Annotated in this window: 57 protein-coding genes (2 of these 57 only partly in view); 8 read left to right on the top strand and 49 right to left on the bottom strand. The window is 72.5% G+C overall.

Annotated elements, in window-relative coordinates; translation table 11 throughout:
- From rimO to OP18_RS06880, 12 genes are all read right to left on the bottom strand, one after another.
- A protein-coding gene (gene rimO / locus OP18_RS06935; protein WP_033357893.1) for a 30S ribosomal protein S12 methylthiotransferase RimO crosses the window boundary here: on the bottom strand, positions 1–406 show its 5' portion. It extends 1,037 nt beyond the left edge of the window; 406 of the gene's 1,443 nt are visible here — the first part of the coding sequence; it begins with the start codon at positions 404–406; its stop codon lies beyond the left edge, outside the window.
- On the bottom strand, positions 390–878 hold the full coding sequence (locus OP18_RS06930; protein ID WP_033357892.1) for a DUF3291 domain-containing protein: 489 nt from the start codon (positions 876–878) through the stop codon (positions 390–392). Before OP18_RS06930 ends, rimO begins: the two co-directional genes overlap by 17 nt.
- Positions 879–887: 9 nt before the next feature.
- Complete coding sequence (locus OP18_RS06925) at positions 888–1,514, bottom strand: helix-turn-helix transcriptional regulator (RefSeq protein WP_033357891.1); 627 nt, start codon at positions 1,512–1,514, stop codon at positions 888–890.
- Between the two features lie 16 nt (positions 1,515–1,530).
- Positions 1,531–2,451, bottom strand: coding sequence for an AEC family transporter (locus tag OP18_RS06920; protein ID WP_033357890.1), 921 nt, complete (start codon positions 2,449–2,451; stop codon positions 1,531–1,533).
- Positions 2,452–3,504: 1,053 nt separating this feature from the next.
- Positions 3,505–6,138 (bottom strand): FtsK/SpoIIIE family DNA translocase, encoded by a 2,634-nt coding sequence (locus OP18_RS06915; protein WP_033357889.1) that lies wholly within the window; start codon positions 6,136–6,138, stop codon positions 3,505–3,507.
- A 2-nt stretch (positions 6,139–6,140) separates the two neighbouring features.
- Complete coding sequence (locus OP18_RS06910; protein WP_052386319.1) at positions 6,141–6,554, bottom strand: DUF2784 domain-containing protein; 414 nt, start codon at positions 6,552–6,554, stop codon at positions 6,141–6,143.
- A 4-nt stretch (positions 6,555–6,558) separates the two neighbouring features.
- On the bottom strand, positions 6,559–8,247 hold the full coding sequence (locus tag OP18_RS06905; RefSeq protein WP_033357888.1) for a ribonuclease J: 1,689 nt from the start codon (positions 8,245–8,247) through the stop codon (positions 6,559–6,561).
- On the bottom strand, positions 8,244–9,197 hold the full coding sequence (gene dapA / locus OP18_RS06900; RefSeq protein ID WP_052386318.1) for a 4-hydroxy-tetrahydrodipicolinate synthase: 954 nt from the start codon (positions 9,195–9,197) through the stop codon (positions 8,244–8,246). The genes OP18_RS06905 and dapA overlap by 4 nt, the downstream gene beginning before the upstream one ends.
- Before the next feature lie 36 nt (positions 9,198–9,233).
- A complete protein-coding gene (gene thyX / locus OP18_RS06895; RefSeq protein ID WP_033357887.1) occupies positions 9,234–9,971 on the bottom strand; it encodes an FAD-dependent thymidylate synthase in 738 nt (245 codons plus the stop codon).
- Positions 9,972–9,983: 12 nt separating this feature from the next.
- Positions 9,984–10,619, bottom strand: coding sequence for a DUF2752 domain-containing protein (locus OP18_RS06890; RefSeq protein ID WP_081970453.1), 636 nt, complete (start codon positions 10,617–10,619; stop codon positions 9,984–9,986).
- A gap of 388 nt (positions 10,620–11,007) precedes the next feature.
- Complete coding sequence (locus OP18_RS06885) at positions 11,008–12,222, bottom strand: winged helix-turn-helix domain-containing protein (RefSeq protein WP_033357885.1); 1,215 nt, start codon at positions 12,220–12,222, stop codon at positions 11,008–11,010.
- A 79-nt stretch (positions 12,223–12,301) separates the two neighbouring features.
- A complete protein-coding gene (locus tag OP18_RS06880) occupies positions 12,302–13,579 on the bottom strand; it encodes a glycosyltransferase 87 family protein (RefSeq protein WP_081970482.1) in 1,278 nt (425 codons plus the stop codon).
- A gap of 208 nt (positions 13,580–13,787) precedes the next feature.
- Between OP18_RS06880 and OP18_RS06875 the strand changes: the two genes are divergently transcribed.
- Positions 13,788–14,396, top strand: coding sequence for a GNAT family N-acetyltransferase (locus OP18_RS06875; protein ID WP_033357884.1), 609 nt, complete (start codon positions 13,788–13,790; stop codon positions 14,394–14,396).
- 84 nt (positions 14,397–14,480) lie between these two features.
- On the opposite strand, the gene dapB is transcribed toward OP18_RS06875, so the two are convergent.
- The 17 genes from dapB to rimP form a co-directional block, all read right to left on the bottom strand.
- Positions 14,481–15,239, bottom strand: a complete 759-nt coding sequence (gene dapB, locus OP18_RS06870; RefSeq protein ID WP_033357883.1) for a 4-hydroxy-tetrahydrodipicolinate reductase — start codon at positions 15,237–15,239, stop codon at positions 14,481–14,483.
- Between the two features lie 21 nt (positions 15,240–15,260).
- The gene (locus tag OP18_RS06865) at positions 15,261–16,574 is read right to left on the bottom strand and encodes a M16 family metallopeptidase (RefSeq protein WP_033357882.1); all 1,314 of its coding nucleotides are present in this window, start codon (positions 16,572–16,574) and stop codon (positions 15,261–15,263) included.
- 3 nt (positions 16,575–16,577) lie between these two features.
- Positions 16,578–19,013 carry a polyribonucleotide nucleotidyltransferase gene (locus tag OP18_RS06860; RefSeq protein WP_033357881.1) on the bottom strand — a complete coding sequence of 812 codons (2,436 nt, stop codon included), beginning with the start codon at positions 19,011–19,013 and terminating at the stop codon, positions 16,578–16,580.
- A gap of 205 nt (positions 19,014–19,218) precedes the next feature.
- On the bottom strand, positions 19,219–19,488 hold the full coding sequence (rpsO, locus tag OP18_RS06855; protein WP_033357880.1) for a 30S ribosomal protein S15: 270 nt from the start codon (positions 19,486–19,488) through the stop codon (positions 19,219–19,221).
- 92 nt (positions 19,489–19,580) lie between these two features.
- Positions 19,581–20,522 carry a bifunctional riboflavin kinase/FAD synthetase gene (locus OP18_RS06850; RefSeq protein WP_033357879.1) on the bottom strand — a complete coding sequence of 314 codons (942 nt, stop codon included), beginning with the start codon at positions 20,520–20,522 and terminating at the stop codon, positions 19,581–19,583.
- Between the two features lie 68 nt (positions 20,523–20,590).
- Positions 20,591–21,481 carry a tRNA pseudouridine(55) synthase TruB gene (truB, locus tag OP18_RS06845; protein WP_033357878.1) on the bottom strand — a complete coding sequence of 297 codons (891 nt, stop codon included), beginning with the start codon at positions 21,479–21,481 and terminating at the stop codon, positions 20,591–20,593.
- Between the two features lie 22 nt (positions 21,482–21,503).
- Positions 21,504–22,790, bottom strand: a complete 1,287-nt coding sequence (locus OP18_RS06840; protein ID WP_052386348.1) for an MATE family efflux transporter — start codon at positions 22,788–22,790, stop codon at positions 21,504–21,506.
- Positions 22,791–23,315: 525 nt separating this feature from the next.
- Positions 23,316–23,534 carry a DUF6186 family protein gene (locus tag OP18_RS06830; RefSeq protein ID WP_033357875.1) on the bottom strand — a complete coding sequence of 73 codons (219 nt, stop codon included), beginning with the start codon at positions 23,532–23,534 and terminating at the stop codon, positions 23,316–23,318.
- Entirely contained in the window at positions 23,531–23,932 is a 402-nt protein-coding gene (locus OP18_RS06825) for a hypothetical protein (protein ID WP_033357874.1), read from the bottom strand. The genes OP18_RS06830 and OP18_RS06825 overlap by 4 nt, the downstream gene beginning before the upstream one ends.
- A 53-nt stretch (positions 23,933–23,985) precedes the next feature.
- A complete protein-coding gene (locus OP18_RS06820) occupies positions 23,986–25,008 on the bottom strand; it encodes a DHH family phosphoesterase (RefSeq protein WP_033357873.1) in 1,023 nt (340 codons plus the stop codon).
- Positions 25,005–25,502: a 30S ribosome-binding factor RbfA gene (gene rbfA, locus OP18_RS06815; protein WP_033358054.1), complete on the bottom strand. Its 498-nt coding sequence runs from the start codon at positions 25,500–25,502 to the stop codon at positions 25,005–25,007. Before rbfA ends, OP18_RS06820 begins: the two co-directional genes overlap by 4 nt.
- An 87-nt stretch (positions 25,503–25,589) precedes the next feature.
- Positions 25,590–25,886 carry a DUF503 domain-containing protein gene (locus OP18_RS06810; protein WP_033357872.1) on the bottom strand — a complete coding sequence of 99 codons (297 nt, stop codon included), beginning with the start codon at positions 25,884–25,886 and terminating at the stop codon, positions 25,590–25,592.
- A gap of 20 nt (positions 25,887–25,906) precedes the next feature.
- The gene (locus OP18_RS06805; protein WP_033357871.1) at positions 25,907–26,281 is read right to left on the bottom strand and encodes a hypothetical protein; all 375 of its coding nucleotides are present in this window, start codon (positions 26,279–26,281) and stop codon (positions 25,907–25,909) included.
- Positions 26,282–26,365: 84 nt separating this feature from the next.
- The gene (gene infB / locus OP18_RS06800; RefSeq protein WP_033357870.1) at positions 26,366–29,416 is read right to left on the bottom strand and encodes a translation initiation factor IF-2; all 3,051 of its coding nucleotides are present in this window, start codon (positions 29,414–29,416) and stop codon (positions 26,366–26,368) included.
- A 159-nt stretch (positions 29,417–29,575) separates the two neighbouring features.
- The gene (locus OP18_RS54840; protein ID WP_081970451.1) at positions 29,576–29,860 is read right to left on the bottom strand and encodes a YlxR family protein; all 285 of its coding nucleotides are present in this window, start codon (positions 29,858–29,860) and stop codon (positions 29,576–29,578) included.
- A gap of 20 nt (positions 29,861–29,880) precedes the next feature.
- Positions 29,881–30,927: a transcription termination factor NusA gene (gene nusA, locus OP18_RS06795; RefSeq protein WP_033357869.1), complete on the bottom strand. Its 1,047-nt coding sequence runs from the start codon at positions 30,925–30,927 to the stop codon at positions 29,881–29,883.
- Positions 30,924–31,535, bottom strand: coding sequence for a ribosome maturation factor RimP (gene rimP, locus OP18_RS06790; protein ID WP_033358053.1), 612 nt, complete (start codon positions 31,533–31,535; stop codon positions 30,924–30,926). The genes nusA and rimP overlap by 4 nt, the downstream gene beginning before the upstream one ends.
- A 198-nt stretch (positions 31,536–31,733) precedes the next feature.
- Here rimP and OP18_RS06785 point away from each other — a divergent pair, with 198 nt between their 5' ends.
- From OP18_RS06785 to OP18_RS06770, 3 genes are all read left to right on the top strand, one after another.
- Positions 31,734–32,198 carry a hypothetical protein gene (locus OP18_RS06785; RefSeq protein WP_156089328.1) on the top strand — a complete coding sequence of 155 codons (465 nt, stop codon included), beginning with the start codon at positions 31,734–31,736 and terminating at the stop codon, positions 32,196–32,198.
- Positions 32,199–32,352: 154 nt separating this feature from the next.
- On the top strand, positions 32,353–32,784 hold the full coding sequence (locus OP18_RS06775; protein WP_033357867.1) for a ferritin-like domain-containing protein: 432 nt from the start codon (positions 32,353–32,355) through the stop codon (positions 32,782–32,784).
- Entirely contained in the window at positions 32,785–33,249 is a 465-nt protein-coding gene (locus tag OP18_RS06770) for a nitroreductase/quinone reductase family protein (protein WP_033357866.1), read from the top strand.
- Between the two features lie 230 nt (positions 33,250–33,479).
- Here OP18_RS06770 and OP18_RS06765 read toward each other — a convergent pair whose 3' ends face one another.
- Together OP18_RS06765 and map are read right to left on the bottom strand one after the other, a co-directional pair.
- On the bottom strand, positions 33,480–34,205 hold the full coding sequence (locus OP18_RS06765) for a VIT1/CCC1 transporter family protein (protein WP_052386347.1): 726 nt from the start codon (positions 34,203–34,205) through the stop codon (positions 33,480–33,482).
- Positions 34,206–34,213: 8 nt separating this feature from the next.
- Positions 34,214–35,071: a type I methionyl aminopeptidase gene (gene map / locus OP18_RS06760; RefSeq protein ID WP_033357865.1), complete on the bottom strand. Its 858-nt coding sequence runs from the start codon at positions 35,069–35,071 to the stop codon at positions 34,214–34,216.
- A 53-nt stretch (positions 35,072–35,124) separates the two neighbouring features.
- Here map and OP18_RS06755 point away from each other — a divergent pair, with 53 nt between their 5' ends.
- Entirely contained in the window at positions 35,125–35,322 is a 198-nt protein-coding gene (locus OP18_RS06755; RefSeq protein ID WP_033357864.1) for a hypothetical protein, read from the top strand.
- Here the strand turns inward: OP18_RS06755 and OP18_RS52095 are convergent.
- The 10 genes from OP18_RS52095 to OP18_RS06705 all read right to left on the bottom strand — a co-directional run bounded on the left by OP18_RS52095 (position 35,293) and on the right by OP18_RS06705 (position 44,945).
- Positions 35,293–35,826: a Uma2 family endonuclease gene (locus OP18_RS52095; RefSeq protein ID WP_052386315.1), complete on the bottom strand. Its 534-nt coding sequence runs from the start codon at positions 35,824–35,826 to the stop codon at positions 35,293–35,295. The two genes, OP18_RS06755 and OP18_RS52095, sit on opposite strands and share 30 nt — an antisense overlap.
- Positions 35,827–35,853: 27 nt before the next feature.
- Positions 35,854–36,573, bottom strand: coding sequence for a gamma-glutamyl-gamma-aminobutyrate hydrolase family protein (locus tag OP18_RS06745; protein WP_033357863.1), 720 nt, complete (start codon positions 36,571–36,573; stop codon positions 35,854–35,856).
- Between the two features lie 4 nt (positions 36,574–36,577).
- Complete coding sequence (locus OP18_RS06740) at positions 36,578–37,471, bottom strand: LLM class flavin-dependent oxidoreductase (protein WP_033357862.1); 894 nt, start codon at positions 37,469–37,471, stop codon at positions 36,578–36,580.
- A gap of 9 nt (positions 37,472–37,480) precedes the next feature.
- Positions 37,481–38,167, bottom strand: a complete 687-nt coding sequence (locus OP18_RS06735) for a gamma-glutamyl-gamma-aminobutyrate hydrolase family protein (protein ID WP_033357861.1) — start codon at positions 38,165–38,167, stop codon at positions 37,481–37,483.
- Positions 38,164–38,931: a 3-oxoacyl-ACP reductase gene (locus OP18_RS06730; RefSeq protein ID WP_033357860.1), complete on the bottom strand. Its 768-nt coding sequence runs from the start codon at positions 38,929–38,931 to the stop codon at positions 38,164–38,166. The genes OP18_RS06735 and OP18_RS06730 overlap by 4 nt, the downstream gene beginning before the upstream one ends.
- Complete coding sequence (locus tag OP18_RS06725) at positions 38,932–40,281, bottom strand: aldehyde dehydrogenase family protein (RefSeq protein ID WP_033357859.1); 1,350 nt, start codon at positions 40,279–40,281, stop codon at positions 38,932–38,934.
- Positions 40,282–40,285: 4 nt separating this feature from the next.
- Entirely contained in the window at positions 40,286–41,611 is a 1,326-nt protein-coding gene (locus tag OP18_RS06720) for a glutamine synthetase family protein (RefSeq protein ID WP_211273455.1), read from the bottom strand.
- 37 nt (positions 41,612–41,648) lie between these two features.
- Complete coding sequence (locus OP18_RS06715; RefSeq protein WP_033357858.1) at positions 41,649–42,392, bottom strand: FadR/GntR family transcriptional regulator; 744 nt, start codon at positions 42,390–42,392, stop codon at positions 41,649–41,651.
- A gap of 61 nt (positions 42,393–42,453) precedes the next feature.
- Positions 42,454–43,995, bottom strand: coding sequence for an amino acid permease (locus OP18_RS06710; RefSeq protein WP_033357857.1), 1,542 nt, complete (start codon positions 43,993–43,995; stop codon positions 42,454–42,456).
- A gap of 20 nt (positions 43,996–44,015) precedes the next feature.
- A complete protein-coding gene (locus OP18_RS06705) occupies positions 44,016–44,945 on the bottom strand; it encodes a choline/ethanolamine kinase family protein (protein WP_052386314.1) in 930 nt (309 codons plus the stop codon).
- 200 nt (positions 44,946–45,145) lie between these two features.
- Here OP18_RS06705 and OP18_RS06700 point away from each other — a divergent pair, with 200 nt between their 5' ends.
- Complete coding sequence (locus OP18_RS06700; RefSeq protein ID WP_033357856.1) at positions 45,146–47,578, top strand: GcvT family protein; 2,433 nt, start codon at positions 45,146–45,148, stop codon at positions 47,576–47,578.
- Here the strand turns inward: OP18_RS06700 and OP18_RS06695 are convergent.
- A complete protein-coding gene (locus OP18_RS06695; RefSeq protein WP_033357855.1) occupies positions 47,575–47,922 on the bottom strand; it encodes a YybH family protein in 348 nt (115 codons plus the stop codon). The two genes, OP18_RS06700 and OP18_RS06695, sit on opposite strands and share 4 nt — an antisense overlap.
- A 70-nt stretch (positions 47,923–47,992) precedes the next feature.
- Between OP18_RS06695 and OP18_RS06690 the strand changes: the two genes are divergently transcribed.
- Positions 47,993–48,862, top strand: a complete 870-nt coding sequence (locus OP18_RS06690) for a LysR family transcriptional regulator (RefSeq protein WP_033357854.1) — start codon at positions 47,993–47,995, stop codon at positions 48,860–48,862.
- Between the two features lie 70 nt (positions 48,863–48,932).
- Here the strand turns inward: OP18_RS06690 and OP18_RS06685 are convergent, their stop codons facing one another.
- A complete protein-coding gene (locus tag OP18_RS06685; RefSeq protein WP_033358047.1) occupies positions 48,933–49,640 on the bottom strand; it encodes an SDR family NAD(P)-dependent oxidoreductase in 708 nt (235 codons plus the stop codon).
- A 103-nt stretch (positions 49,641–49,743) separates the two neighbouring features.
- Between OP18_RS06685 and OP18_RS06680 the strand changes: the two genes are divergently transcribed.
- On the top strand, positions 49,744–50,565 hold the full coding sequence (locus OP18_RS06680) for a helix-turn-helix transcriptional regulator (RefSeq protein WP_033357853.1): 822 nt from the start codon (positions 49,744–49,746) through the stop codon (positions 50,563–50,565).
- 88 nt (positions 50,566–50,653) lie between these two features.
- Here the strand turns inward: OP18_RS06680 and OP18_RS06675 are convergent, their stop codons facing one another.
- The 6 genes from OP18_RS06675 to aspS form a co-directional block, all read right to left on the bottom strand.
- A complete protein-coding gene (locus OP18_RS06675) occupies positions 50,654–51,178 on the bottom strand; it encodes a hypothetical protein (RefSeq protein ID WP_052386313.1) in 525 nt (174 codons plus the stop codon).
- 78 nt (positions 51,179–51,256) lie between these two features.
- The gene (locus OP18_RS06670) at positions 51,257–52,096 is read right to left on the bottom strand and encodes a GNAT family N-acetyltransferase (RefSeq protein ID WP_033357852.1); all 840 of its coding nucleotides are present in this window, start codon (positions 52,094–52,096) and stop codon (positions 51,257–51,259) included.
- Positions 52,097–52,286: 190 nt separating this feature from the next.
- On the bottom strand, positions 52,287–53,453 hold the full coding sequence (gene ispG / locus OP18_RS06665) for a flavodoxin-dependent (E)-4-hydroxy-3-methylbut-2-enyl-diphosphate synthase (protein ID WP_033358045.1): 1,167 nt from the start codon (positions 53,451–53,453) through the stop codon (positions 52,287–52,289).
- 23 nt (positions 53,454–53,476) lie between these two features.
- A complete protein-coding gene (locus tag OP18_RS06660) occupies positions 53,477–54,775 on the bottom strand; it encodes a M50 family metallopeptidase (RefSeq protein WP_033357851.1) in 1,299 nt (432 codons plus the stop codon).
- A complete protein-coding gene (dxr, locus tag OP18_RS06655) occupies positions 54,775–55,962 on the bottom strand; it encodes a 1-deoxy-D-xylulose-5-phosphate reductoisomerase (protein WP_033358044.1) in 1,188 nt (395 codons plus the stop codon). Before dxr ends, OP18_RS06660 begins: the two co-directional genes overlap by 1 nt.
- 179 nt (positions 55,963–56,141) lie before the next feature.
- On the bottom strand, positions 56,142–56,192 hold the 3' end of the coding sequence (gene aspS / locus OP18_RS06650; RefSeq protein ID WP_033357850.1) for an aspartate--tRNA(Asn) ligase. Its footprint extends 1,188 nt past the window's final position; only the last 51 of its 1,239 coding nucleotides appear in the window; its start codon lies off the right edge, out of view; it ends in the stop codon at positions 56,142–56,144.

The following is a 56,192-nucleotide window of genomic DNA, read 5'->3' as shown; positions in this document are numbered from 1 at the left end:
GCGGCAGCAGGGTGCGCCGGTCGCGGGGCGCGTGCGACGCGATCGTCTCGCCGGCGAGGATCGCGTCGAGACGGGCCGCCATGTCCGGGTAGTGGTCGAAGCCGAGCACCGCGTCCGCCTCGGGCAGCTCACCGGCGAGCTGCTCGCCGTAGCGCTCGGCGAGGCAGCCGGTCGCGACGACCTTGGCGCCGGTGTCGGCCGCGGCGAGCAGCGTGTCGATCGAGTCCTGCTTGGCCTTGGCGACGAAGCCGCAGGTGTTGACGACGACGACGTCGGCGTCGGTGCCGTCGGTGGTGACCGACCAGCCACCGGCCGCGAGGCGTGCCGCCAGCTCTTCGGAGTCCACCTCGTTGCGGGCGCAGCCGAGGGTGAGCAGGGCGACGCGACGGTCAGCGTTGGTGGGCATGCTCCGAGGGTACCGGGCCGGCCGGGGCCGGGGCTGCGGGGAAGGGGTCGCGGAAGGTGAAGGCCTCGGATGACGACCCGTTGCGACGCAGCAGGTCCAGGCGCTCGCCCGCCTCGCCGAGCGTGGGGATGTGCCCGGCCGGGACCCACCAGATGACCGTGTGCGCCGCGCCGAGTGGCACGAACCACTCGCGACGCCGTCGCAGCACGTCGAGGTGGCCGCTGCGGAACGTGAAGTCGCGCAGCGACTCCAGGTCCTGCCAGACCGACAGGTTGACCAGCAGGTCGTCGCCGAACGGCCGCAGCGAGGTCGCGTCGGCGCCGCCCTCGTCGACGAGCCGCCAGACGAACCCCGGCCAGCCGTCGGCCAGCGCGTTGATCCGGTCGAGGTCACCGTAGAAGCCGGCCATGCGGGGGTCGTCCTTCGGCCCGACGGTCCGGCCGACGTTCAGCTGCGCGAGGTGGAAGCTCATGCGCCGATTCTAAAATACATCGTCGTTGTCTTTAGTCCGCCGAACGGTCACACAGCACCCTTCCGGCCGCGGATCGATCTCCACCCGGGCGCCGAGCGCCCCTTCCAGCAGGGCGAGGTTCGCCCCGCAGACGAGCGCCGCGTGGGTGCGCGCCACACCGTCGAACGGACAGTTGCGCAGCCGCCACACCGGGCCGTCCTCGTACGGCTCGTAGCCCATCCCGCGCAGCAGCTCGTCCACCGGCGCGTCGTCGCGGCGCAGCCGGGCGCCCTGCCTGCGGGCGGCCTCGAACAGGACCGGCTCGACGCCCGCCTCCTCGACGGCGTCGGCGAACACCGTGGCGAGCGTCCGGTAGTCGCGCGGCGGCAGGCTCAGCTCGTGTTCGGTGCCGGTGCGCCGGTACAGCTTCGACGGCCGCCCCGAGCCGGGCCCGCTGCGCCCGTTCACCCGCGCGAACGACACCTCGAGCAGCCCGGCCTCGGCCAGCCGGTCCAGGTGGTGCGCGGCGAGGGTCCGCCCGATCCCCAGCGCGTCGGCGACGGCGTTGCGGCTGACCGGCACCCCGGCGGCGGCGACGTGCTCGTACACGGCCCGGCGCTGCGGCTCGGCGAGGGCGGCGATCGCTGCGGCATCCACCCGACCAACTATCCCCTCATCCCAGCAGCGCCGTCGCGACGGTCAGGGTCACCATGGACACCGCCGTCGAGGCGACGACGGCGTCGCGCGGGAAGCGCCCGTCCACCCCGTACGCCCGGGCGAACACGAACGTGTTCTGCGCCGTCGGCAGCGCCGAGCACAGCACCGCCGCGAACACCACATCCCCGTCCAGCCCGAACCCGAACCTGGCCAGCAGGAAGCACACGACCGGCTGCACGCACGACTTGAGCAGCACCGACAGCGCCACCTCCGCCGGCCGGGCGGGCACCTGGTCGGCGTCGCCGGCCGGTACGAGCGACAACCCCAGCGCCACGAGTGCCGACGGCACGGCCGCGTCCCCCAGGAGCGCGACGACCCCGGCGAGCAGCCGCGGCAGCTCCACCCCCGCGGCGCCGAGCACCACCCCCGCGACGCAGGCCAGCATGACCGGGCTGCGCAGCGGCACCGTGGCGAGCCGCCGCCACCGTCGCGTGGTCCGGTCGTCGCGCGCCACGTCCAGCGTCCCCAGGATCACCGGCGTCAGCACCGTCGTCTGGATGAGCAGCACGACCGCGATGAACGACGCGTCCCCCAGCACCTGCACCGCCACGGGGATCCCGAGGTTGCCGGCGTTGACGTACCCGGCGGCCATGGCGGCGATGACCTGCTCCCCCAGCGCCCGCCGCGTCACCCACCGCGCCACCCCGAACCCGACCGCCGCCACCGCGAGGGTCCCCCCGACGAACGCCGCGACCCCCCGCCCGGCCAACCCGGTGATCGGCTGCCTGGTCAACGTGTCGAGCAGCGCCGCGGGCATCGCCACGTAGAACACGAACCGCCCGAGCACGTCGACGGCCCCGAACCCGAGCACACCGGTGCGACCGGCGACGAAGCCGACGAGGGTCAGCGCCCAGATCGGGACGAACGCCGCCAACACCGCCGCCCAGCTCCCGCCTCGACCCTCGAACCGCTCAGGTCACCCTGCCGACCTCACCCTCCAACGTCAACTCCGGCCCGCGTCGTGCGGCAGGGTCGTCCCGGGTCGCCGGTCGCCAGGTCACGCGCGGCACCGCTCACACGAGCCCCGCACCGGTCGATGCCGGGCGAGCCGCACTGGGTGGTCGCCGCCCGGGGATCGTGGCCTCAGCCACCGCAACGCCCATCTGAGCGGGGTGCCGCCCGGTGCGGGACGTTCGTACGCCTGGCAGGTCCGTTCGCCTGGCACGTCCGTGCGCCTGGTACGGCTGGGTCGGCGCCGCCGCTCGGCACGGCACTCCGGGACGCGGCCACGCGGGGCGCTCTCCCAGCGGTGCCGCGGAACGCCTCAGGATCGCCGGACGAACGGAACACACGCTCCGCGAGGGGCCCCGGCACGCGGACACGCCTCGGACACCGCCGGCGCGTCGAACGGACGCTTCCCGAGCACACCGGCTCGAAAACCGACGGCCGTCCTCGCACCGCCACGCCTGAAACGGCGATCCCCGCCCTCTCCCAACACTGCCGGCACCCCGAAACGGCGATCCAGCGACACCACCAGCGTTCAACGACGATTCTTCGAGACGACCCGTGGTATGGACCGCGCGCCTCCGGGATCGGCCGTGGCCGGACACATGCTGGACCTCATGGTCGACGTCCCGGGCAGCCGGTGCGGAAAGCCCTCAGACACGTCCGCCCACCGAACGTCACACCCTGAGACCCGCCCACGCAGAGACCCGCCCACGCAGACACCGCCCACCCTGAGGCACGCCCTCACGCTGAGGCACGCCCCACGCCGAAACACGCCCCACGTTGAGGCGGACCCGGGCTGAGGCTGGCCCGCGCTCAGGGACGCACCCCGACACCGGCCACGGCAACGGCCGCGACGCGTGCCGCGCGACGCCGCCGGCGCGTGCCGCGCGACGCCGCCGGCGCGTCCGACGAACGGCACGCACCCGGAGACCGCGACAAGGCACGACACCCGGGCCATCCGAGCCGGCCCGCGCGGGGTCGGTCAGTCGTCGTCCTCCGCGGCGCGCAACGCGCCCAGCACCTCGGGGAGCTCGTCGGGCTTGATGAGCACGTCGCGGGCCTTGGAGCCCTCCGACGGGCCGACGATGCCGCGCGTCTCCATGAGGTCCATGAGGCGGCCGGCCTTGGCGAACCCGACCCGCAGCTTGCGCTGCAGCATGCTGGTCGAGCCGAACTGGCTGGTGACGACGAGCTCGATCGCCTGGAGCAGCAGCTCCATGTCGTCGCCGATCTCCTCGTCGACCTTCTTCTTGGTGTCCTCGGGCTTGGTGGTGACGCCCTCGCGGAACTCGGGCTCGCGCTGCTCCTTGCAGAACTTGACGATGTCGTTGATCTCGGTCTCGCTGACCCAGGCGCCCTGGATGCGGACCGGCTTGGAGGCGCCCATGGGCAGGAACAGCCCGTCGCCGCGGCCGATCAGCTTCTCGGCGCCGGGCTGGTCCAGGATGACCCGCGAGTCGGCGAGGCTGGAGGTGGCGAACGCCAGCCGCGACGGCACGTTGGCCTTGATCAGGCCGGTGACCACGTCGACGCTGGGGCGCTGGGTGGCGAGCACCAGGTGGATGCCGGCCGCGCGGGCCAGCTGCGTGATGCGCACCACCGAGTCCTCGACGTCGCGGGGAGCGACCATCATGAGGTCGGCGAGCTCGTCCACCACGACCAGCAGGTACGGATACGGCCGGATCACCCGCTCGCTGCCCGGCGGCGCGGTGATCTGCCCGGCCCGGACCTTGCGGTTGTAGTCGTCGATGTGCCGGACCCCGGCGGCGGCCAGGTCGTCATAGCGCATGTCCATCTCGCGCACGACCCAGTCGAGGGCGTCGGCGGCCCGCTTCGGGTTGGTCACGATCGGCGTCACCAGGTGCGGGATGCCCTCGTAGCTGGTCAGCTCGACGCGCTTCGGGTCGACCAGCAGCAGCCGCACCTCGTCGGGCGTGGCGCGGGTCAGCAGCGACACCAGCAGCGAGTTGAGGCAGCTGGACTTGCCGGCCCCCGTCGCGCCGGCGATCAGGATGTGCGGCATCTTCGCCAGGTTGGCCACCACGTAGCCACCCTCGATGTCCTTGCCGAGCGCGACGATGAGCGGGTGGTGGTCGCTGGTCGCGGCCCGCGAGCGCAGCACGTCGCCGAGCGCCACGTTCTCCCGGTCGGGGTTGGGGATCTCCACGCCGACGGCGCTCTTGCCCGGGATCGGGCTCTGGATCCGCACGTCGGGCGACTTCACCGCATAGGCGATGTTGCGCGACAGCGCCGTGATCCGCTCGACCTTGACGCCGTGGCCGACCTCGACCTCGTAACGGGTCACTGTCGGGCCGCGGGTGAAGCCGGTGACCAGCGCGTCGACGCCGAACTGCTCGAACACGCCCTGCAGCGCGCTCATCACCTCGTCGTTGGCGCGGGTGCGCCCGCGCGGCGCGTCGCCGGTGCCGAGCAGGTCGGGCGGCGGCAGCTTGTAGTCGGCGTCGGTCAGTGCCAGCTGCTCGGCCCTGGTCGGCAGCGGCGAGTGCTCCGGCGGCTCCTTCTGGAGCTCCTTCGCCTTCTTCCGCGCTGTGGTGGCGGCCGGCGGCCGGGGCAGCACCACCGTGTCGTGGACGATCGGGTCCTCGTCGAGCCCCGCGCCGAGGTCGGGCGGCGAGGCGTCGTAGCTGTCGAGCGGCCCCTCCGGGTCGTCGAGCGGGTGCGGCAGCGCGGCCTGCCGGCGGCGGGCCGGGGACCGGCGCGCCGGGCGCGGCTCGGGCTCCTCGTAGAGCTCCTCGAACTCCTCGTCGACGTCGAGGGTCGGGTCCTCGACCCGGCCCAGGGCCAGGTCACGCAGCTGCCGCCAGCGGTGCGGGATGCGGCTGATCGGGGTGGCGGTGACGACCAGCAGGCCGAACCCGCCGAGCAGGAGCAGCAGCGGCACCGCGACCCACGCGGTCACGCCCTTCTCCAGCAGCCCGCCGCCGGCCCGGCCGAGCAGGCCGCCGGCCTCGTCCATGAGGTCGGGCTTCTCGGGGCTGCCGGCGGCGAGGTGCATGAGGCCGGTGCCGCCGAGGAACAGCGCGGTCCAGCCGACGAGGCCGCGGCCGCGGTGCTCGTCGTCGGGGTCGGAGCGCATCACTCGGACGCCGCCGATGAGCAGCAGCACGGGCAGCACGGCGGCGGCGCCGCCGATGAACGTGTGGCAGATGCCGGCGAGCCAGTGCCCGACCGGCCCGGCCGACTGGAACCACACGGCGGCGGTGAGCAGCACGGCGAGGCCGATGAGGGCCAGGCCGGCGCCGTCGCGGCGGTGCGCGGGGTCCAGCTCGCGGGCGCCGGCGGCCTGGCGGCCCACGGCGCGGGCGAGCCAGCCGACGCCGTGCGCGACGCCCATCCACAGCGCGATCATGCCCCGGCCGAGCAGCCCCAGGGGCGTGGCGACGACCGCGCCGCCGCGGCGCCGTGATGCCGTCGCGCGGCGTGCGGTGGGCCGCGCGACCGGCGTGGCGCGCTTCGCCGGGGTGGTGCGCCGCGCCGGGGTCGCCGCCGGCGTCGCCCGTTTCGCGGGAGTTGTCCGCTTGGACGGCGTGCTCGATCCGCCGCGGGCGCCGGGGGTGCCGCTACCGCGGCCGGCCTGAGAGGTGCGGCCCGCCATGGTCACACCGTAGCGGTAGGCTCCGACATTTCTCCGGACCCCTGCGCCGTGTTCCGCGTCGTGTTCCGGCGCCTGCGCCGGCGCACGAAGATCCCGGCGTAGGAGATCGCCACGAGGACGCCCACCAGCACCTGCAACAGGTGGGTGTACCGCTCCGGATAGAGCACGCCTTCGATGTACTGGTCGATGAAGCCGCGCCCGACGCCGGTCTCGCCGGCCTTGCGGCGGGCCCAGTGCTCGATCAGCGTCAGCGGGCAGGTGAGCGGGATGCTCACCACGGCGAGGCCCCAGGCGGCGGCCGCGAGATGCGGCCACAACGCCCTGGGCCATCGCCAGGCGAGGAACCCGCCCAGCACCACGTACGCGAGGAAGCAGAAGTGCAGGACGAGCACCGTGGACGCCAGCACCTCATACATCCCGCTAGACCTCCACCACCGTCGGCACGATCATGGGTCGGCGCCGGTAGGCCTCGTTGACCCAGCGCCCCACGGTGCGGCGCACGATCTGCTGCAGCTGGTGCGGGTCGGTGATCCCCTCGGTGGCGGCCTTGTTGAGCGCCTCCGTGACCAGCGGGAGCACCGCGGCGAACACCGCCGGGTCGTCGGAGAAGCCCTTCGCCGAGACCGTCGGGCCGGCGACGACCTTGCCGGTCACCGAGTCGATGACCACGGTCGCGGCGATGAACCCGCCGTCGCCGAGGATGCGGCGCTCGGTGAGCAGCGACTCGCCGACGTCGCCGATGGCGAGGCCGTCGACGTAGACGTACCGCGAACGGATGTGGCCGACCAGGGACGCCTTGCCGTCGACGAGGTCGACCACGTCGCCGTCCTCGCAGAGCACGACCCGGTCGTCGGGGACCCCGGCGTCGCGGGCGAGCTGCGCGTGCGCCCGCAGGTGCCGCCACTCGCCGTGCACCGGCATGAAGTTGCGCGGCTTGACCACGTTGAGCAGGTAGAGCAGCTCACCGGCCGGCGAGTGGCCCGAGACGTGGACCTTCGCGACGTCCTTGTGCACGACGATGGCACCGGCCCGGGACAGCTGGTTGATCACCCGGTAGACGGCGGTCTCGTTGCCCGGCACCAGCGACGAGGCCAGCACGATCGTGTCGCCCTCACCGATCTGCACGTGCCGGTGGTCGCCGTTGGCCATGCGGCCCAGCGCGCTCATCGGCTCGCCCTGCGAACCGGTCGACATGAGCACGACCCGCTCCTCGGGCAGCCCCAGCGCCTCGTCGATCGGCACCAGCAGCCCGGCCGGGATCTGCAGCAGCCCCAGGTCGCGGGCGATGCCCATGTTGCGCACCATCGACCGGCCGATCAGCGCCACCTTGCGCCCGTGCGCGTGCGCCGCGTCGAACACCTGCTGGACCCGGTGCACGTGCGAGGCGAACGACGCCACGATGATCCGCCCGGTCGCCCGGCCGAAGATCCGCTCCAGGACCGGACCGATCTCCCGCTCGGGGGTGACGAACCCGGGGATCTCCGCGTTGGTCGAGTCCGACAGGAGCAGGTCGACGCCCTTGGCCCCGATCCGGGCGAACCCGGCGAGGTCGGTGATACGGCCGTCCAGCGGCAGCTGGTCCATCTTGAAGTCGCCGGTGTGCAGCACGGTCCCGGCGCTGGTGCTGACCGCCACCGCGAGCGCGTCGGGGATCGAGTGATTGACCGCGAAGAATTCACACTCGAACGGCCCGAGCCGCTCGACCTGGCCTTCCTTGACCGTCAGCGTGTACGGCTCGATGCGCCGCTCGGCGAGCTTCGCCTCGACCAGCGCGAGGGTGAACTTCGACCCGACGAGCGGGATGTCCGGTTTGTGGGCCAGCAGGTACGGCACGGCGCCGATGTGGTCCTCGTGGCCGTGGGTGAGCACGATCGCCTGAACCTGGTCGAGCCGGTCGAGGATCGACGAGAAGTCGGGCAGGATCAGGTCGACGCCGGGCTGCTCGACGTCGGGGAAGAGCACCCCGCAGTCGATGATGAGCAGCTTGCCGTCGTGCTCGAACACCGTCATGTTGCGCCCGATGGCGCCCAGCCCGCCCAGCGGCGTGACCCGCAGGGCGCCCGGAGACAGCGGCGGCGGTGGTTCGAGCTCGATGTGTGCCACCGTCATAGGGCCACTCCGAGGTCGTTGTGATGGGCCATCTGGTCCGCGGTGCCGATCGTGCGGCCCGCCTCAGCGCAATCCTCCCGCAGCCGGCCGAGCTCTGCCGCGTTCGCCGGCACCAGCGGCGGGCGCACCGGCCCGGCGGGCAGGCCGAGCAGGGTCAGGGCGGCCTTGGTGAGAATGACCCCCTGCGTGCGGAAGAACCCGCAGAACGCAGGGAGGAGTTGCAGGTGCAGCGCGCGGGCGCGGGCGACGTCGCCCTCCTCGTGCGCCAGGATCATCCGCTTCGTCTCGGGGCCGAAGACGTGCGTCGGCACGCCGACCACGCCGACGGCGCCGACCGACAGCAGCGGCAGGGTCAGCTTGTCTTCACCCGAGTAATACGCCAGGTCGGTGCGCTTGATCACCCAGGCGCTCTCGCCGAGGTCACCCTTGGCGTCCTTGACCGCGACGATCCGCTCGTGCTCGGCGATGCGGCACATGGTCTCGGTCTCGATCGCCACGCCGGTGCGGCCGGGGATGTCGTAGACCATCACCGGCAGGGCCGAGGCGTCGGCGATCGACCGGAAGTGCTGCAGGATCCCGGCCTGCGGGGGTTTGTTGTAGTACGGCGTGACGACGAGCAGCCCGTCGGCGCCCGCCTTCTCCGCGGCGCGGGCCAGCTCGATCGAGTGGTGCGTGTCGTTGGTGCCGACGCCGGCGATCACCGTGGCCCGGTCGCCGACCGCCTCGATGACGGCCCGCAACACCTGGTCCTTCTCGGCGTCGCTGGTCGTCGCCGACTCGCCGGTGGTCCCGTTGACCACCAGGCCGTCGTGCTCCTGGTCGTCGACCAGATGAGCGGCCAGCCGCGCCGCACCGTCGACGTCGAGCGAACCGTCAGCGCGAAACGGCGTCACCATCGCGCTGAGCAGCCGGCCGAACGGCCGGCCGGGGTCGGAACCGGTGCGTGTCATACGCACAACCTAGCGGACGCGTTCAGGTCGCTCAGCTCAAGATTCCCAGCTGTACTGAGCGGCCGCGACCTCGGTGCCGTCAGCAAGGGTACTGATCGTAAAATCGGCGAATACGTTGGGCGCCACGCGCTGCAGCTCCCGGAGGCAGGCGATCGCCACCTCGCGGATCTCCACGTCGGCGGCCTCCGTCGCGCGCATGGTCACGAAGTGCCGCCACGCCCGGTAGTTGCCCGTGACGACGATCCTGGTCTCCGCCGCGTTGGGCAGCACCGCCCGCGCCGCCTGCCGGGCCTGCTTGCGCCGGCTCGTGCCGTTCTCGACGTCGCTGAACTTGGCCTCGAGCCCTTCGAGCAGCTCGTTGTACGCCCGCAGCGCCGCCTCCGACGCCTCCACGAACACCTTGTGCAGCGCCGGGTCCTCGGCGATCACGTCGGGCTCGACCATCTGCGCCTCGCGGCCCGGCACGTACCGTTGCGACAGCTGCGAGTACGAGAAGTGCCGGTGCCGGACCAGCTCGTGCGTGAACGACCGCGACACGCCGGTCAGGTAGAACGTCACGGTCCCGTGCTCGAGGACGGACAGGTGCCCGACCTCGAGGATGTGCCGCAGGTAGCCCTCGTTGGTCGCGGTCGCCGGGTTCGGCTTCTTCCACGACTGGTAGCACGCCCGCCCGGCGAACTCCGCGAGGGCCTGACCGCCGTCCGCGTCCGTCTCCCACGGCACGTCAGCGGGAGGTTCGAAGTGCGTCCAGGCGATGGCTTTGGCGGAGAGCATTTCGCGAGCCTACTAAACGAAGAGCCAGTCGAACGGCGCCCACGGCAGGTTCCTGGCCACCGAGAATATGAGCCACGCCACGAGGAAGCCGATCAGTGCGCCGTTGGACAGCCGCAGCGTCGGCAGCACCTTCCGGTTGGCGAGCCGGTTCACGGCCCAGCTCACGTACAGGTACACGAGAAACGGCGTGGCGAACACCATCATCGCGTGGTGGTGCGCGGCCGCCGGCACGTCGCCGTGCAGCAGATACCAGGCCGCGCGCGTGCCGCCGCACCCCGGGCAGTCGAAGCCGGTGAAGAGCTTCATCACACACGTCGGCGCCGCCGTCGCGCTGGTCTCCGTGGGCCGCATCAGCAGCGTGTACGCCACGCCGCCGGACAGCAGCGCGGTCACCCCGAGCGGCGACACCCATCGCGGGGTGCGCTCGGCCAGCCTGGCGAACCGCCCCTTCGGCGGGGCCACGTAGGCATACTGGTAGCCACCCTGCGCGGGCAGCTCGGGCCCGGCCGTGGCGGGCTGCTCGGCGCCGGCTCCGGCCAGCAGGTGTGCCGCCAGCCCGTCACTGGCGGGCGCGGCCTGAAGGGGTGACGTCACGCTCTTCACGCTACACGGTGCACGCCCCACTTCCACCGTGCCGCCGCCCCGCATCGGCGCTGCGGGGCCGCCCTCCAGCAGCCGCCCGTCAGCAACGCGACACAGCCCGACAGCCCGACAGCCCGACAGCCCGGCAGCCCCGCAGCCCGACAGCCCGACAGCCCGACAGCCCGACAGCCCGACAGCCCGGCAGCCCCGCAGCCCCGCAGCCCCGCAGCCCGGCAGCCCGGCAGCCCGGCAGCCCGGCAGTCTGGCCGACCGGGGAGGCACCCGCAGGCACCCGCCGCCGCGAACTCGCCCAGGCGAGGGCGAAGCACCCACGCAGGCCGGGCCGGACGAGCCGCCTCAAAACCCCGAACCGGACCGCCCAACCGGGCGACGCAGCGCCGCGCCGAGCGGCTCGCGCACCCTCTCGACCAGGTCAGCGACCCGCGCCGCTCCGTCAGGCGGTCATGGCCTTGGCCAGGTCGGCGGCGAAGTCCCCCGCGACCGGCAGGTCGACCCGCTCCAGCCCCAGCCACCCGGCGAACCGCTGCAGCTCCACCCACAGCGCCGCCGCCACCTCGCCCCGGGACGGCGCGCCGCGGCCGGTCAGGGGCTCGACCCATGCGGCGGGCACCAGCAGCGTCCCCGTGCGGCGGTCCGCCTTCAGGTCGACCCGGGCCACGAGCCGGTCCCCGAGCAGGAAGGGCAGGACGTAGTAGCCGTAGAGCCGCTGCAGGGGCGGCACGTAGATCTCGATGCGGTAGGTGAACCCGAACAGCCGCGCCACCCTGGCCCGCTCCCACATCAGCGGGTCGAACGGGCTGACGAGGGTGGCGGCGCCGATGCGCCGCGGGTTGGGCGCCTCGTGGTGCAGGTAGGCGCGCGGCTGCCAGCCCTCCACCTCGGTGGGGATCAGCTCGCCGGCCTCGACCAGCTCGGCGATCGCGGTGCGGGCCCCGGCCAGCGGCAGCCGGAAGTAGTCGCGCAGCTCGGCCTCGGCGGCGATGCCCATCGACCTGGCCGCGACGCGGACGAGGTCGCGGTAGGCGTCGGCGGGCTCGGGGGTGGGCGCGGCGAGGACGTCGGCGGGCAGGATGCGCTCGGGCACGTCATAGACCCGGGCGAAGGAGGCGTTGCGGCCGGCGACGCTCACCTCACCGGTGTAGAAGAGCCACTCGATCGCGGTCTTCGTGTCCGACCAGTTCCACCCCCAGTGGTCCTTGCGGCGGGGACCGGCGAGGTCACCCTCGACCTCGTTGGCGGTGACGGGGCCGTTGGCGCGGATCTCCTCCAGGACCCGGCGGATGAGGTCGGGCTGCTCGCGGGCCATGCGGACCATCCGGCCCCAGGCGGCCCCCGACTGCATCCGCCAGCGCAGCGCCGGGTGCAGGTGGACCGGGACGAGGGACGCCTCATGGGCCCAGTACTCGAACAGCTCGCGGGGGCGCCGGTAGGCCATCCGGTCCAGCAGCTCGGTCGGGTAGGGCCCGAGGCGACTGTAGGCGGGCAGGTAGTGCGCGCGCTGGACGACGTTGACCGAGTCGATCTGCAGCAGGCCGGTGCGGCCGATGACCCGCTTCAGGTGGCGCCGCTCGGGGACGCCGGTCGGGGCACGGTCGGCGAAGCCCTGAGCGGCGAGCGCGATCCGCCGTGCCTGCGTAAGTGTCAGCACCCCGCGAGGCTAACCCCGGGGTATGACAAAAACGTGGCCCCGCGCGTTCGCGCGGGGCCACGAGAAGCGGAGGAACAGGTCAGGCGCCGACCAGCGGCCGCTCGGCCGTGCCGGCCTCCTTCGCGTCGAACGCCGCGCTCACGCGCCGGTCGATCTCCACGAGGTCGGGCACGTCCTCGGCGACGGGCCCCGTCGACGTGGCCGGGTTGGCGGAGCGGGCCGGGCCGGAGGTCGCCTCGGCGCGCTCCCGGATCGGCAGCGTGATCAGCAGGGCGATCATGAGCAGCACGTACGCGTTGCCGCCGATCAGGCCCAGACCGTCGAACTTCATGTGGAACGCCCACGGCGTGCGGCTGCACAGCAGCAGGTACGAGAACACCCCGAAGATCATGAGGTGGCGCCGGCGGCGGGCGTCGTAGGACCGGTCGGTGGCGTGGTCCAGCAGGACCGCCATCGAGGGCAGCACCCACACCAGGTGGTGGATCCAGCTGATCGGGCTGATCATGCAGCCGGCGAGGCCGGTGAGCGCCAGCCCGGCCAGCTCGTCGCCGGCCCTGACCGCCTTGCGGACCCGCCAGGCCCAGACGGCGAGCGCGCCGAGCACGAGCAGCAGCCACAGCGGCTTCATCGGGTCCGGGTTGAACAGGCGGGCGACGAGGCCGCTGAGCGCCTGGTTGGACACGAACGTGGCGGAGCCGACGCGGTCGGTGTTCCACATCGCGTCGGTCCAGAAGACCCGCGAGGCGTCCGGGGCGAAGGTCGCCGCCGACCAGGTCGCGGCGGCCGCGGTGGCGGTGGAGACCGCGGCGGCGCGCCAGCGGCGGGTCACCAGCAGGTACAGGATGAACACACCGGGGGTGAGCTTGATCGCGGTGGCCAGGCCGATGCCGATGCCGCCGAGGCGGGAGCCGCCACGCACGAGCAGCATCAGGTCGCCGACGACCATGAACAGCAGCAGGATGTTGACCTGGCCGAAGTTGACCGTCTCACGCACCGGCTCGAAGGCCGCGACGATGCCGAAGGCGATGGCGAGGGAGAACCAGAACTGCCAGCCCTGCCGCTTGATGACCGGGCCGATCAGCCAGGTGATGATGAACCCCAGCGCGACCACGTTCATCGTCACGCTGATCGCGATCGCGGTGTGCCAGCCGATGAGCGCCATGGGCGACATCAGCGCGGCGGCGAACGGTGGGTAGGTGAAGCCGTAGGGCGTGCCGGGCACCAGGTAGTCGTAGATGTCGCCACCCTTGTTCACCCAGTAGTCCATGGCGCCGTAGTAGACCTTGAGGTCGAAATACCCGTTTCGCGCCGCGGCCACGTACAAGAAGGCCCACACGGCGGCCCAGACAGCCGCCACGATGAGCACCTGCTTGACCCGGGGCCGAAGCTTGGGCCGGACGGCCGTCAACACGGCGACTCGTCCTCGCTCCGCCACTTGTGCTGCCCTCCACTCGCTCGTTGCTGGCTACCTGCTGCCTCTACCAACGGTTGCTCGGGTCCAACTGTGACGAGCCGGCGCTACCCCGCCACGTGGCTCTTCACACAAATCCGTAGGCTGCTGCGTCATGACGCTCGGCTTCGTCCGACCGGCGCGACTCGACGACGTCGTCGAGATCACGCGCATCCAACTCACGACCTGGCGGGTCGCCTATCGGCGACTGCTGCCCCAACACGTCCTCGACCAACTGGATGAGGACTGGATTACCCGCAGGTGGCGGGACGCAATCGCGGATCCCCCGACCCCAGAGCACCGGGTCCTGGTCGCGGTGGAGCAACAGGAGTCGCCCGGCGCCGGACCGACCTCAGCATACGTCGTGGGTTTTGCCGCGTCAGGTCCGGCAGACGACACCGCGCTCGCTCCGGACGAAGATCACACGGCGCTGACGAAGGCCGCGGCGATCACCGATGTCCTGGTCGAGCCCCGGTGGGGGCGTCGCGGCCACGGCAGCCGTTTGCTGGCGGCTAGTGTCGATTTGTGGCGCACTGACGGATTTACGACAGCACTTGCGTGGACGTTCGCTGACGACCGTGTTACGCGTCGATTTCTGGAGAGCTCCGGCTGGGCCCCGGACGGGGTCAGCCGGTCACTCGACGTGGATGATCTGCTCGTCCCGCAGATCCGGTGGCATGTGTCACTGGAGACCGAAGAAGGCCCCGCCGTTACCGCGATGTGACCCTGTTGCGCCCGAATTGGGGCCTCCGGATCCCAGCATCTGGAAACATCAGACTGAACGCGAAACGGTTACACAACGTGACCGCTAGCTCAGGAGCGGCCCGAGCCCGACGGTCAGCCCGGGCCGCGAGACGACGGCGCGGACCGCCAGGAGCACCCCCGGCATGAAGGACTTCCGGTCGTAGGAGTCGTGCCGGATCGTCAGCGTCTCGCCCGTGGCGCCGAAGAGCACCTCCTGGTGCGCCACCAGGCCCCGGGCGCGCAGGGAGTGCACGGGCACGCCCTCGACGCCGGTGCCGCGGGCCCCGGCCATCTCCTCCTTCGTGGCGTCCGGCACCGGCCCCAGGCCGGCCTCGGCGCGCGCCTCGGCGATCAGCTGGGCGGTGCGCAGGGCGGTGCCGCTGGGCGCGTCGATCTTCTGCGGGTGGTGCATCTCGACGACCTCGACCGACTCGAAGAACCGGGCCGCGCGGGCCGCGAACTCCATCATCAGCACGGCGCCGACCGCGAAGTTGGGGGCGATGACGACCCCAACGCCCGGCCGGTCGACCAGCCAGGACCGCACCTCGTCCAGCCGAGACGTGGTGAAGCCGGACGTGCCCACGACCGCGTGCACGCCGCGCTCGACGCACCAGCGCAGGTTGTCCATCACCACGTCCGGGGTGGTGAAGTCGACCAGGACGCGGGCGCCGGCCTCCGCGGCGGAGGACAGCTCGTCGCCGACGTCGAGCCGCGCGACCAGCTCGAGGTCGGCACTGTCGGCGACGGCCTGGCACGCTTCGGTGCCCATGCGGCCGTGCGCGCCGAGCACACCGACCCGGATGGGTTCTGCCTGTGAGTTCACGCCGGACAATCTAACCCAGCGTCAGCCGAGGGCACCCGCAAAGGCCTGGTCGTCGAAGTCGCCGATCACCGCGAGCGACATCGGGCGGGACAGCAGCTCCCCCGCGACCTGCCGCACCGTCTCGGGCGTGACGAGGTCGACCCGGCGCAGCACCTCGTCGACGGACAGCAGCTCGTCGTACAGCAGCTCGCCCTTGCCGAGGCGGCTCATCCGCGACCCGGTGTCCTCCAGGCCGAGCACGACCGCGCCCTTGAGCATGCCCTTGCCCCGCTCGACCTCGGCGTCGCTGATCCCGTCCTGCGCCACGCGGGCCAGTTCGTCCCGGGTGATGGCGAGGACCTCCTCGACCTTGCCGGGCGCGCAGCCGGCGTAGACGCCGAAGAGCCCCGCGTCGCTGTACTGCGAGGTGAACGAGTACACCGAGTACGCCAGGCCCCGCTGCTCGCGGATCTGCTGGAACAGCCGGCTCGACATGCCGCCGCCGAGGACGTTGTTCAGTGCCCCGAGCGCGAAGCGGTTCTCGTGCTGGCGCGGGTACCCCACGCAGCCGAGCACGAGGTGCGCCTGCTCGGTGTCCTTGTTGCGCACCACGACCTGCCCGGAGCGGGCCGGCACCCGAGTGGTGCGGGAGCGCCGCGGCGCCGGATCGGCCGCGGTCGACAGCCCGGCGAACGCCGCCCGGACCGCCTTGACGACCTTCGCGTGGTCGAGGTTGCCGGCCGCCGCGACCACCATCTGCGAGGGCAGGTAGCGCCGGCGGTAGAAGCCGTCGATCTGCTTGCGGGTCAGCGCCGAGATGCTCGCCACGGTGCCGGAGATCTGCCGGCCGAGCGGGTGGTTACCGAAGATCGCCTCGGTGAAGACGTCGTGCACCTCGTCGCCGGGCTCGTCGTCGTGCATGGCGATCTCCTCGAGGATCACGCCCCGCTCGGTCTCGACGTCCGCATCGGTCAGCACCGAGTCGATGACCAGGTCGCACACCACGTCGATGGCGAGCGGCAGGTCGGCGTCGAGGACCCGTGCGTAGTAGCACGTGTACTCCTTCGCGGTGAACGCGTTGGTCTCCCCGCCGACCGCTTCGATCTGGGAGGAGATCTCCAGCGCGCTGCGCCGCTTGGTGCCCTTGAACAGCAGGTGCTCGAGGAAGTGCGAGACCCCGGACAGCGCCGGGGTCTCGTCCCGCGAGCCGATGCCGACCCAGACGCCGAACGACACGCTGCGCATCGCCGGTATCGCCTCGGTCAGGATGCGCAGCCCGTTGGGCAGCACGGTGCGGCGCACCGTGCCACCCAGCGGGTCTTCTGCCAACGTCTGGGTCAGCGGTCGGCTCGCCATGTCTCAGCTGTGCCGGTTCCGCCGGCGACGGAACTCGCCGCCGTCCTCGCCGCCCTCGCCGCCCTCGGACGCGCCGGCCTCGCCCTCCGGGGAGGACGCCTGGCGCGGGCCGCGGTCGCCACGGTCACCGCGCTCGCGGGAGCGCGGGCCACGGTCACCACGGTCGCCACGGTCACCACGGCCGGAGGGCCGGTCGCCCGAGCCACCCGCCGGGGCGCCGCCACCGGCCGCCGCGGCCTCCGCCGCAGCGGCGGCCTCGGCCTCGGACAGCACCTTGTCGAGGTAGATCTTGCCGCGGTTGTCGATGTCCGCGATCTGCACCTCGACCTTGTCGCCGACGTTGAGGAAGTCCTCGACCCGGTCGACGCGCTTGCCGTTGCCCACCTTCGAGATGTGCAGCAGGCCGTCGCGGCCGGGCAGCAGCGAGATGAAGGCGCCGAACGCGGCCGTCTTCACCACGGTGCCGAGGAACTTGTCGCCGACCTTCGGCATCGTCGGGTTGGCGATGGCGTTGATCCGCTCCACCGCGGCCTCGGCCGACGGGCCGTTGGTCGCGCCGACGTAGATCGTGCCGTCGTCCTCGATGCTGATCTCGGCGCCGGTCTCGTCCTGGATCGCGTTGATGGTCTGACCCTTGGGCCCGATCACCATGCCGATCTTGTCGACGGGGATGCGGACCGTGGTCACGCGCGGCGCGTACTGGCTCATGCCGGCCGGCGACTCGATCGCCTCGGCCATCACGTCGAGGATGACGTGCCGCGCGTCGTGGGCCTGCTGCAGCGCGCCGGCGAGGACGTCCGAGGGGATGCCGTCGAGCTTGGTGTCCAGCTGCAGGGCGGTCACGAAGTCACGGGTGCCGGCGACCTTGAAGTCCATGTCGCCGAAGGCGTCCTCGGCACCGAGGATGTCGGTGAGCGTGACGTACTCCGTCTTGCCGTCGACCTCGTCGGAGATGAGACCCATCGCGATGCCGGCGACCGGCGCCTTCAGCGGCACACCGGCGGACAGCAGCGCCATGGTGGAGGCGCAGACGGAGCCCATCGACGTCGAGCCGTTGGAGCCGAGGGCCTCGGAGACCTGACGGATCGCGTAGGGGAACTCCTCGCGCGCCGGCAGCACCGGGATCAGGGCCCGCTCGGCGAGCGCGCCGTGGCCGATCTCGCGGCGCTTGGGCGAGCCCACCCGGCCGGTCTCACCGGTCGAGTACGGCGGGAAGTTGTAGTTGTGCATGTAGCGCTTGGACTTCTCCGGCGCCAGGGTGTCCAGCGTCTGCTCCATGCGCAGCATGTTCAGCGTGGTGACGCCGAGGATCTGGGTCTCGCCGCGCTCGAACAGCGCCGAGCCGTGCACCCGCGGGAGCACCTGGACCTCGGCGGTCAGCGGACGGATGTCGCGCGGGCCACGGCCGTCGATGCGGACCTGCTCGCGCAGGACGCGGGCGCGGACCTCGTTCTTGGTCAGCGACCGCAGCGCGGCGCCGATCTCCTTCTCGCGACCCTCGAAGTCGGCGGCGAGGCGCTGGAAGGCGGCCTCCTTGATCCGGTCGAGGGCCTCCTCGCGCTCCGCCTTCGAGGAGATGCGCAGCGCCTCGGAGACGTCCTCGCGGACCGCCGCGGCGACGGCCTCGTAGGCGTCGGGCTGGTAGTCCAGGAAGGTCGGGAACTCCTGGACCGGCTTGGCGGCGACCGCCGCGAGCTCGGACTGGGCCCGGCACAGCTCGCGGATGGCGGGCTTGGCGGCCTCGAGACCACCGGCCACGACCTCCTCGGTCGGCGCGGGCGCGCCGCCGGCGACCAGCGCCACGGTGTGCTCCGTCGCCTCGGCCTCGACCATCATGATCGCGACGTCACCGTCGGGCAGGGTCCGGCCGGCGACGACCATGTCGAACGTGGCGCGGCCGAGCTCCTCCAGCGTCGGGAACGCGATCCACTGGCCGTCGACGTGCGCCATGCGGGTGGCGCCGATCGGGCCGGAGAACGGCAGGCCGGACAGCTTGGTCGACATCGAGGCGGCGTTGATCGCCACGACGTCGTAGGGGTGCGCCGGGTCGAGGGCGAGGATCGTCTCGACGACCTGGACCTCGTTGCGCAGGCCCTTGACGAAGCTGGGGCGCAGCGGCCGGTCGATCAGGCGGCAGGTGAGGATCGCGTCCTCGCTGGGCCGGCCCTCGCGGCGGAAGAACGAGCCGGGGATGCGGCCCGCGGCGTACATCCGCTCCTCGACGTCGACCGTCAGCGGGAAGAAGTCGAACTGGTCCTTCGGCGTCTTGCCGGCGGTGGTCGCGGACAGCACGACGGTCTCGCCCAGCTGGGCGAGGGCCGAACCGGCGGCCTGACGCGCCAGGCGGCCCGTGGAGAACGTGATCTCCCGGGTGCCGAACGTGCCGTTGTCGATGACCGCGGTGCTGGTGTGCGTACCGAGAGTGCTCTGCTCGGTCATGTGATGTGCTGCTCCTTCGGGTTGTGGTGCGCCCAGGCGGAGCTGTCTGCGGCCGGTCTTCGATCGAAGCTCACGGGGCTGATCGCCCGGAAGCCACTACCGAGGACCGGTGCGCCGACGCGCTCGGGCGGGGCGGCTGTCATACCAGTGTGTCACTACACGAAGGGGAGCGACGCTTGGACGCCGCTCCCCAACGCATCAGTCGTTATCGCCGCAGGCCGAGCCGCTCGATCAACGAGCGGTAGCGGGCGATGTCGCTGCGCTGCAGGTAGTTGAGCAGGCGGCGGCGACGGCCGACCAGCAGCAGCAGGCCGCGCCGGCTGTGGTGGTCGTGCTTGTGCTTCTTGAGGTGTTCGGTGAGGTCCGCGATCCGCTTGGTCAGCATCGCGACCTGGACCTCCGGCGAGCCGGTGTCCGCTTCGCCGGTCGCGTACTTGCCGATGATCTCGGTCTTCTGCGCAGAGTCGAGCGCCATGTTCTCCCTTAGAGGTTGGTTCTTCCGAGGCCGGCCCCGCGGCGTCGTGCAGGCAGCCTGACCCCCGCCGGTCACCCGGCGTCGATACAAGGCTAACAGACGGGGCGATCCAGTACCCGTCTGGCCTGTGCGACGTCGTCGTGGATCTGCTCGACCAGCGGCTCGACCCCGGCGTAGGTGCGCTGCTCGCGGAGCCGTTCGACGAAGTCGACGGCGATCCGCTCGCCGTAGATGTCGCCGGTGAAGTCGAGGATGAACGACTCGACCCGCCGCTCCTTGCCGGAGAACGTCGGGTTGGTGCCGACCGACACGGCCGCCGGGTGCGCCACCCGGTCGCGGTCGCGGGTGACCCACGCCGCGTAGATGCCGTCCGCCGGGATCGCGGCGTTGGGTGAGGTCAGCAGGTTGGCCGTGGGGAAGCCCAGCTCGCGCCCGCGCTGGTCGCCGCGCACCACGACACCCTCGACGCGGTGCGGCCGGCCCAGCGCGCGGGCGGCGGCGACCACGTCACCGGCGTCGACGCAGGCCCGGATGTAGGTCGAGGAGAAGACCGTGCCCTCGTCGGCGACCAGCGGCGCGCCCTCCACCCCGAAGCCGAACGTGCGACCGAGGCGGTGCAGCAGTTGCAGGTCGCCGGCGGCCTTGTGGCCGAACCGGAAGTTCTCCCCCACCACGACCAGGGCCGTGTGCAGGTGCTCGACCAGCGCGTCGTGGACGAACGCCTCCGGCGACAGGTGCGAGTACTCGACCGTGAACGGGATGACGCACAGCACGTCGACGCCGAGCGCCTCGATCAGCTCCGCCTTGCGCGACGGCTCGCTCAGCACCGCCGGGTGCGACCCGGGGCGCACCACCTCGGACGGGTGAGGGTCGAACGTCAGCACCACCGACTGCACGCCCAGCTCGCCGGCGCGCTTCACGACGTGCCCGATCACCTGCTGGTGACCGCGGTGCACACCGTCGAAGACGCCGATCGTGGTGACCGCGCGGCCCCAGCCACCCGGCGCCGCCTGTGTTCCCCGCCAGCGCTGCATGCGTCCGAGCCTAGCCCTTGCCGTCATTGCGGCAGGTGTACGGGTGGCCGCCCGGCCACCGGCGCACGTCAGGGCACGAGCACGATCTCAGGCCGCGCCCGGCCGTCCTTCTCGCGGACGATCGCCAGGACCGTGCCGTCCGGGGCGAACACCGCGTAGGGCTCGGCGATGCCGACCGGGGCGAGGGAGCCGCCGTGCGACAGCGTCCTGGCCTCCACCTCGTCGGCGTCCCGGCGTGGGAAGCAGCGGTCGGCGGCGGCCGGCAGCGGCATCGTGACCGGGTCCTCGCGCTCGGCCAGCTCCTCCAGGGTCGCCGCCTCGGCGAGGGTGAACGCGCCGACGGCCGTGCGGCGCAGCGCGGTCAGGTGCCCGCCGACGCCGAGGGTGGCGCCCAGGTCCCGGGCGAGCGCGCGGATGTACGTACCGGACGAGCAGGCGACATCGACGTCGACGTCGACCCAGCCGCTCGAGCGGCGCACGGCCAGCACGTCGAGGCGCGCCACGGTGACGGGCCGGGCCTGCAGCGCGACCTCCTCGCCGGAGCGGACCCGGTGGTAGGAGCGGACCCCGTTCACCTTGATCGCCGACACCGCGCTCGGCACCTGCAGGATCTCCCCGCGCAGCGGCTCGAGCCCGGCGTGCACGTCGCCGTCGGTGACCGCACTCGCGTCCACTGTGGACACGATCTCGCCCTCGGCGTCGTCGGTGACGGTCGCCTGTCCGAGCCGGATCGTCGCGCGGTACTCCTTGGTGCTGCCGATCACGTACGTGAGCAGGCGGGTGGCCTTCTCCACGCCGACGATGAGCACGCCGGTCGCCATCGGGTCCAGCGTGCCGCCGTGCCCGACCCGGCGGGTCCGGGCCAGCCGCCGCATCCGCGCCACCACGTCGTGCGAGGTCATCCCGCCGGCCTTGTCGACGACCACGAGCCCGCCCGCCGTCGCTACCTTCTGCGCCACAGCGGGACAGCCTAGTCGGCCCTCAGCGCACGGCACCCGTCACGGCCCAGCGGTCGCCCGCGAGGCGCCACAGCAGGCCGGCCAGGCGCAGCCCGATGAACAGGCACAGCGCGATCCACACGCCGCGCAGGCCGCCGTCGAGCAGGTACGCCAGCCAGATACCGGGAAGGAAGCCGCCGAGGGCCGACACGAGGGTCAGGTTGCGCAGGTACCGCACGTCGCCGGCGCCGAGGAAGACGCCGTCGAGGGCGAAGACGACCCCGGCGGCCGGCATCATGCCGGCGAAGAACCACCAGGCGGTCCTGGCCTCCGCGTAGACCTGCGCGTCGGCGCCGAACCACGGGCGCACGGTGGCCAGGGCGGCCGCGACCAGGAACGCGAACACGATGCCGGAGACCAGCCCGGCGCTGGTGATGCGCCGGGCGAGCAGCTTCGCCTCCTCGGCGCGGTCGCCGCCGAGGGCCGCCCCGACCAGCGACTGGGCGGCGATCGCGACCGCGTCCAGGGCCAGGGCGGTGAAGAAGAACAGCTGGATGGCGATGAGGTGGGCGGCGAGGCTCGCGGTGCCGAAGCGGGCCGCGACCGCCGAGGCGGACAGGAAGCACGCCTGGAACGCCGCGCCGCGCAGCAGCAGGTCCCGGCCGAGGGTCAGCTGGTGGCGGATCACGTCGAGGTGCGGGCGCAGCGGGACGCGCTCGGTCAGCAGCGCCCGGACGAACAGCAGCCCGACGGCCGTCTGCGCGACGACGTTCGCCACGGCGGAGCCCTCAAGGCCCAGCCCGAGCGGGTAGACCAGCAGCGGGCAGAGCACCGCGGACAGCGCGTTGGCGCCGAGGACGTAGTACAGCGGCCGGCGGGTGTCCTGGACGCCGCGCATCCAGCCGTTGCCGGCGGTGCCGAGCATCAGCCCGGGCGCGCCGAGGGCGGCGATGCGCAGCCAGTCGGCCGCGCCGTCGGCGACCGGTCCCGGCGAGCCGGCGATGGCGCGGGTCAGCGGCCCGGCGACCAGCTCGAGGGTCACCATGATGGCGACGCCGCCGGCCAGGGCCAGCCAGGACGCCTGGACGCCCTCCTGGACCGCGGCCTCGCGCTGTCCGGCGCCGAAGCGGCGCGCGGAGCGGCCGGTGGTGCCGTAGGCGAGCACGGTGCCGAGCCATACGGCGAGCGCCATGATCTGCCCGCCGATCGCCAGCGAGCCCAGCTCCTCGCGGCCGAGGTGCCCGACGACCGCGGTGTCGACCAGCACGTAGAGCGGCTCGGCGGCCAGCACCACGAGCGCCGGCAGGGCAAGGGCGGCGACACGACGCATGGTCACCGCGACAGCGTAAGGAGTTGCCTCCCGACGCGCTACTTACGAAGGTGGGTCAGCCCCGGCGGTCCATCGACATCTGCAGGGCGGCGCGGGCGCGCTCGCGGGTGTCGGTGGTGGACTCCTGCGGCTTGGGCTGGGGCTTCGGCTGCTCGGCCATGACGGTCTCCTGACTGGTGACGCGGCTGATGACGCGACTGGTGTGTTGACGGTCCGATCGCAGGGGCGCCGGGATCACCGGCGGCCACGCCAACGCACGACCAGGAGACCGACGATGGGTGGTGTCGGTCCGCAACGTGGATCGGTGGGTCTGTCGCATCTGATTCCTCGCTGACGGCGGCTGCTGTGTGACTGGGCCGTGGACGCCCGCCGCCGGGTTCCGCTGTCTGCGGTCAGCCCCGGGACGGGCAGCGAAGAATTCGTACGATGCGCATAACGACTAAGCTATCGTTCAGTTCCACGATGTGCGACGTCATCCCGCGATCTGGACGCAGTTTCCCTGCCGTTCCATCTGTCGGGTAATCGTCAGCGGGCCAGGAAATGCCAGCCCAGCCACCACCAGAAGCCGAACATCGCGATCCGCCCGACCGGCAGCGGGCCCACCCGGTAGCGCATGACGACGCCGCACACCTCACCGAGCGTCGGCACCCCGGAGCCCTCCCGCCGGGCCGCGACCTCCACCGCCGCGAAGAGCCCCAGCGTCACGGCGAACGCGGCCGCGATGCCCGCCTGCACCGCGGTCATCGCCGCACCAGCGCCCAGAAGGCCCACAGCCAGCCGAAGTACGCGGCGGCCCGGGCCGGATAGTGCTCCAGCAGCGGATCCGCGAGCCGGGACAGCGTCGGGTACTCCCGCGAACCGATGAGGAACGTGACGCCCTCCACGACCGCGAACAACCCGACCGGCAGCAGCCACCACGCCGACGCCCGGGGCAGCCGGGCCGGGGCCGGGCGCTTCGGCACGGTCGCGGACATGCCGAGCCACAGCAGCGCGCCGCCCGCGCCGAGGACGAGCAGGTTGGCCCGCAGGGAGAACGACGGCAGCGCCCCGCCCACGAGCGCGATCAGGGCGAACGCCGGTGCCAGCACGACCGGACGGGCCCAGGCCCGGTCGACCTCCGCAACCAGCTCAGGTCGGTCCATCCATCGATTGTCACCGCAGGACCAGCCCGCATGCCAGCGCTCAAGGCCCTGGTTCAACCCTGATCTACGAGGGCGACCCGGTCGTCGAGGGCGGCGCGGATGGCGGCCATGACGCCCTCGACGGTGCCCGTGGCGCTGAACCCGGCGGCGAAGCGGTGCCCGCCGCCGCCGAGGCCGACCGCGATGCGGCTCACGTCGACGGCGCCCTTGCTGCGCAGCGAGACCGACCACTCGTGCGGGGCGACGGGCTTCACCACGCACGCCACGTCGGCCTCGGCGACGCAGCGCACCGAGTCGATGAGCGCCTCGACCGCACCCGGAGGCTGGTCGAACTCGGCGAGGTCGTCGAGCGTCACATACGTCCACGCGAGGCCGAGCCCGCCCGCGGGCTCCAGCGCGGTGCGGGCCAGGGCGACGCCGAAGAGCCGGACCGCGCCGTAGGAGCGGGTGTCGAACAGGCGGCGGGAGATGTCACCGACGGGGATGCCGGTGGCGATGAGCCGGGCCGCGAGCTCGTGCACGGCCGGGGTGGTCGAGCTGTGCCTGAACGAGCCGGTGTCCGTGGCGAGCGCCACGTAGAGACACTCGGCGATCTCCGCGTCCAGCGGCACGCCCAGGCGGCTGAGCAGCCCCTCGGCGACGACCGACGTCGCGGCGGCGGACGGGTCGATGAGGTTGATCGCGCCGAAGCCGGCGTTGGACGCGTGGTGGTCCAGCACGATGCCGACCGGCGCGGTGGCGAGGGTCGCGGCGAGCGGGCCGAGCCGCTCGGCGCTGGCGGCGTCGAACACCAGCATCGCGTCGGGCAGCGTCACCGCACCGGCGGGCACCAGCATCGAGACGCCCGGCAGCTGGTCGAACGGGGGCGGGACGGTCATGGGACCGGGGAACGTCGCCTCGACCACGAGCGACGGGGCGAAACGGCGCAGGCCGAGCCCGAAGCCGAGCATGCTGCCCAGGGCGTCACCGTCGGGGTTGACGTGGCAGGCGAGCAGCACACGGGCGCCCGGGGGCAGGCCGCGCAGCGCGGTGACGGCTGCGGCCCACTCCCCGGGCGACGGTTGTGCCTGGGTCACCTGCGGTCCCGGCCGACGACGACCTCGTCGTCGGCGCCTTCGGCCCCCGCCAGGTCGTCGTTGCCGGTCTCCAGGGCGTCCTCGAGCCGGTAGGGCTGGGCGTCGCCCGCGTAGTGCGCCCCCGCGGCCCTGCGCTGGACCTCCGCGTCGGCGTTGCGTGCGGTGGCCAGCAGGTCGTCGATGTGCTTCACGTGCTCGGTCACGTCGTCGTGCACGAACGTGAGGCTCGGTGAGTGGCGCAGCCCCAGGGCCTTGCCGACGGTCGAGCGCAGCAGCCCCTTGGCGCTCTCCAGCGCCGCCGCCGTGCCCGACTGCGCGGTCGCGTCACCGAGCACCGTGTAGAACACGGTCGCCTCGCGCAGATCAGCGGTGATCCGCGCGTCGGTGATCGTGATCATGCCCAGCCGAGGGTCCTTGACCTGCGTCCGCACCACCGATGCGACGAGCTCCTTCACGCGCTCCGCGTGCCGGCGCACCTTTGCCGGATCCGTCATCTCGAACACCTCCGCAGCCAAAACGATCTGACCAACGCTCTGACAGTACCCGCGACGAGACCCTGCGGCCGCTCGCGGAACCGATGACTACTCGTCATCGTCACCGTGCAGCCGGCGGCGCACGGAGAGCAACTCGATCTCGGGCCGCCCGGCGACCGCCCGCTCGATGGTGTCCAGGACCTCCCGCACGTGGGCGGCCTCGGAGGCGACCACCGCCACGCCGATCTCGGCGCGTCCGTGCAGATCGAGGGCGCCGACCTCGGCGACGGACACCTCGAACTTGCGCAGATACGCCACCAGCGGCCGCACGTAGGCGCGCTTGGCCTTCAGCGAACGGGAGTCACCGGGAAGAAGCATGTCGAAGACCGCGGTTCCGGTATACACGGCCCAAGATCCTATCGACTCTACGAGAGCCTGGCCACCAATAACGGTGCTGGTGCGACCGGCAGCGGCGCGGCGTCCTCGACGATCGGGCGGGGCGTGCGCCGGGGCAGCACCGCGCCGGCGCTGCCGCCGCGGCCCGGGTAGACATACCGCGTGTGCGGATCGACCGCGTCGAGCGCGGCGACCACCGCCGGCAGCTGGCGGAAACGGTCCCAGTCGCCGTCCTCGGCGAAGCCGAGCTCCAGCACGACGCCGAACGGCTCGGCCTGCCAGATGAAGTCGCGGGCCCCGTGCGTGACGGCGGCCTCGAGCAGCGACCGTGACCAGGCGTCGCGCCATTGCCGCGCCGGGGTCTGCCCGTCGCGGACCTCGATCGACCACCAGACGAGGTTCATGACATATCGACGGTACGCCCGAACCCAACATCAAAGAAAGGGCCGCCGCGGAAGTCCGCGGCGGCCCCTCTCAGCTCAGCGGCGTCAGCCGCGCGGCTTCTCCCGCAGCTCCCAGGTCTCGATGATGTCACCGAGCTGGATGTCGTTGAAGTTGCCGAGCGTGATACCGCACTCGAAGCCCTCGCGGACCTCGGTGGCGTCGTCCTTGAAGCGGCGCAGGCCCGCGATGGTGAGGTTGTCGGAGATGACAGCCCCGTCGCGGAGCAGGCGCGCCTTGCTGTTGCGCCGGATGAGCCCGGTGCGGACGATGCAGCCGGCGATGTTGCCGAAGCGCGACGAGCGGAAGACCTCGCGGATCTCCGCCGTGCCGAGCTCGACCTCCTCGTAGATCGGCTTGAGCATGCCCTTGAGCGCGGTCTCGATCTCCTCGATGGCCTGGTAGATGACGGTGTAGTACCGGATCTCCACGCCCTCGCGGTCGGCCAGCTCGCGGATGCGACCCTCGGCCCGCACGTTGAACCCGATGACGATCGCGTCGGACGCGCTCGCCAGGTTGACGTCGTCCTGGGTGACCGCGCCCACGCCCCGGTGGATGATCCGGAGCTGGACCTCGTCGGCGACGACGATCTTGACCAGCGCGTCCTCGAGCGCCTCGACCGAACCCGAACCGTCACCCTTGAGGATGAGGTTGAGCGTGGTCTTCTCGCCCTCCTTGAGCTGGTCGAACAGGTTCTCGAGGGTGACCCGGCCGGTCCGCGAGGCCATCTCGGCCGCACGGCGGCGGGCCTGCCGCTGCTCGGCGATCTGGCGCGCGGTGCGGTCGTCGTCGGCGGCGAGGAACGTGTCGCCGGCGCCGGGCACCGAGGTCAGACCGAGCACCAGGACCGGACGGGCCGGACCGGCGGACGGCACGGGCTTGCCGTTCTCGTCGAGCATCGCCCGGACGCGCCCGTAGGCCCGGCCGGCGACGATCGAGTCACCGACGTTGAGCGTGCCCTTCTCCACCAGCACGGTGGCGACCGGACCACGACCGCGGTCGAGGTGCGACTCGATCGCGATACCCTGCGCCGGACCGTCGATCGGCGCCCGCAGGTCGAGCGCGGCGTCGGCGGTGAGCAGCACGGCCTCGAGGAGACCCTCGATGTTGATGCGGCTCTTCGCGGAGATGTCGACGAACATGGTCTCGCCGCCGTACTCCTCGGCGACCAGCCCGTACTGCGTCAGCTCCTGGCGGACCTTCGCCGGGTTGGCGTTCTCCTTGTCGATCTTGTTGACCGCGACCACGATCGGCACCTCGGCCGCCTGGGCGTGGTTCAACGCCTCGATCGTCTGGGGCATGACGCCGTCGTCGGCCGCGACCACCAGGACCACGATGTCCGTGGCCTGCGCACCACGGGCACGCATGGCGGTGAACGCCTCGTGACCCGGGGTGTCGATGAAGGTGATCGCGCGGTCCTCGCCGTCCTCGCCGTGCGGCACGTGCACCTGGTAGGCACCGATGTGCTGGGTGATGCCACCGGCCTCGCCGGCCACGACGTTGGTGGAGCGGATCGCGTCGAGCAGCTTCGTCTTACCGTGGTCGACGTGACCCATGACGGTCACCACCGGCGGCCGGATGACCAGGCGCTCCTCGTCGACGTCGGCGTCGAGGTCGATGTCGAAGCGCGCGAGCAGCTCGCGGTCCTCGTCCTCGGGGCTGACGATGCTGACGACGAAGCCCAGGTGCTCACCGAGCAGCTCCAGGGTCTCGTTGGTGCACGACTGGGTCGCCGTCACCATCTCGCCGAGGTTGAACATCTCCTGGACGAGCGAGCCCGGGTTGGCGTTGATCCGGTCCGCGAAGTCCGACAGCGAGGCACCCTGCGGCAGCCGGATCGTCTGACCCTGACCCCGGGGAGCGCCCGAGCCCATCGTCGGCGCGGACAGGTTGTCGAACTCTTGTCTGCGCTGCTTCTTGGACTTGCGGCCACGCGTCGGCCGGCCGCCGGGACGCCCGAAGGCACCCGCCGCACCGCCGCCGCGACCACGGCCGCCGGCACCGCCGCCACCGGGACGACCGGCACCGCCGACGCCCGCGCCGGGGGCGCCACCGCCACCGCCGGGACCGCCGCGGAAACCGCCGCCACCGGCACCGGCACCGCCACCGGGACGGAAGCCACCGCCACCGCCGCCGGGACCGCCGCGGAAGCCACCGCCGCCGCCACCGGGACCGCCGGGACGGCCGGCACCGCCGGCACCACCGGGACCGCCGCGGAAGCCACCGCCGGCGCCGCCACCCGGGCGACCCGGACGGTCACCGGGGCCACCGGCCGGGCGACCCGGACGCTGGCTCGGCATCTGCGACGGGTTCGGCCGGGGGCCGCCCATCGAGGCCGGGTTGGGCCGAGGAGGCATCGCGGACGGGTTCGGCCGCGGGATGTTGCCGGGCGGCGACGGGCGCGCGGGAGCGCCGCCGGACACGCCGAACGGGTTGTTGCCCGGGGAACGGGCCGGCGGACGGGCGCCGCCGGGACGTGGCCCCTGGCCGGGACGCGGGGCCCCCGGGGTCGGCGCGGCACCCGGCTGGGGTGCCGGCGTGGCCGGGCCGGGACGCGGGCCGGGCGAGGGAACGCCACCGCCGCCGGGCGGCGGCGTGGACTCACGCCTGGTGGTCTCCCGCTGGCGGGCCTCCTTGGCGGCCTTCATGGCCGCCTCCTGGTCCGCCTTCAGCGCGGCGGCACGCTGCTCGGCGGCCGCCACCTCGATGTCGTGCGCACTCGTCGGCTTGACCACGGGCGCCGGGCGCGGCGGGCCGGGAACGGGGCCTCGCCCGCCACCGGATCCACCGCCCGCGGGCGGCTGCGGCCGCTTCGGGGGCGCGAAGGGCTTGGCTGCCGGGACGGCCGGGCCCGGACGCGGTGCCGAGGGCACCGGCGGGGCCGAAGGAGCCGACGATGCCGGCGCAGGAGGTGCCGAGGGCGCTGGTGCGGACCCTCCGGACTCGAAGCTCGCTCGCAGCCGGCGCGCCACGGGCGCCTCGACCGTGCTGGATGCGGACTTCACGTACTCGCCAAGCTCCTGCAGCTTCGCGAGCACGGTCTTGCTCTCGACCCCGAGCTCTTTTGCCAGCTCGTGTACGCGGGCCTTGCCTGCCACTACACTCCTCACCTCGAGGCCGGGCGGCATAGGTCCGCGCCGACCTCACTCGTGCACTTGAAGCCTGGTCATCTCAGGGACTTCATCGTGTGCTCATGTCCGTCGTCCTACCTTGCGTGTCCGGGTGGGGCATCTCGCGCCCACCATCGGCGGTTCCGATCACTGCGATTGCTCCGCTGCCGCCGCCAAGGCGACGGCTTCGGCCAGCGGACCGGTGTCCAGGACTCCGGCGAGACGTAAGGCTCGCCCGAAGGCGCGCCGACGCTCCGCTAGCGCCAGGCAAGCCGGATCAGGGTGCAGGTGCGCTCCCCGACCCGGCCGTCTGCGGGCCGGATCAGGAACGGCCTTGAACTGGTCAGGGCCGGACTCGATCGCGACAAACCGCAGCAACTCGGAGGATGACGCACGCTTCCGGCAACCAACACAGGTGCGGACCGGGGGCATGCGACGTACCGACAAGAAGTCTACCCTGCGCTTTCGGCTTGTGCCGCGCCCGGTCCCGTGACGTGATCGACGTTGCCCCCCGAGGCACCGTCCGGGGCATTGTCCGGGCGGATGTCGATGCGCCATCCGGTGAGGCGCGCGGCGAGCCGCGCGTTCTGGCCCTCACGGCCGATGGCCAGGGAAAGCTGGAAGTCCGGGACGGTCACCCGGGCCGCCCGGTTGCCCGCGTCGACGACCTCGACGTTGAGCGCCTTCGCCGGCGAGAGGGCGTTGCCGACGAACTGGGCCGGGTCGTCGGACCAGTCGATGATGTCGATCTTCTCACCGTGCAGCTCGCTCATGACCGCCCGGACCCGCTGGCCCATCGGCCCGATGCAGGCACCCTTCGCGTTCACCCCGGCGACCGTGGTACGCACCGCGATCTTGGTGCGGTGGCCGGCCTCGCGGGCGATCGCGGCGATCTCGACGGTGCCGTCGGCGATCTCCGGCACCTCGAGCGCGAAGAGGCGCTTCACCAGGTTCGGGTGGGACCGCGACAGCGTCACCTGCGGCCCGCGGAAGCCCTTCACCACGTGCACGACGATGCACTTGATGCGCTGGCCGTGCTCGTACCGCTCGCCGGGCACCTGCTCGGCGGCCGGCAGCAGCCCCTCGATCTTGCCGAGGTCGATCGAGACGATGCCCTTCTCGGTCCTCGCGTCATGCGCCTGGATCACACCGGTGACCAGGTCCCCGTCGCGCCCGACGTACTCGCCGAAGTGCGCCTCGTCGGTCGCCTCGCGCAGCCGCTGCAGGATGACCTGCTTGGCGGTCATCGCCGCGATCCGGCCGAAGTCGTGCGGGGTGTCCTCGTACTCCCGCACGATCGTGCCGTTGTCGTCGAGGTCCTGGGCGAGCACCGAGGCCGCGCCGGTCCTGCGGTCGATCTCGACCCGCGCGTGCGGGTTGGCCCCCTCGGTGTGCCGGTACGCGGTCAGCAACGCGGTCTCGATCGCCGCGAGGATGGTCTCGAACGGGATCTCCCGCTCACGCTCCAGCGCGCGGAGCGCCGCCAGGTCGATGTTCACGCCTCGTCCTCCCCTTCCTCGTCGTCGTCTTCAAGGTCGTCGTCTTCAAGGTCGTCGTCTTCGTCGTCAAGGTCCTCGGGCAGCTCGGCGAGCCGCTTCATCTCCACCTGCACCCGGCCGGGGCCCAGATCCTCGAACGCGACCGTGCGGGCGGTGCCCTCCACGTCCAGGGTCACCCCGGTCTCGCTCACCGCCGTCACCCGGCCGGTCACCGGCGTGCCGCCGACGTCGACCTGCACCAGGCGGGTCCGGTTGCGCCGCCAGTGCCGGGGCTCGGTGAGCGGCCGGTCGACCCCGCGGGAGCCCACCTCCAGCTCGTACTCCCCCGCGATCAGCTCGTCGCCGGACGCCTCGGCCTCGTCCAGCGCGGCCGACACCGCCCGGGACACCTCGGCGACCGCGTCCAGGTCGACGCCGTGGTCGCTGTCGACCGCCACCCGCAGCAGGTGACGCCGCCCGACCCGGCTGACCTCGAGGTCCTCCAGGTCGTAGCCGGCGGCCACCACGACGGGCTCGACGACCTTCCGCACCCGCTCGCGGTGCGCACCGGCGTCGCGGGCTCCAGCATCCCGCGAACCGCCGGCGCGGCGATCCCGCTGCTGAGCCATGATCGACACCTCTTTCTGCACCGCCCCGCCGGGCGCACGGCAACTTGGCCGCCTGCGACGGTACGCGCGGGCGGCTCTCCGCAGAGCGTAACGCGCGGTGACCCCCGGCGTTCCGGCGGCGCTCCCACGGGCTCGCGCGGGGAACGCGGAGGCGGGTCGTGTGCGCCGAAAAAGGCCCGGATAGTGTTCACTGTGCGCGTGTCCTCCCGTAGAGCCGTCCTCGCCGCCGCCGCGGCGGCTATGACGACCCTCACCGCCTGCGAGGTGCCGAAGCGCGCGGCGGTCACCTGGCACCCGGCGCCCGACGTGCTGCTGCCGCTGCTGGCCCGCACCGTCGCGCTGCGGGACCGCTACGCCGAGGTGCTCACCGCGTTCCCCGCGCTGCAGGACCGCCTCGGCCCGCTCAAGGACAACCACGCCGCCCACGTCGTGGCCCTGGCCCGCGAGGTCGGGCTCGACGAGCACGGCCCGATGCCCACGGCGAGCACCTCCGCCGGCCCGGTCGTGCAGGACCAGGCCGCCGCGGTGAAGGACCTCGCCACCCTGGAGAAGGCGGGCCAGGAGGACGCGACCGGCGCCTGCCTGGCCGCGCCGTCGTACCGCGCGGCCCTGCTCGGCTCGATCGCCGCCTGCCGCGCCGCCCACCTGGAGGTGCTCACATGATCGCCACCCCGGCGGTCCGGCCGGCGCCGCGGCGCGACGCAGCCGGGCCCGCGGTCCGGCCGGCGCTGGACCACAGCGCGGGCGGGCCGACGGTCCGGGCGGCGCTGGACCACAGCGCGGGCGGGCCGGCGGTTTCCGCTCCCGGGGCGCCGGCATGACGACGCCCGCCGACGAGCGGCTGATCGCCGCCCTGCAGGCCGAGCACGCCGCGATCTACGCCTACGGCACGGCCGGCGCCAAGCTCGACGGCGGCACCGTCGGCCTGGCCCGCGCCGCCGAGGCGGCCCACCGCACCCGCCGCGACACCCTCGTGGTCCGGCTGTCCGGCGCCGGGGTCACGCCGCCGCCCGCGGCGCCCGCCTATGCGCTGCCGTTCGCCGTCACCGACCGGGCCTCGGCCTTGAAGCTGCTCGCCATGGTGGAGGACCGCACCGCCGCACAGTGGCGCCTGGCCCTGCCCCCGACCGCCGGCGAGGTGCGCAGGCTCGCCCTCGACGCCCTGGTCGACTGCGCCGCGCGCGGCGCCGGGCTGCGCCAGGCCGCCGGCACGACGCCGGTGACGAGCGCGTTCCCCGGGAAGGTCTAGATGCTCGGCAGGATCGTCAAACGGCTCGGGCACCGGCCGTGGTTCGCCGCGGCGGCCCGGCGGGTCGTGCGCCTCGACCGGTGGCTGCAGCGCCGCTCCAAGGGGCGGATCGTGCCGATCAACGCGGCCGGCGTCAACACGCTGCTGCTGACCACCACCGGGCGGAAGTCCGGGCTGCCCCGCTCGCAGCCGCTGCTGTTCGTCCGCGACGGCGAGGACTTCATCGTGATCGGCTCCAACTGGGGGCAGGCGCACCACCCGGCGTGGACCGCGAACCTGCTGGCCGACCCGCGCTGCTCGATCACCTGGCGGAGCCGGGAGCTGCCGGCCACCGCGGAACTGGTCCGCGACGGCGAGCGGGCCCGCCTGCTGGAGCTGCTGACCGCCAGCTGGCCCGCGTACCGCACGTACCAGGAGCGGGCCGCGGGGCGAGAAATCCGGATATTTCGCCTGCGCGGGATCTGAAACCTCCGGTACTCCCGAAAGCGTGCCATCGCAAGGGCGCGAGACCCCACGGACGTGTCCGCTCCGCGACGATCGTTGCATCACGCCACGAGCGTCCAAACGAGAGGAGACCGACATGCGCCGCACCGCTTGGGCCGGTCCGACGATGCAGCCGCGTCGTTAAAACGACACCCGTCTCGTGAGCCCTGCCGTCCGGGAAGACCACCACCTTCCCGGACGGGCCAGGTCACTCACACCCCGATCAGCCGACCGACCAGATACGTCGCCCCGGCCGCCGCCGCACCGAGCAGCAGCTGCCGCAGGCCGGACGCCCACCAGGGCCGCCGGGTGTAGCGGGCGATCAGCGCCCCCGCGACGAACAGCCCCGCACCGCCCGCGGCCAGCGCCGGCCACAGGGTGGTGGCGCCGAGCAGATACGGCAGCAACGGCACCAGCGCACCGATCGAGAAGCACACGAACGACGAACCGGCCGCGACCCACGGGCTGGGCGCGTCGTCCGGGTCGACGCCGAGCTCCTCCTGGGCGTGGACCCGGACCGCCTCGTCGATGTCCCGCCCCAGCGTCGAGGCGACCTGCATCGCGAGGTCCTCCGGCAGCCCGCGGGCCTGCCAGATCCGGGCCAGCTCCGCCGCCTCCTCCTGCGGGAAGCGGGTCAGCTCCCGGCGCTCCTTCGCGACCTCCGCGGCGATCTGCTCGTTCTGCGCGCGGACGCTCGTGAACTCGCCCAGCCCCATCGAGATCGCCCCGGCGACCAGCCCGGCGGTGCCGGTGAGCACGATCGTGCGCGGCGAGATCCCGCCGCCGCCGACCCCGGCGATCAGCGCGATGTTGGTGACGAGCCCGTCCATGGCGCCGAACACGGCGGCCCGCAGCCAGCCGCCGGACACGTCGGCGTGATGATGGGCGTCCTCGGCGGCGGGGTGGGTCGTGGCGCCATCGGGCTCGGTGCGCTCCACGGCGCCGGTCACGGCAGGGTCAGGATCTCGTAGCCGTCCTCGGTCACCACGATGGTGTGCTCGAACTGCGCCGTCCACTTGCGGTCCTTGGTGACGACCGTCCAGCCGTCCTTCCAGATGTCGTACTCGTGCGTGCCGTGCGTGATCATCGGCTCGATCGTGAACGTCATCCCGGGCTCCATGATCGTGGTGAGCCGCGGGTTGTCGTAGTGCGGCACGTAGAGCCCGGTGTGGAACACCTCGTTGATGCCGTGGCCGGTGAAGTCGCGCACCACGCCGTAGCCGAAGCGTTTCGCGTACGCCTCGATGACCCGCCCGATCGCGTTCAGCGGCCGCCCCGGCGCGACGGCGCGGATGCCGCGCATCATCGCCTCGCGGGTGCGCTCGACCAGCAGCCGGTCCTCCTCGGCCACGTCGCCGACGCAGAAGGTCTGGTTGGTGTCGCCGTGCACCCCGCCGATGAACGCGGTCACGTCGACGTTGAGGATGTCGCCGTCCTCGATCACGGTCGAGTCCGGGATGCCGTGGCAGATCACCTCGTTGAGCGAGGTGCAGCACGACTTCGGGAACCCCTTGTAGCCCAGCGTCGAGGGGTAGGCGCCGTGGTCGCACAGGAACTCGTGCACGACCCGGTCGATCTCGTCCGTGGTCACGCCCGGCTTGGCGTGCTCCCCGGCCAGCGCGGTCGCCTGCGCGGCGAGCCGGCTCGCGACCCGCATCCGCTCGATGATCTCCGGCGTCTGCACGTCGGACCCGCGGTGCTTGCTCGGCCCGCGTTTGCCCACGTACTCGGGGCGTGGGATCGAGGCGGGCACCTGGCGCCAGGGGGTTTGCGTGCCGGGGGCGAGCGGAGCGCGGACCGTCATGCCGAAAAGCCTAACGCGCATCAACCCGGCATGGTCTGGGTAACCCCCTGGGCATGATCGACGACGACCGCGTCAGCAGCCGCGCCGAGGAGCTCCTGCCCGAGGAGCTGACCGCCGGCAGCGACGATCCGAAGGCCCAGGCGGAGGCGCTCCTGCAGGACTCCGACGACCGCGAGCACTACCGCGAGTCGTCCCCCGACCTGCGCATCGACCACCGCACCTCAACCGAGGCCGCCGCCACCGGCGAGTAGCTCGACCAGCGCCACCTCACCGACCGGCACGTAGCGTCCGTCTTGCAAGAGGCCCTGGACGACCACATAGCCCGTAACGGTGGGTTCGACCCGCCAATACTGCGGAATCCCCGCGCTGGCGTAGACCTTCGCCTTGACGAGCCTGTCCTCGTCGACCGAGGTCGGCGATACGACCTCGACGAGCAGGTCGACGATGTCCGGCGACTGCACCGCTTCCGTCGTCGCCGTACAGCCGGGCCGCAGCACCGTCACATCCGGTATCCGATAGCTGTGGTCGTTGAACTTGACGCCCATTTCGGTGTAAACCTTGCGCCCTCGTGCACGAAAGTAGAACGCAAGATCGAGCTGAACGTCGTTGGCCTCCGGCTTCGGCGGCGGCACGACTCGAATGACTCCCTCGTGCAGTTCCAACTGGTAGCGGTCGGTTTCGGGCAGCTGCAAGAGGTCCTGCACTGTGAAGACGCCATCCGAGGCATCCTCAGGAATCTGGATGAGCATGTCCATCACCGTCACAAGGAGAGCATAGCTTGCTTATGGCCTTATGGCCACAGAGGCGCGGCGGGCGCGGGCGGCCTCGATGAAGGCGGCGAACACCCGGAAGTCGGTGGTGTCCTCGGGGTGCCACTGCACGCCCAGGGCGAAGGACTTCGACGGGTCCTCGACGACCTCGATGAGGTTGTCGTCGGGGCACCAGCCGGTCGGCACGAGCGAGCCCGGGTCGGCGCACCCCTGGTGGTGGAACGAGTTGACGGTGACCGCCGCGCCGAGGATCTTGGCGGCGAGGGTGCCGGCGGTCAGCACGACCGGGTGCTCGCCGAACTTCGGGCCGCTGACGGGGCGGTGGTCGTGATGCCCCAGGACGTCGGGCAGGTGCTGGTGGAGGCGGCCGCCGTAGGCGACGCACATGAGCTGCATGCCCCGGCAGATGCCCAGCAGCGGCAGGTCCTGGGCCAGTGCGGCGCGCATGAGCAGCAGCTCGGCGGCGTCGCGCTCGGGCTTGACCTTGGTCGTGGCGTGGGGCGGCTCGCCGTACAGGTCGGGGTTCACGTCGGAGCCGCCGGTGAACATGATCCCGTCGAGCCCGTCGAGGACGTCGATGTCGGGGTCGTCGGGGGTCACCAGGACCGCCCGGCCGCCGGAGGCGTGCACCGCGTGCACGTAGGACAGCGGGAGCACGGCCGAGAAGGTGTCGTTGAGCCCGAAGCGGGTCTCCTCGGCGTAGGTGGTCAGGCCGATCACCGGTCGCGACATGCCATCAACCTAGACCCACCGGTGCCAGGTTGTGCAGGATCTCCAGCGCCCGTTCCCGGGCGGCGACCGGCTCCAGGCCGGCGACGGGATCCCAGTTGAGGTCGTAGAAGACCTCGGTGACGCCCTGCGTGGCCAGCCAGGCGGTGCCCTCGCGGATCTGCTCGTAGCTGCCGGCCAGCGGCGGGCGGCCGGCGGCGGGCAGCTCCTCGCCGGTGAGCCGCACCACACCCCGGCAGACGATCCGGGGTGACGGGCGGCCGGAGGACTCCGCACCCTGCCGCACCAGCGCGACGTCGGCGGCGATGGCGGCCAGGTCGGTGGCGGACCGGCTGACCCAGCCGTCGCCGATCTCGCCGGCGCGCCGGATCGCGGCCGGGACGGCGCCGCCGAGCAGGATGGGCACCCCGGGGCGCTGCACCGGCCGGGGCTCCATGCGGCTCGGCGGCACGGTGTAGAACTCGCCGTCGTGGGTCGCCTCGCCCGACCACAACGCCCGCAGCACCGCCACGTACTCGCGGGTCCGCCGGGCCCGGTGGGCGCTGGAGGCGCCGGTCGCGGTGAACTCGTCCGGTGACCAGCCGCCGCCCAGGCCGAGGTCGACCCGGCCGCCGCTGAGCACGTCGAGGCTCGACACCTGCTTGGCGAGCACCACCGGCGACACGAACGGCAGGTTGATCACGGCGACGCCGAGCCGGATGCGGCTGGTGCGCGCGGCGGCGAAGGCCAGCGCGACGATCGGGTCCAGGACGCTGCGGTACACCGGGGCGTCGGCGGACAGCAGGCGCTGGAAGGTCCACACCGAGTCGTAGCCGAGCCGCTCCGCCTCGACGGCGACCTCCGCGAGGATGTCCGGTGCGGCCCACGACCCCGACACCGGCAAACCGAAACCGACGCGCATGCGCCCAACCTACCCAGAAACGGCCCGCACGAGCGCGGCGAACGGCCGGACGTCCGCGGCCTCCTCCGGGTGCCACTGCACCCCGAGCACGAAGCGGCGCGCCGGAAGCTCGACGGCCTCGATGACGTCGTCGTCGGCCCAGCCGGTCACGGTCAGCGTGCCCGGGTCGTCGACCGCCTGGTGATGGTACGAGTTGATCTCCGCCACCGGGCCGAAGATCTCGGCGGCCCGGGAGCCGGGCGCGAAGCGGGCCGGGTGGGCGCCGTAGACCCCGGGGGCCGGCTGGTGCCGCTCGTTGCCCAGCACGTCGGGCAGGTGCTGGGTGAGCGTGCCGCCGCAGGCCACGGCGAGCAGCTCCATGCCGCGGCAGACGCCCAGCACCGGCAGGTCGGCGTCGAGCGCGGCGGCGAGCACGGCGAGCTCGCCGCTGTCGCGGTCCGGCCGGGTCATGGTCCGCGGGTGGGCCGGCGCGCCGTAGTGCGCCGGCTCGATGTCGGCGCCCCCGGCCAGGACCAGGCCGTCGAGGCGGCGGACCAGGTCGGTGGCGTCGTCCGGGGACGGCGGCAGCACGACCGGCCGGGCGCCCGCCTCCCGCACCATCCGCACGTACCCCTCCGGGACGAGCACGGCCCGGGTGTCCCAGACGCCCCAGCGGGCCGGCTCGACGTACGCGGTGATACCGACGACGGGGGTCACAGCGGGGTGACGTACGCGCCGGTGATGCCGCCGTCCACGACGAACGTGGAGGCGGTGATGAACGAGGCGTCGTCGCTGGCGAGGAACGCGACCGCGCCGGCGATCTCCTCGGGCTCGCCGAACCGGCCCATCGGCACGTGCACGAGGCGCCGCGCGGCCCGCTCGGGGTCCTTGGCGAACAGCTCCATGAGCAGCGGGGTGGCGATCGGCCCGGGGCACAGCGCGTTGACCCGGATGCCTTCGCGGGCGAACTGGACGCCCAGCTCGCGGGTCATGGACAGCACCGCGCCCTTGCTGGCGGTGTAGGCGATCTGCGAGGTCGCCGCGCCCAGCAGCGCCACGAAGCTCGCGGTGTTGATGATCGAGCCCTTGCCCTGGGCGCGCATGTGCGGGATGGCGTACTTGCAGCAGAAGTACACGCTGGTCGTGTTGACCTTCAGCACCCGCTCCCAGGCCTCGAGGCCGGTGTCGAGGATCGAGTCGTCGTCGGGCGGGGAGATGCCGGCGTTGTTGAACGCGATGTCGACCCGGCCGTACCGTTCGGCGACCCCGTCGAAGAGAGCCTTGACGGCCTGTTCGTCGGCGACGTCGGCGGCCACGAACTCGCCGCCCACCTCCTCGGCGGCGGCCTTGCCCGCGTCGGGGTTCAGGTCGACCGCGACGACCTTCGCGCCCTCGGACGCGAACCTGCGCGCCGTGGCGAGCCCGATGCCGCTGCCGGCGCCGGTGATGACCGCGACCCGGTCCTGGAGACGAGCCTGCACTTAGACCTCCGTGCTGAAGAAGACGTTCTTGACTTCGCTGAACGCGGCGAGCGCGTCCGGGCCGAGCTCGCGGCCGAGGCCGGACTGCTTCACGCCGCCGAAGGGCGTCCAGTACCGCACCGAGGAGTTCGAGTTGACGCTGAGGTTGCCGGCCTCGACACCCCGGGCGACGCGGATGCCGCGGCCGAGGTCGCCGGTCCAGATGGAGCCGGACAGCCCGTACTCGGTGTCGTTGGCGAGGCGGATCGCGTCGGCCTCGTCGTCGAAGCGCAGCACCGACAGCACCGGGCCGAAGATCTCCTCGCGCCAGTGCCGGTCCTGGACCGACGACGCCTCGATCACGGTCGGCGCCATCCAGTAGCCGGGGCCGTCGGGCGCGCTGCCGGCGAACAAGGGCTGGTCCACGTAGGAGCGCACCGAGGAGAGCTGGCCGGCGGAGATCAGCGGGCCCATCTGCGCGCTCTCCAGGGCCGGGTCCTCGCAGCGGAACGCCTTGACCGCCTCCTCCAGCAGGCCCATGAACCTGTCGTACACGCTGGACTGGACCAGCAGGCGGGACCGGGCGCAGCAGTCCTGGCCGGCGTTGTCGAACACCGCGCCGGGCGCGCCCGCGGCGGCCCTGGCCAGGTCGGCGTCGGCGAAGACGATGTTGGCGCTCTTGCCGCCCAGCTCGAGGGTCACCCGCTTCACCTGCTCGGCGCAGCCGGCCATGATGCGCTTGCCGACCTCGGTGGAGCCGGTGAAGCAGACCTTGCGCACCAGCGGGTGGGTGACGAACCGCTCGCCGACGACGGAGCCCTTGCCGGGCAGCACGGTGAACACGCCCTCGGGCAGCCCGGCGTCCAGCGCCAGCTCGCCCAGGCGAATGGCGGTCAGCGGGGTCAGCTCGGCGGGCTTGAGGACAACGGTGTTGCCGGCGGCGAGCGCGGGTGCGAAGCCCCAGCCGGCGATCGGCATCGGGAAGTTCCACGGCACGATGACGCCGACGACGCCCAGGGGCTCGTAGAACGTGACGTCCATGCCGCCGGCGACGGGGATCTGCCGGCCGCTGAGCCGCTCGGGCGCCCCGGCGTAGTAGTTGAGCACGTCGCGGACGTTGCCGGCCTCCCACCGGGCGTTGCCGATGGTGTGCCCGCTGTTGCGGACCTCCAGCTGGGCGAGCTCCTCGTTGTGCTCGTCGACCAGCGCGGCGAAGCGGCGCAGCAGCCGGGCCCGGTCGCCGGGGGCCACCGCCCGCCAGGTCCGGAACGCCTCGTGCGCCCGCGCGATGGCCGCGTCGGTCTCCTCGACGCTCGACGATGGCACCGTGGCGACGACCTGTTCGGTCACCGGCGAGATGACGTCATGCATGTGGTTACAGCCTTTCGAAGCCGCGCTGGAGCTCCCAGTCGGTGACCGCCGCGTCAAACGCTGCCAGCTCGACCCGGGCGTTGTTGGCGTAATGGGCGACGACGTCCTCGCCGAACGCGGCGCGGGCCAGGTCGCTTCCCTCCCAGAGGGTGAGCGCCTCGCGCAGGGTGGAGGGCACCCGCGGCGCGCTGTCGTCCTGGTAGGCGTTGCCGGTGTAGATGTCCTCGAGGGGCAGCTCGTTGCGGATGCCGTGCAGGGCCCCGGCGGTCATCGCGGCGATCGCCAGGTAGGGGTTGACGTCGGCGCCGGGGACCCGGTTCTCGACCCGCAGCGACGGGCCGTGGCCGACGACCCGCAGGGCGCAGGTGCGGTTGTCGTTGCCCCAGCGCACGGCGGTCGGCGCGAACGAGCCGGCCTGGTAGCGCTTGTAGGAGTTGATGTTCGGCGCGTACATGAGGGTGAACTCGCGCATGGTGGCCAGCAGGCCGGCCATGGCGTGGTGGAAGGTTGGCTCGTCGACCCGCTGCCCGTCCCGCCGCAGCGAGAAGTGGATGTGGCAGGAGTTGCCCTCGCGCGCGTTCGGCTTGGCCATGAAGGTGATGGACATGCCTTCCAGCGCCGCGATCTCCTTGGCGCCGTTCTTGTACAGCACGTGCCCGTCGGCGTTGCGCAGCGCCTCGTCGTAGCGGAAGGCGATCTCGTGCTGGCCGAGGTTGCACTCGCCCTTCGCGCTCTCCGGGACCAGGCCGGCGCCGGCCATGTCGTTGCGGATGCGGCGCAGCAGCGGCTCGATCCGGGCGGTCTGCAGGAGTGAGTAGTCGGCGTTGAAGACGTTGGCGGGGGTGAGGCCGCGGTACCCCTTGGCGTAGGCCTCCTCGTAGGTGTCGCGGTACGCGACGAACTCCAGCTCGGTGCCCGTGTATGCGGTCAGGCCCCGCTCGGCGAGCGCGGCCAGCTGCGCCTGCAGGATCTGCCGGGGCGACGCGGCGACGGGCGACTGGCCGTCGAGCCAGCGCAGGTCGGCCAGGACGAGTGCGGTGCCGGGCTGCCACGGGATGCGCCGCAGGGTGCTGAAGTCGGGGATCATCGCGAAGTCGCCGTAGCCGCTGGACCAGGACGACATCGCGTAGCCGTCGACGGTGTTCATGTCGACGTCGACGGCGAGCAGGTAGTTGCACCCCTCGGTGCCGTGCGCGACGACCTCGGCGAGGAAGTGCGGGGCGTGGAACCGCTTGCCCTGCAACCGGCCCTGCATGTCGGTGATCGCCACGACGACGGTGTCGATCTCGCGTTCGGCCACGGCGACGCGCAACTGCTCGAGCGTCAGCATCGATCCACCCCTAAAGGTCTAGAAACAAACCATAAACTCATCCGAGCAGGCCGCGCAACAGTGCGGCGGTCGCGTCGCAGTGCTCTTCCATCTCGGTGCGCGCCACCACGGGGTCGCCGGCGAGGATGGCCTCGACGACCCGCTCGTGCTGGGCGTCGGAGTGGTCCAGGTTGCGGCGCAGCACCGGGATCGCGGCGAGCAGCCGGTCCAGGCGCAGCTGTACGTCGGCGATCGAGGCGGCCACGGACGTCGAGCCGCTCGCCGCGGCGATCGCCAGGTGCAGCCGGGAGTCGTTGACCCGCCGGGTCCGCGGGTCCCTGGTCCGGGCCGCGGCCAGGCAGGCGACGAGGTGCGCGCGGTCGGCGGCGGACAGGGCGCGGGTCGCGGCCAGCGCGGCGGCGCCGGGCTCCAGCACCCGGCGGAAGTCGAGGGCGTCGTGCAGCGTGTCGCCCATCTCGCGGGCCAGTGCGGCGGCGTCCTGCTCGGCGGCGTCGGCGTGCGCGTCGCCGGTGGAGCGCACCACGAACGTGCCGCCGGAGCGCCCGCGCCGCGACTCGAGGAAGCCGGCCTCGCGCAGCGCCGCGATGGCCTCCCGCAGGGTCACCCGGCTCACCTGGAGGCGCTCGGCCAGCTCGCGCTCCGGGGGAAGACGCTCGCCGACCGGCACCAGACCCAACCGGATCGCCTGGGCCAGCCGGGCCACGGTGATCTCGAACGCGTTGCCACCCCGCACCGGTCGCCACATCGGCACACCCGACAGGGGCTCAGTGGCCACCGGCATCCGCCCTCCTCGGTCGTGGTCGCAGGCGGCGTTCGCGCGCCGCCTGCGACCACATCATTCCCTACTCGACGGGTGCGGCAGTGTCCTCCGCGATCGCTTCGTCGATCGTGCGGATCGGACCCTTGAACCAGTGCTTCGCCGACAGGACCCACCACAGCGCGGCCCCGCCGATGACCAGCAGGATCGCCAGCGGTGCGTAGTTGACGTTGAGCCAGGAGAAGTCCTTGTTGCCGGGGATCGCGGCCGGCGACAGCGGCAGCACGAAGTAGACCGAGATGACCGCGATCTCGATGACCGCGATCCAGCCCAGCACCTTGTACTTGGCGCCGAGCGTCCACGGCCCGGGCACGAACCGGTCGCCCATCTTCAGCCGCAGGTAGATCGGGATCAGGAAGGCCAGGTACAGGCCGATGACCGCGACCGAGACCACCGCGTAGAAGGCGGTGGGCACGCCGAGCGGGCTCTTGTACAGCGCGGGCAGGGTCAGCACGAGCCCGGCCGCCGAGGCGCCGAGGATCGCGTTGACCGGGGTGCCGTTGCGGTCCACCTTGGACCACAGCTGCCAGCCGGGCACGGCCCGGTCGCGGCTGAACGCGTAGGTCATCCGGGACATGCTCGTCACGCAGCTCATGCCGCAGAAGAACTGCCCGATGGTGGAGATGAGGATGACCGCCTTGAAGAAGCCGGAGCTGAGCGCGGTCTCGAAGATCGCGCCGGAGAAGCCCCCGGCCTCGGTGATCGCGTCGACGTCGGTCGCCGCGAACAGGAACGCCAGCAACAGGATCCAGCCGCCGATGGCCGAGTAGAAGATGGACTGCCACAGGCCCTTCGCCGCGGCCGTGGACGCGCCCTTCGTCTCCTCCGACACGTGGGCGCACGCGTCGAAGCCGGTGATCGTGTACTGGGTCAGCAGGAAGCCGAACGGCAGCACCAGGAACCAGTACAGCGCGTCGGAGTAGCCGGAGTTGTTGAAGCGCTCGGTGAAGACGAACTCCAGGCTCTGGTGCTTCTCCGGCACGAACACCAGGATCAGCACGACCGCGGCGGCGCCGAACACGTGCCACCACACCGAGACGTTCTGCAGCACGTCGATGATGTTGTGGCCCCAGATGTTGATCGCGGCGTGCAGCACCAGGATCACCACGAAGAGCAGGAACGTCAGGTACAGGTTGGCGCTGTCCCACGAGGTGTACGCGTCGAGCACCAGGCTCATGAACGTCGCGCAGCCGTAGTCGACCGACGCCGTGACGGCGACCAGGCCGACGAGGTTCAGCCAGCCGGTGAACCAGCCGTGGATCGGCTTGCCCATCTTCGCGGCCCACCAGTAGATGCCGCCGGCCGTCGGGTACGCCGACACCAGCTCCGACATGCAGAAGCCGATGATCAGGATGAAGGCGGAGATGAGCGGCCAGCCCCACGAGATGGCGACCGGGCCGCCGTTCATCCACGCCTGGCCGAACGTGGTGAAGCAGCCGGCGAGGATGGAGATGATGGAGAACGAGATGGCGAAGTTGGAGAAGCCGCTCCACTTGCGGCGCAGCTCCTGCTTGTAGCCCAGCTCGGCGAGCCGCTGTTCGTCGGCGTCGACGGTCGGTGATGCCATGGGCACCTCCTTGCGTGTTCTTAGGGGTGGGGGGTCCTTCCTGAGGCCGCCGCCAGGAGCCTGCCGAGTCCGGGGTCGTCCAGTGCCTCCTGGGCCTGACCCCACTTGTCGGCCGCCTCCGCCGCGTAGTCGAACGCGCCGAGGTCCCGGGCCGACAGCAGTCCGTGGTGGACGGTGAACCACAGCGTCCAGGTGACGTTGGACGCGACTTGATACAGCCGGACCCTCGCACGGAGGGCCTCGTCGGCGTCGGCGAAGTACTCCCCCGCCAGCAGGCCGGCCAGATCCGGGTCGTAGTCGGCCTCCGCGGCGATGTCGCCGAGCTCGAAGGCGGGGTCGTTGTTGCCGGACAGTTGGTAGTCGATGATCCGCACGCCGTCGCCGGTGGCGATGAAGTTCTCCGCCAGCAGGTCGTTGTGGCACGGCACGCTCGGCAGCGGTGCCTCGGCGAGCGCGGCCGCGATGGCGTCCACTGTGGACGAGCGGTCCAGGTAGCCGTCGGGCAGCGGCAGGTCGTGCCGCGCACAGACGTCGAGCAGTTCGGCCCGTTTGGCGAAGATGTCGAAGTCGTTGCCGAACGCCGGGCCGGCGTGCAGCCGGCGGCAGGCGGTCGCGATGGACGGGATGATCTCGGGGCGGCGCACCTCGGCGGCGCCGAGGGTCCGTCCCGGGAGGAACTCGATGACGACCGCCGGCACGTCCGGCAGGATCTCGTAGACCTTCGCGCCGACGGTGTGCGCCGCGAGGACGGTGTTGGCGATCTCCTGCTCCGGCGGGATGCCGAGGCCGGCGGCGGACACCGCCGGCTCCAGGACCCGCAGGACGTAGGGGACGCGGTCGACGTCGACCCGGTAGATGTGATGGGACAGCCCGCCCTGCAGCCGCTGCCATTCGACCGCGCGGCCGATCCACGACGGGACCCGCTCCAGCAGGTCCGCGATGGACGGCACCGCAGTCATGGCACCCGGCCCCTTCGCCGCGCGGTCCGACGCCGGTTACAGACCTTTTACACCCTGCGGCCCGTAGTGATCAGCGTCATAGTGGGGCACAGTTAACGCCTGCCGCGGCCGGTCGTCAAGAGGTTCCTTCACGTTTACCGGTATTGCTTCAGACCTTTTACAAGCCCGGCACGTGGGATCACAATCATGCAATGTCGGACCTCCCGCAGGCCTCTCGCGTTGTGGTGATCGGCGGCGGCGTCGCCGGTTGCAGCGTGGCGTACCACCTGGCGCGGCTCGGCTGGACCGACGTGGTCCTGCTGGAGCGGCACGCGCTGACCGAGGGCACGACCTGGCACTCGGCCGGCTTCGTGGGGCAGCTGCGCTCCACCGTCAGCCAGACCCGGATGATCATGTACTCCTCCGGCCTGTACGCGGAGCTGCGCGACCTCACCGGCCTGGACCCCGGCTGGCGCGGCGTCGGCGGGCTGCGGCTGGCGACCACCCCGGAACGCGTCGAGGAGCTGCGCCGGCAGGTCAGCTCGGCCACCACGTACGGGCTGGAGCTCGACCTGCTGAGCCCCGCGGAGACCAGGGACCGGCTGCCGCTGCTCAACGTCGCCGACGTGCTCGCCGCGGGCTGGCTGCCCGGCGACGGCTGGCTGGAGCCCGCGCGGCTGGCCGCGGCCCTCGCCGCCGGCGCCACCGCGCTCGGCGTACGGATCGTCACCGGGGTGCGGGTGACCGGCGTCGAGACGGCCGGCGGGCGGGTCACCGGCGTGGTCACCACCGCCGGGCGGATCGCCACCGAGGTCGTCGTCGACGCGGCCGGCGCCGCCGCCGGGCACGTCGGCCGGCTCGCCGGCGTGGACGTCCCGATCGTGCCGATCAAGCACCAGTACGTCATCACCGACGCCATCCCGGGCGCGGGGTCCACGGTGGTCATCCCGACGGTCCGCGACCCCGACCGGATCGTGTACTTCCGCGGCGCCCCCGAGCCCGAGGGCGGGCTGCTCGTCGGCGGCTACGTGCGCGACCCGTCGCTGTGGGACGACCCCGACCCGCTGTCGGCGCCGCGCACCCTGTTCGAGCCGGACCTGGGCAGGTTCGCCGAGTCGTGGGGCAACGCCCGGCACCGCGTCCCGGCCCTCAACAGCCTGGGCATGGACCGCGTCGTGCACGGACCGGAGGCGTTCACCCCCGACGGGGAGTTCCTGCTCGGCGAGACCGCGGTCGCCGGCTTCTGGGTCGCCGCCGGGTTCTGCGTCCACGGGCTCGCCGCGGCCGGCGGCGTCGGCAAGGCGATCGCCGAGTGGATCGTCGACGGCACCCCCGAGTGGGACGTGTCCACGATGGACGTCCGGCGCTTCGGGGCGCACGCCGCGAGCCGCACCTGGGCCGCGACCAAGGCGCTGGACGGCTACTCCCGCTACTACGACGTGGTGTACCCGGGCCAGGAGTGGACCGCCGGCCGGCCGCTGCGCCGCTCCCCCGTCTGGCCGCGCCTGGCGACCCTCGACGCCGCGCTCGGCGAGAAGGCGGGCTGGGAGCGGGCGAACTGGTTCGGCGCCAACGCCGCGCTCGCCGACGCCCGCGTCACCGCGCCGCGCGGCTGGGCCGGGCGGTCCTGGTCGCCCGCGATCGCCGCGGAGGTCGCCGCGACCGCCACCGCCGCCGGGCTGTTCGACCAGTCGTCGTTCGCGAAGCTCGACGTGCGCGGGCCGGACGCGCCCGGGCTGCTGCGGCGGCTGTGCGCCAACGACGTCGACCGGCCCGTGGGCACCCTCACCTACACCGCGATGCTCAACGCCCGCGGCGGCGTCGAGGCCGACCTGACCGTCGCGCGGCTCGGCGAGACGCACTTCCGGCTCGTCACGAGCACCGCCAGCGGCGTGCGCGACGCGGCCTGGATCCGCCGGCACGCCGCGGCGGCCGGCGCCGGCGTGACGGTCGACGACGTCACCTCCGCCCACGGCTGCCTGTGCCTGTGGGGGCCGGCCGCCCGCGACATCCTGCAGCCGCTCACCGACGCCTCACTGTCCAACGTGGACTTCCCGTTCATGCGGGCCCGCCGCCTGACGGTCGGGCCGGTGCCGGTCCTCGCCCAGCGGGTCACGTTCGTCGGCGAGCTGGGCTGGGAGCTGTACGCCCCGGCCGAGTACACGCTGACCCTGTGGGACCTGCTGATGGAGGCCGGCGCGCCGCTCGGGCTGCGGCCGGGCGGCTACCGGGCGATCGACGCCATGCGGCTGGAGAAGGGGTACCGCGTCTGGGGCACCGACCTGACCACCGACACCGACCCGATCTCCGCCGGCCTCGGCCCGTTCGTCGACCGGTCGAAGGACTTCATCGGCCGTGCCGCCCTTCCCGACGCCCCCGACCGGGTGCTGCGCTGTCTGGTGCTGGACGATCCGGGCACCGTCTGCCTGGGCGGGGAGCCGGTCCGCGTCGATGGCGTGCCGTGCGGCCGGGTCACGTCCGGCGGGTTCGGCTACCGGGTCGGCGCGTCGATCGCCTATGCCTACCTGCCGGCGGCGACGGCGGTCGGCGCCCCCGTCGAGGTCTCCGTCTTCGACCGCTGGTTCCCCGCCGTCGTGCGGGCCGAACCCCTCTACGACCCGAAGATGCTCCGCGTGCGCGCCTAAGGCTGCTCGGGCCGGTCGATGACGCGCAGCCAGCCGCCGTCGGGCTGGCGGCGCACGACCTGGACGCGGCCGCCCTTACCGTCGGCGGAGCGGGTGCCGGTCAGGGCGAGGTCGCCGCTGACGACGGTCGGGGTCAGCGGCTCCAGCTCGAAGCGCGGCACGTGCCGCAGCATCTCCTCGCAGACGGCCCGGATCGCGGCGCGGCCGACGGTGGTCGAGCCCGGCGGGTAGGCCAGGACGGCGTCCGGCTCGTACAGCGCGGCGAGCCCCTCGGCGTCGCCGGCGTTGGCCCGCTCGACGAACAGGCGGGTCAGGTCCTCGGGTGTCTTCGCTGTCGTCGTCATGCCTCCACCCTGCCCACCTGGCGTCCATAACGCCAAGAGCGCTTCCTGCTGGTATCTAGAATCAGCACGTATGGAGCTGCACCAGCTGGCGTACCTCGTGGCGGTGGCGGACGAGGCGAGCTTCACCCGCGCGGCGGCCCGGCTGCGGGTCGCCCAGCCGGGGGTGAGCGCGCAGGTCAGGAAGCTGGAGCGGGAGCTGGGCCAGGACCTGCTGGACCGCTCCGGCCGGCAGGTGCGGCTGACCGCGGCCGGCGCGGCGGTGCTGCCCTACGCGCGGGCCGCCCTCGCCGCGGTCGAGGGCGCCCGGCGCACCGCCGCCGAGCTCGCCGGCCTGGTCCGCGGCCGGGTGGCGATCGGGACCGTGACCTCGCACGACGTCGACCTGGCCACGGTGCTCGCCGACTTCCACGCCGCGCACCCGGGCCTGGAGATCACCCTCGCCGAGGACACCACCGACCGGCTCGTCGACGGGCTGCGGGCGGGGCGCCTGGACGCGGCGATCATCGCGTACGACACCCCGCCGCCCGACCTCGACGTGCGGGTGCTGACCGACGAGGCCGTCGACGCCGCCGTCGCCCCGGGGCACGAGTGGGCCGGGCGCTCGACCGTGCGGGTCGCCGAGCTGCGCGGGCGGCCGCTGGTCTGCCTGCGGGCCGGCACCGGCATCCGCGGGATCCTCGAGTCGGCCTGCGCGGCGGCCGGGTTCGCGCCGGTGGTCGCGTTCGAGGCCGGCACCCCGCAGGTGGTGGCGCAGCTGGCGGCCCGCGGGCTCGGTGTGGCGGTCCTGCCGGCGTCGATCGCGCGGGGGTACGCCGGGCTGCACCCGCTGCGGATCACCCGGCCGGCCCTCAGCGGGCGGCTCGGCCTGGCGTGGCGCCGCGAGGGTCCACGACCGGCCGCGGCCGGGGCTTTCCTGTCCCATTTCGCGCGGTACCGCTAGCGCCCGCCGCCCGGCCTCGCGGCAGGGCGCTGGACCGCCCGCCGTCACCAGGCACGGACCGGCCCGCCGGCTACCAGGGCACCGGACCGTCCTCGTCGAAGAAGCCGCCGGTCGGGCCGTCGGCGGGCAGCGTGGCGAGGCGCACGGCGGCGGTCGCGCCCTGCGCCGGCGTGCGCGGGCCGGCGTGGCCGTTCATGTCGGTCGCGCAGTACCCGGGGTCGGCGGCGTTCACCTTGACCGCCGTGCCGCGCAGCTCGTTGGCGTAGGAGACCGTGACCGCGTTCAGCGCGGTCTTCGAGGCGTTGTACGCCAGGAGCGGGTTGTGCGCGTACACGTGCGAGACATCGGTGGTGAGGGCGAGCGATCCCAGCCCGCTGCTGAGGTTGACGATGCGCCCGGCGTCGGCGCGGCGCAACGCCGGCAGGACCGCGTTGGTGACGGCGACGACACCGAGCACGTTGGTCTCGAACGTCCGCCGCAGCAGCTCGACCGGGGTACCGCTGGGCGGCGCGCCGCGCTCCAGCAGGACGCCGGCATTGTTGACCAGCACGTCGAGCCGCTCCAGCGCGCCCAGCGCCGCGACGCTGTCGCCGTCGGTGACGTCCAGCGTGACGGCGGTGGCGAAGCCGCCCAGCGCCGCGGCCGCCGCCCGCCCGCGCCCGGCGTCCCGCGCGCCGACCAGGACCCGCATGCCGTGCACGGTGCCGAGCAGGCTCGCGATCTCGAAGCCGATGCCTTTGTTCGCGCCCGTGACGAGGGCGACCCGTGGTTCGCTCATGCCGGCCACGCTGCCCGCCCGGCGGGCCGGCCGGCAGAGCCGTGCCGAACAGCGGATCGGCGGTCCCTGGTTGCGCGCGGGCGGTTCCGGCAGCATGGGACCCATGGACCGGGTGCAGCTCGCCGACTTCCTCAAGAGCCGCCGGGCGCGGGTCGCCCCGGCCGACGCCGGCATCGACGGCGGGTCCCGCCGCCGGACCCCGGGCCTGCGCCGCGAGGAGGTCGCCCGGCTCGCCGGCATCTCGGTGGACTACTACGCGCGGCTCGAGCAGGCCCGCGGCCCGCGGCCGTCCCGGCAGGTCCTCGGCGCCCTCGGCCGGGCGCTGCGCCTGCACGACGACGAGCGCACGTACCTGTTCCAGCTCGCCGGCGAGCAGCCCGGGCCGGCGGCCGGGCCGTCGCCGCACGTCTCGGCCGGCATCCGGCACCTGCTCGACCGGCTCGACGACACCCCCGCGTTCGTGATCGACGCGAAGTACGAGCTGCTCGCCTGGAACCCGATGGCCGTCGCCCTGATGGGCGACCCGGCGGTCCTGATGCCCGAGTCGCGCAACATGATCTGGAACCTGTTCGCCGGCCCGGCCGGGCTCGACGCCTCCCTGTCGGAGTTCGCCGACGAGTGCGTCGCCGACCTGCGGGCCGCGTCCGTGCGGTACCCGGCGGACGAGGGGATCCAGTCGCTGGTCGCCCGGTTGCGGGCGGCCAGCCCCGAGTTCGTCCGCCGGTGGGACGAGCACCGGGTGTCCGTCCGGCGCGCCACCACCAAGCGGGTCACCCACCCGGTGCACGGCGAGCTGGTCTTCGACTGCGAGGTCCTCGACATCGCCGACGCCGGGCAGAAGGTGATCTTCTACACGGCGGCGGCCGGCTCGCACAGCGCGTGGGTGCTGTGCTCGCTGCGCCGGCAGCCGTCGTACGCGGTCTGACGCCGTGCCCGCCCACGGCGAGGGCGCCGCCGCGCGTTCAGTCGCGGGCGCCCTCGGCGAGGACGGCGCGGTCGGGCACCGTCGCGCGTCAGTGGCGGGCGCCCTCGGCGAGGGCGTTGCGGTTGAGCACCGGCCGCAGCGTGGACGCCTTCGCCGACTCGTGGGTCAGCCGGGCGCTGAGCAGCCCGCCCTGCCTGGCGATGCCGGCGGCGAGGGCCGGCACGAGCGGTAGCAGCCAGTCCACCATGAAGCCGCGGGTCGGCAGCTGGGCGACGGCGAGCACCGCGAACGCGACCACCGCCCCCTCGACCAGCCCCCGCCAGGTGGCCCGGCCGGAGGCGGCGACGGTGGCGCGGCGGGTGATCGTGGCGGTGTCGAGCGCGTCGAGCGCGCGGGTGTCCCGGCGGCCGAGGTTGAAGCAGGCGCACCCGGCGGCGGTGGACAGGCCGAGCACCGTCGCGGCGACGGTGCTCCTGGTCAGCAGGAACGTCAGCCCGAACACCGCGGCCCCGGCGCCGCAGGCGACGAGGGCGCGGAGCCACTCCTTCTTGTCCCCCGGGTACCAGTAGTAGCGCGTGGTGTTGGGCGATATCTGCCGGATGATCTGGCCCATGCGAAGCTTCCCTTTGTTCAGCCGGGTGGCCTCTTGATCATCCTGCACGCGGGGGGCGTTTTGTCGGGAAATCCCGGTTTAGAACAGCACCGTGGCGAAGGTGCCCACCTGCTGGAACCCGCAGCGCTCGTACACGGCGCGAGCTGGGGTGTTGTAGTCGTTGACATACAGGCTGACCGATGGCGCCACCCGCCGCAGCGCGTCGCGCACGATCGCGGCGATCCCGCCCCTGGCCAACCCCCGGCCGCGCCACTCCGGCGCCGTCCACACGCCCTGGATCTGGGCGGTGTGCTTGGTGATCACGGCCAGCTCCGCCTTGAAGACGACCTGCCCGTTGATCACGCGGGCGTACGCCCGGCGGGCCCGGACCAGCTCGCCGACCCGCTCGCGGTAGGAGCGCTCGCCGCCGTCGGCGGTCGGTGAGACGCCGACCTCCTCGGTGTACATGGCCACGGCCGCCGGGAACAGCAGGTCGATCTCGTCGGGCCGCACGAGCCGCACCCCGGGGTCGGCGGGCACGGGCGCCGGCGAGGACGTCGCCATCAGTGGCTGGTTCGGCCGTACGTCCCGCGAAGGCCCCCACGACGACGCCAGCCTGCTCCACAGCCCGAGCACCGCGTCGGCGGAACCGACGATCGACGAGCAGCCGCGGGGCTCGCCGGCGACCATGTCGGCGAACGCCGAGACGGCCGCGGGTGAGGCGTTGACGGGGATGAGGTTGGCGCCGAGCCAGCACAGCGACTCCAGGTGACGGCGCGAACCGTACCCGAAGATCCGGGCGTCCTGACGCCACCAGGCCAGCCCGGCCATCGAGATCCGCTCGGCCACCTGGGCGCCGCCGAACGGGTCACCGTCGAGCAGGCGCTCGACCGAACCGCGTTCGGCGTCGCCGAGAAGCCTCGCCGCCGCCGTCAGCATGCGTACAAGCCTGCCATGTCCGGCCGGAGACGGCCGCACATACCCGGCGCAGTCGTGCCCGTGTCCGCTTCAGGGGTCCCCGTTGCCGCTCCCCGGGCGGGCACACCACGGCCGCCGCCCGCCGGCACCCGGCCGGCGGGTTGCGGTGCGGCGTCGGCGGCGGATGCCGGTGCGGCCGCGGTGGCGGGCTTCAGTGCACCGTCACGGACGGGCCGAGGCCGCGCAGCTCCTCCGGCAGGTCGACGCCCATCTCCTCGGCGAGGCGCAGGGCCTCCTCGACCAGGGTCTCCACGATCTGCGACTCGGGCACCGTCTTGATGACCTGGCCCTTGACGAAGATCTGGCCCTTGCCGTTGCCGGACGCGACGCCGAGGTCCGCCTCGCGGGCCTCACCGGGGCCGTTGACGACGCAGCCCATGACCGCGACCCGCAGCGGCGCCGGGAACCCGTCGAGCGCGGCGGTGACCTGCTCGGCGAGGGTGTACACGTCAACCTGCGCCCGGCCGCACGACGGGCACGAGACGATCTCCAGCCCGCGCTCGCGCAGCCCGAGGGCCTCGAGGATGGCGTTGCCGACCTTGATCTCCTCGACCGGCGGCGCGGACAGCGAGACCCGGATCGTGTCGCCGATGCCCTCGGCGAGCAGCGCGCCGAACGCCACGGAGGACTTGATCGTGCCCTGGAACGCGGGGCCGGCCTCGGTCACACCCAGGTGCAGCGGGTAGTCGCACTGCTCGGCCAGCTGCCGGTACGCCCGGATCATGACCACCGGGTCGTTGTGCTTCACCGAGATCTTGATGTCGCGGAAGTCGTGCTCCTCGAACAGGGAGCACTCCCACAGCGCCGACTCGACCAGCGCCTCGGCGGTCGCCTTGCCGTGCTTCTCCAGCAGGCGCTTGTCCAGGGAGCCGGCGTTGACGCCGATGCGGATCGGGATGCCGGCCGCGGACGCCGCCTTCGCGATCTCCTTGACCTTGTCGTCGAACTGGCGGATGTTGCCGGGGTTGACCCGCACCGCCGCGCAGCCGGCGTCGATCGCCGCGAAGACGTACTTCGGCTGGAAGTGGATGTCGGCGATGACCGGGATCTGCGACTTCTTCGCGATCGCCGGCAGCGCCTCGACGTCGTCCTGGCTGGGCACCGCGACCCGCACGATCTGGCAGCCCGAGGCGGTGAGCTCGGCGATCTGCTGGAGCGTGCTGTTGACGTCCGCGGTGAGGGTGGTCGTCATCGACTGCACGGACACCGGCGCGCCGCCGCCGACCGGCACCGGGCCGACCATGATCTGGCGTGACTTCCGGCGCGGCGCGAGCGCCGGCGGGGGGACGGTAGGCAGGCCGAGGCTGACAGCGGTCATGGAGTGCGCCACCTGTTTCCGGTTCACTTCAGGGTGATGGGGTTCACGAAGTCGGCGGTCACCGTCAGCAGGACGAAGACGCCGAGGATGCCTATCACGCCGAGCGTGATGGGCGCCAGCTTGTAGTAGTCGACCCGACCTGGGTCGGGTTTGCCCAGCTTGGCCGCGAACCACGACCGCACGCGCTCGAACCAGGCGATCGCGATGTGGCCGCCGTCCATCGGCAGCAGCGGGAACAGGTTGAAGATGCCGAAGAACAGGTTGAGGCTCGCGAACAGCAGCAGCAGCGAGGCCCAGTCGCCGAGCTCGAACAGCTCACCACCGATGCGGCTGGCGCCGACGACGCTCACCGGGGTCTCGGGGTCGCGCTGCTCGCCGAAGATCGCCTTGAAGAGGTTGGGCACCTTCTCCGGGATGTCCTTGAACGAGGCGAACGTGCGCTCGACCAGCGACCAGGTGATCGTGAACGTCTTGTCGACGCCCTCGACCGGGCCGTAGGAGACGTGCGGGATGTCGGAGGTCCGCGGGGCGATGCTGATGCCCAGCAGGCCGCCCTGCTCGAGGTCCTCAGCGGTGATCTTGTCGGCGGTCTTGACGACGCCGGGCTTGGTCCGCTGCGCCTCGGGGATGAAGGCGGTGCCGCTGAGCTCCTTGCCGTCGCGCGTCCAGGTCACCGGGACCGTCTGGTTGGTGACCTTCTTGAGCTGCTCGCGCAGCGTGCCCGAGTTGGGCGTGGCGACGCCGGCGATGGACGTGATCATGTCGCCGGACTTCAGGCCGAGCTGCGCCGCCGGGCTCTTCGGGTCGGTCGCCGGGTCGCAGGCCTTCGCCGCCTTGGTGGTGGCGTCGTACTGCCACGTGGTGGCGATGCACTGCGCGACCGGGCCGACGCGGACCGGCAGCTCGTCGTTCTTGGTCTCGGGGTCGGGGATGCCCACGAACGAGAACAGCACCCACAGCGTGATCAGCGTGATCGCGAAGTGGGTGATCGACCCCGCGCTCATCACGATCGTCCGCTTCCACACCGGGAAGCGCCACATCGCCCGCGGGTCGTCCGCACCGGACTTGCCGGTGGTCGGGTCGATCTCGTCCTCCTGGGGCGTCATCCCCACGATCTTCACGAAACCGCCGAACGGCAGGGCCTTGATGCCGTACTCGGTCTCGCCGCGCTTGAACGACCAGATCGTCGGCCCGAACCCGGCGAAGTACTTGGTCACCCGCATGCCGAACCATTTGGCGGTCAGCATGTGCCCCGCCTCGTGCAGGCACACCGCGAACAGGATCCCCACTGCGAACAGGACGATCCCCACCGTGAACGCCATCAGGCCCCTTTCCCGCCCGCGATCCGCTCGCGCGCATAGGCCCGCGCCCAGGATTCGGCGGCGAGCACGTCATCGACGGTACCTGGTTCGGCAAAGTCCGGTGCGTCCGTCAGCGCCTGCTCGAGCGTCTCGACGATGCCGAGGAAAGGAAGGTCACCCGCTGTGAACGCGGCGACACACTCCTCGTTCGCCGCGTTGTAGATCGCCGGGCGGCACCGGCCGGCCTCACCCGCCGCCTTCGCGAGGGCCACCGCGGGGAACGCCTCCTCGTCGAGCGGGCGCAGCTCCCACGTGTGCGCGGTGGTCCAGTCCACGCCGGGCGCGGCGTCCGCGACCCGGTCGGGCCAGCCGAGGGCGAGCGCGATCGGCAGGCGCATGTCGGGCGGGCTGCACTGCGCGAGGGTCGAGCCGTCGTGGAACTCGACCAACGAGTGGATCACCGACTGCGGGTGCACCATGACGTGGATGTCGCGATACGCCACCCCGAACAGCTCGTGCGTCTCGATCACCTCGAGGCCCTTGTTGACCAGCGTGGCGCTGTTGATCGTCACGACCGGCCCCATGTCCCAGGTCGGGTGGGCGAGGGCCTCCTGCGGGGTGACCCCGACGAGCTGCTCGCGGGTCCGCCCGCGGAACGCGCCGCCGGACGCGGTCAGCACCAGGCGCCTGACCTCCCGGGCCGTCCCGCCGCGCAGCCCCTGCGCCAGCGCCGAGTGCTCCGAGTCGACGGGGACGATCTGGCCCGGCTTCGCGACGGCCCGCACCAGCGGACCGCCGGCGACCAGGGACTCCTTGTTGGCCAGGGCGAGGATGCGGCCGGCGCGCAGCGCGGCGAGGGTCGGCGCCAGGCCGAGCGAACCGACGACCCCGTTGAGGACCGTGTCACACGGCCACTGCGCCAGCTCGGTCATCGCGTCGGGGCCGGCGAGGATCTTCGGCAGCCGGAAGTCGCCGGTGGCCCAGCCCCGGCGGGCGGCCTCGCTGTAGAAGGCGAGCTGCAGGTCCTGGGCGGCGGTGGCCTTGGCCACCCCGACCGCGTCGACGCCGAGCTCCAGCGCCTGCTCGGCGAGGAGACGCACGTTGCCGCCGCCGGCGCCGATGGCGACCACGCGGAACTTGTCAGGGTTGCGCCGGACGATGTCGATCGCTTGCGTGCCGATCGACCCTGTCGAGCCGAGCAGGACGATCTCGCGGAGGGTCACCCGTCCATTGTCTCAGGCGCGCACGCGAGGGGCGTGGCCGATGCCGCGGGGGCACACAGTGGTGCACCCCCGCGACCGACCGTCATCGCGGTGAATCCCAGATGCCATCCCCGTTAGTACGCATGTTCCAATTATAGATCATCATTTGTACGGCTGCAATCGATTTACGGGGCCAGGCGGTGCAGGTCACGCGGGAAGAGCGTGGTCTCGCGGAC

This window comes from Dactylosporangium aurantiacum (genome assembly GCF_000716715.1).
Taxonomy (GTDB): domain Bacteria; phylum Actinomycetota; class Actinomycetes; order Mycobacteriales; family Micromonosporaceae; genus Dactylosporangium; species Dactylosporangium aurantiacum.
The sequence above is the reverse complement of the archived record's forward strand: the minus strand, read 5'-3'. Positions and strand labels throughout refer to the sequence as shown.

Bases quoted from the DNA above. Each gene is read 5' to 3' on its own strand.
- OP18_RS06685 (WP_033358047.1), bottom strand. From the start codon at position 49,640: ATGAGCGAACCACGGGTCGCCCTCGTCACGGGCGCGAACAAAGGCATC.
- OP18_RS06700 (WP_033357856.1), top strand. From the start codon at position 45,146: ATGTCGGACCTCCCGCAGGCCTCTCGCGTTGTGGTGATCGGCGGCGGC.
- ispG (WP_033358045.1), bottom strand. From the start codon at position 53,453: ATGACCGCTGTCAGCCTCGGCCTGCCTACCGTCCCCCCGCCGGCGCTC.
- OP18_RS06755 (WP_033357864.1), top strand. From the start codon at position 35,125: ATGATCGACGACGACCGCGTCAGCAGCCGCGCCGAGGAGCTCCTGCCC.
- dapA (WP_052386318.1), bottom strand. From the start codon at position 9,197: ATGACACGCACCGGTTCCGACCCCGGCCGGCCGTTCGGCCGGCTGCTC.
- OP18_RS06905 (WP_033357888.1), bottom strand. From the start codon at position 8,247: ATGACGGTGGCACACATCGAGCTCGAACCACCGCCGCCGCTGTCTCCG.
- rpsO (WP_033357880.1), bottom strand. From the start codon at position 19,488: ATGGCGCTCGACTCTGCGCAGAAGACCGAGATCATCGGCAAGTACGCG.
- rbfA (WP_033358054.1), bottom strand. From the start codon at position 25,502: ATGACGGATCCGGCAAAGGTGCGCCGGCACGCGGAGCGCGTGAAGGAG.
- rimP (WP_033358053.1), bottom strand. From the start codon at position 31,535: ATGGCTCAGCAGCGGGATCGCCGCGCCGGCGGTTCGCGGGATGCTGGA.
- OP18_RS06850 (WP_033357879.1), bottom strand. From the start codon at position 20,522: ATGCAGCGCTGGCGGGGAACACAGGCGGCGCCGGGTGGCTGGGGCCGC.
- OP18_RS06710 (WP_033357857.1), bottom strand. From the start codon at position 43,995: ATGGCATCACCGACCGTCGACGCCGACGAACAGCGGCTCGCCGAGCTG.
- OP18_RS06830 (WP_033357875.1), bottom strand. From the start codon at position 23,534: ATGACCGCGGTGCAGGCGGGCATCGCGGCCGCGTTCGCCGTGACGCTG.
- OP18_RS06680 (WP_033357853.1), top strand. From the start codon at position 49,744: ATGGACCGGGTGCAGCTCGCCGACTTCCTCAAGAGCCGCCGGGCGCGG.
- OP18_RS06725 (WP_033357859.1), bottom strand. From the start codon at position 40,281: ATGCATGACGTCATCTCGCCGGTGACCGAACAGGTCGTCGCCACGGTG.
- OP18_RS06890 (WP_081970453.1), bottom strand. From the start codon at position 10,619: ATGCGGGGCGGCGGCACGGTGGAAGTGGGGCGTGCACCGTGTAGCGTG.
- OP18_RS06675 (WP_052386313.1), bottom strand. From the start codon at position 51,178: ATGGGCCAGATCATCCGGCAGATATCGCCCAACACCACGCGCTACTAC.
- OP18_RS06660 (WP_033357851.1), bottom strand. From the start codon at position 54,775: ATGGCGTTCACGGTGGGGATCGTCCTGTTCGCAGTGGGGATCCTGTTC.
- OP18_RS06715 (WP_033357858.1), bottom strand. From the start codon at position 42,392: ATGCCGGTGGCCACTGAGCCCCTGTCGGGTGTGCCGATGTGGCGACCG.
- OP18_RS06740 (WP_033357862.1), bottom strand. From the start codon at position 37,471: ATGCGCGTCGGTTTCGGTTTGCCGGTGTCGGGGTCGTGGGCCGCACCG.
- OP18_RS52095 (WP_052386315.1), bottom strand. From the start codon at position 35,826: ATGGACATGCTCATCCAGATTCCTGAGGATGCCTCGGATGGCGTCTTC.
- map (WP_033357865.1), bottom strand. From the start codon at position 35,071: ATGACGGTCCGCGCTCCGCTCGCCCCCGGCACGCAAACCCCCTGGCGC.
- OP18_RS06840 (WP_052386348.1), bottom strand. From the start codon at position 22,790: ATGCGTCGTGTCGCCGCCCTTGCCCTGCCGGCGCTCGTGGTGCTGGCC.
- OP18_RS06770 (WP_033357866.1), top strand. From the start codon at position 32,785: ATGCTCGGCAGGATCGTCAAACGGCTCGGGCACCGGCCGTGGTTCGCC.
- OP18_RS06690 (WP_033357854.1), top strand. From the start codon at position 47,993: ATGGAGCTGCACCAGCTGGCGTACCTCGTGGCGGTGGCGGACGAGGCG.
- OP18_RS06825 (WP_033357874.1), bottom strand. From the start codon at position 23,932: ATGGACCGACCTGAGCTGGTTGCGGAGGTCGACCGGGCCTGGGCCCGT.
- OP18_RS06745 (WP_033357863.1), bottom strand. From the start codon at position 36,573: ATGTCGCGACCGGTGATCGGCCTGACCACCTACGCCGAGGAGACCCGC.
- OP18_RS06695 (WP_033357855.1), bottom strand. From the start codon at position 47,922: ATGACGACGACAGCGAAGACACCCGAGGACCTGACCCGCCTGTTCGTC.
- OP18_RS06775 (WP_033357867.1), top strand. From the start codon at position 32,353: ATGACGACGCCCGCCGACGAGCGGCTGATCGCCGCCCTGCAGGCCGAG.
- OP18_RS06910 (WP_052386319.1), bottom strand. From the start codon at position 6,554: ATGTATGAGGTGCTGGCGTCCACGGTGCTCGTCCTGCACTTCTGCTTC.
- OP18_RS06720 (WP_211273455.1), bottom strand. From the start codon at position 41,611: ATGCTGACGCTCGAGCAGTTGCGCGTCGCCGTGGCCGAACGCGAGATC.
- OP18_RS06930 (WP_033357892.1), bottom strand. From the start codon at position 878: ATGAGCTTCCACCTCGCGCAGCTGAACGTCGGCCGGACCGTCGGGCCG.
- OP18_RS54840 (WP_081970451.1), bottom strand. From the start codon at position 29,860: ATGCCCCCGGTCCGCACCTGTGTTGGTTGCCGGAAGCGTGCGTCATCC.
- OP18_RS06915 (WP_033357889.1), bottom strand. From the start codon at position 6,138: ATGGCGGGCCGCACCTCTCAGGCCGGCCGCGGTAGCGGCACCCCCGGC.
- OP18_RS06805 (WP_033357871.1), bottom strand. From the start codon at position 26,281: ATGAACCTCGTCTGGTGGTCGATCGAGGTCCGCGACGGGCAGACCCCG.
- thyX (WP_033357887.1), bottom strand. From the start codon at position 9,971: ATGCTCTCCGCCAAAGCCATCGCCTGGACGCACTTCGAACCTCCCGCT.
- OP18_RS06875 (WP_033357884.1), top strand. From the start codon at position 13,788: ATGACGCTCGGCTTCGTCCGACCGGCGCGACTCGACGACGTCGTCGAG.
- OP18_RS06860 (WP_033357881.1), bottom strand. From the start codon at position 19,013: ATGACCGAGCAGAGCACTCTCGGTACGCACACCAGCACCGCGGTCATC.
- OP18_RS06670 (WP_033357852.1), bottom strand. From the start codon at position 52,096: ATGCTGACGGCGGCGGCGAGGCTTCTCGGCGACGCCGAACGCGGTTCG.
- OP18_RS06865 (WP_033357882.1), bottom strand. From the start codon at position 16,574: ATGGCGAGCCGACCGCTGACCCAGACGTTGGCAGAAGACCCGCTGGGT.